General features: G+C 46.2%; 56 protein-coding genes and 3 pseudogenes (1 of these 59 running past the window's edge). 28 read left to right on the top strand and 31 right to left on the bottom strand.

The window, feature by feature from the left end:
* The 5 genes from RIE73_RS23025 to RIE73_RS23005 form a co-directional block, all read right to left on the bottom strand.
* On the bottom strand, window positions 1–157 hold the start of the coding sequence (locus RIE73_RS23025) for a hypothetical protein (RefSeq protein ID WP_446403406.1). 1,496 nt of this gene lie to the left of the window's left edge; 157 of the gene's 1,653 nt are visible here — the first part of the coding sequence; it begins with the start codon at window positions 155–157; its stop codon lies beyond the left edge, outside the window.
* Complete coding sequence (locus RIE73_RS23020) at window positions 138–341, bottom strand: hypothetical protein (RefSeq protein ID WP_446403405.1); 204 nt, start codon at window positions 339–341, stop codon at window positions 138–140. The genes RIE73_RS23025 and RIE73_RS23020 overlap by 20 nt, the downstream gene beginning before the upstream one ends.
* Before the next feature lie 161 nt (window positions 342–502).
* Entirely contained in the window at window positions 503–2,227 is a 1,725-nt protein-coding gene (locus RIE73_RS23015) for a diflavin flavoprotein (protein WP_446403404.1), read from the bottom strand.
* 180 nt (window positions 2,228–2,407) lie between these two features.
* Window positions 2,408–2,785: a GxxExxY protein gene (locus tag RIE73_RS23010; protein WP_446403403.1), complete on the bottom strand. Its 378-nt coding sequence runs from the start codon at window positions 2,783–2,785 to the stop codon at window positions 2,408–2,410.
* A 41-nt stretch (window positions 2,786–2,826) separates the two neighbouring features.
* Complete coding sequence (locus RIE73_RS23005) at window positions 2,827–4,545, bottom strand: diflavin flavoprotein (protein ID WP_446403402.1); 1,719 nt, start codon at window positions 4,543–4,545, stop codon at window positions 2,827–2,829.
* 228 nt (window positions 4,546–4,773) lie between these two features.
* Between RIE73_RS23005 and RIE73_RS23000 the strand changes: the two genes are divergently transcribed.
* Window positions 4,774–4,983 (top strand): hypothetical protein, encoded by a 210-nt coding sequence (locus RIE73_RS23000; protein ID WP_446371421.1) that lies wholly within the window; start codon window positions 4,774–4,776, stop codon window positions 4,981–4,983.
* 10 nt (window positions 4,984–4,993) lie between these two features.
* On the opposite strand, the gene RIE73_RS22995 is transcribed toward RIE73_RS23000, so the two are convergent.
* The 3 genes from RIE73_RS22995 to RIE73_RS22985 are packed head-to-tail and all read right to left on the bottom strand — an operon-like array spanning window position 4,994 to window position 8,265.
* The gene (locus RIE73_RS22995; RefSeq protein WP_446403420.1) at window positions 4,994–5,884 is read right to left on the bottom strand and encodes a hypothetical protein; all 891 of its coding nucleotides are present in this window, start codon (window positions 5,882–5,884) and stop codon (window positions 4,994–4,996) included.
* Window positions 5,830–7,224 (bottom strand): S8 family serine peptidase, encoded by a 1,395-nt coding sequence (locus RIE73_RS22990; RefSeq protein ID WP_446403401.1) that lies wholly within the window; start codon window positions 7,222–7,224, stop codon window positions 5,830–5,832. The genes RIE73_RS22995 and RIE73_RS22990 overlap by 55 nt, the downstream gene beginning before the upstream one ends.
* Window positions 7,225–7,230: 6 nt before the next feature.
* Window positions 7,231–8,265, bottom strand: a complete 1,035-nt coding sequence (locus tag RIE73_RS22985) for an AAA family ATPase (RefSeq protein WP_446403400.1) — start codon at window positions 8,263–8,265, stop codon at window positions 7,231–7,233.
* Window positions 8,266–8,621: 356 nt separating this feature from the next.
* Here RIE73_RS22985 and RIE73_RS22980 point away from each other — a divergent pair, with 356 nt between their 5' ends.
* From RIE73_RS22980 to RIE73_RS22970, 3 genes are all read left to right on the top strand, one after another.
* Window positions 8,622–8,813, top strand: coding sequence for a UPF0175 family protein (locus RIE73_RS22980; RefSeq protein WP_446403399.1), 192 nt, complete (start codon window positions 8,622–8,624; stop codon window positions 8,811–8,813).
* A 60-nt stretch (window positions 8,814–8,873) separates the two neighbouring features.
* Window positions 8,874–9,014: a hypothetical protein gene (locus RIE73_RS22975; protein ID WP_446393992.1), complete on the top strand. Its 141-nt coding sequence runs from the start codon at window positions 8,874–8,876 to the stop codon at window positions 9,012–9,014.
* A gap of 107 nt (window positions 9,015–9,121) precedes the next feature.
* Window positions 9,122–10,294, top strand: coding sequence for an S-layer homology domain-containing protein (locus RIE73_RS22970; protein WP_446403398.1), 1,173 nt, complete (start codon window positions 9,122–9,124; stop codon window positions 10,292–10,294).
* On the opposite strand, the gene RIE73_RS22965 is transcribed toward RIE73_RS22970, so the two are convergent.
* Both RIE73_RS22965 and RIE73_RS22960 read right to left on the bottom strand, forming a co-directional pair.
* Complete coding sequence (locus tag RIE73_RS22965; protein ID WP_446387450.1) at window positions 10,291–10,572, bottom strand: hypothetical protein; 282 nt, start codon at window positions 10,570–10,572, stop codon at window positions 10,291–10,293. The two genes, RIE73_RS22970 and RIE73_RS22965, sit on opposite strands and share 4 nt — an antisense overlap.
* A gap of 248 nt (window positions 10,573–10,820) precedes the next feature.
* A complete protein-coding gene (locus tag RIE73_RS22960) occupies window positions 10,821–11,030 on the bottom strand; it encodes a helix-turn-helix transcriptional regulator (RefSeq protein ID WP_446386805.1) in 210 nt (69 codons plus the stop codon).
* A 158-nt stretch (window positions 11,031–11,188) separates the two neighbouring features.
* Here RIE73_RS22960 and RIE73_RS22955 point away from each other — a divergent pair, with 158 nt between their 5' ends.
* Both RIE73_RS22955 and RIE73_RS22950 read left to right on the top strand, forming a co-directional pair.
* Window positions 11,189–11,389, top strand: coding sequence for a hypothetical protein (locus RIE73_RS22955; protein ID WP_446403397.1), 201 nt, complete (start codon window positions 11,189–11,191; stop codon window positions 11,387–11,389).
* Between the two features lie 166 nt (window positions 11,390–11,555).
* The gene (locus RIE73_RS22950; RefSeq protein ID WP_446403396.1) at window positions 11,556–12,599 is read left to right on the top strand and encodes a glutathione S-transferase family protein; all 1,044 of its coding nucleotides are present in this window, start codon (window positions 11,556–11,558) and stop codon (window positions 12,597–12,599) included.
* Window positions 12,600–12,695: 96 nt separating this feature from the next.
* Here the strand turns inward: RIE73_RS22950 and RIE73_RS22945 are convergent, their stop codons facing one another.
* The 4 genes from RIE73_RS22945 to RIE73_RS22930 form a co-directional block, all read right to left on the bottom strand.
* On the bottom strand, window positions 12,696–13,253 hold the full coding sequence (locus tag RIE73_RS22945; RefSeq protein WP_446403395.1) for a cytochrome C: 558 nt from the start codon (window positions 13,251–13,253) through the stop codon (window positions 12,696–12,698).
* A gap of 463 nt (window positions 13,254–13,716) precedes the next feature.
* On the bottom strand, window positions 13,717–14,625 hold the full coding sequence (locus RIE73_RS22940; protein ID WP_446403394.1) for an AAA family ATPase: 909 nt from the start codon (window positions 14,623–14,625) through the stop codon (window positions 13,717–13,719).
* 19 nt (window positions 14,626–14,644) lie between these two features.
* On the bottom strand, window positions 14,645–15,619 hold the full coding sequence (locus RIE73_RS22935; RefSeq protein ID WP_446403393.1) for a bifunctional riboflavin kinase/FAD synthetase: 975 nt from the start codon (window positions 15,617–15,619) through the stop codon (window positions 14,645–14,647).
* Window positions 15,620–15,718: 99 nt separating this feature from the next.
* Window positions 15,719–16,624 (bottom strand): MBL fold metallo-hydrolase, encoded by a 906-nt coding sequence (locus RIE73_RS22930; protein ID WP_446403392.1) that lies wholly within the window; start codon window positions 16,622–16,624, stop codon window positions 15,719–15,721.
* Window positions 16,625–17,245: 621 nt separating this feature from the next.
* On the opposite strand from RIE73_RS22930, the gene grxC reads away from it, so the two are divergent.
* The 5 genes from grxC (at window position 17,246) to RIE73_RS22905 (ending at window position 20,855) form a co-directional block, all read left to right on the top strand.
* Window positions 17,246–17,524, top strand: coding sequence for a glutaredoxin 3 (gene grxC / locus RIE73_RS22925; RefSeq protein ID WP_446403391.1), 279 nt, complete (start codon window positions 17,246–17,248; stop codon window positions 17,522–17,524).
* 144 nt (window positions 17,525–17,668) lie between these two features.
* Window positions 17,669–18,646, top strand: a complete 978-nt coding sequence (gshB, locus tag RIE73_RS22920) for a glutathione synthase (RefSeq protein WP_446403390.1) — start codon at window positions 17,669–17,671, stop codon at window positions 18,644–18,646.
* Window positions 18,647–18,696: 50 nt separating this feature from the next.
* Window positions 18,697–19,803, top strand: coding sequence for a Gfo/Idh/MocA family protein (locus RIE73_RS22915; protein WP_446403389.1), 1,107 nt, complete (start codon window positions 18,697–18,699; stop codon window positions 19,801–19,803).
* A 628-nt stretch (window positions 19,804–20,431) separates the two neighbouring features.
* The gene (locus RIE73_RS22910; protein ID WP_446403388.1) at window positions 20,432–20,689 is read left to right on the top strand and encodes a hypothetical protein; all 258 of its coding nucleotides are present in this window, start codon (window positions 20,432–20,434) and stop codon (window positions 20,687–20,689) included.
* A 4-nt stretch (window positions 20,690–20,693) separates the two neighbouring features.
* Window positions 20,694–20,855 (top strand): hypothetical protein, encoded by a 162-nt coding sequence (locus RIE73_RS22905; RefSeq protein WP_446403387.1) that lies wholly within the window; start codon window positions 20,694–20,696, stop codon window positions 20,853–20,855.
* Window positions 20,856–20,939: 84 nt separating this feature from the next.
* On the opposite strand, the gene RIE73_RS22900 is transcribed toward RIE73_RS22905, so the two are convergent.
* The 4 genes from RIE73_RS22900 to RIE73_RS22885 all read right to left on the bottom strand — a co-directional run bounded on the left by RIE73_RS22900 (window position 20,940) and on the right by RIE73_RS22885 (window position 24,873).
* On the bottom strand, window positions 20,940–21,239 hold the full coding sequence (locus RIE73_RS22900) for a ferredoxin (RefSeq protein ID WP_446403386.1): 300 nt from the start codon (window positions 21,237–21,239) through the stop codon (window positions 20,940–20,942).
* Between the two features lie 562 nt (window positions 21,240–21,801).
* Window positions 21,802–23,316, bottom strand: a complete 1,515-nt coding sequence (glpK, locus tag RIE73_RS22895) for a glycerol kinase GlpK (protein ID WP_446403385.1) — start codon at window positions 23,314–23,316, stop codon at window positions 21,802–21,804.
* Window positions 23,317–23,460: 144 nt separating this feature from the next.
* The gene (locus RIE73_RS22890; RefSeq protein ID WP_446403384.1) at window positions 23,461–23,697 is read right to left on the bottom strand and encodes a hypothetical protein; all 237 of its coding nucleotides are present in this window, start codon (window positions 23,695–23,697) and stop codon (window positions 23,461–23,463) included.
* Window positions 23,698–23,721: 24 nt separating this feature from the next.
* The gene (locus tag RIE73_RS22885) at window positions 23,722–24,873 is read right to left on the bottom strand and encodes a nucleotide-binding protein (RefSeq protein ID WP_446403383.1); all 1,152 of its coding nucleotides are present in this window, start codon (window positions 24,871–24,873) and stop codon (window positions 23,722–23,724) included.
* Window positions 24,874–25,295: 422 nt separating this feature from the next.
* Here RIE73_RS22885 and RIE73_RS22880 point away from each other — a divergent pair, with 422 nt between their 5' ends.
* Complete coding sequence (locus RIE73_RS22880; protein WP_446403382.1) at window positions 25,296–25,682, top strand: hypothetical protein; 387 nt, start codon at window positions 25,296–25,298, stop codon at window positions 25,680–25,682.
* A gap of 141 nt (window positions 25,683–25,823) precedes the next feature.
* On the opposite strand, the gene RIE73_RS22875 is transcribed toward RIE73_RS22880, so the two are convergent.
* Window positions 25,824–27,149 carry a hypothetical protein gene (locus RIE73_RS22875; protein WP_446403381.1) on the bottom strand — a complete coding sequence of 442 codons (1,326 nt, stop codon included), beginning with the start codon at window positions 27,147–27,149 and terminating at the stop codon, window positions 25,824–25,826.
* Window positions 27,150–27,368: 219 nt separating this feature from the next.
* Window positions 27,369–27,590 (bottom strand): annotated as a pseudogene (locus RIE73_RS22870) (oxidoreductase); the annotation flags it as partial.
* Window positions 27,591–28,028: 438 nt separating this feature from the next.
* On the opposite strand from RIE73_RS22870, the gene RIE73_RS22865 reads away from it, so the two are divergent.
* Complete coding sequence (locus tag RIE73_RS22865; protein WP_446403380.1) at window positions 28,029–28,814, top strand: TVP38/TMEM64 family protein; 786 nt, start codon at window positions 28,029–28,031, stop codon at window positions 28,812–28,814.
* Between the two features lie 228 nt (window positions 28,815–29,042).
* Window positions 29,043–30,587: a mercuric reductase gene (locus RIE73_RS22860; protein WP_446403379.1), complete on the top strand. Its 1,545-nt coding sequence runs from the start codon at window positions 29,043–29,045 to the stop codon at window positions 30,585–30,587.
* A gap of 145 nt (window positions 30,588–30,732) precedes the next feature.
* Here the strand turns inward: RIE73_RS22860 and RIE73_RS22855 are convergent, their stop codons facing one another.
* Together RIE73_RS22855 and RIE73_RS22850 are read right to left on the bottom strand one after the other, a co-directional pair.
* Window positions 30,733–31,164 carry a hypothetical protein gene (locus RIE73_RS22855; protein WP_446403378.1) on the bottom strand — a complete coding sequence of 144 codons (432 nt, stop codon included), beginning with the start codon at window positions 31,162–31,164 and terminating at the stop codon, window positions 30,733–30,735.
* 304 nt (window positions 31,165–31,468) lie between these two features.
* The gene (locus RIE73_RS22850) at window positions 31,469–32,407 is read right to left on the bottom strand and encodes an NAD(P)-dependent alcohol dehydrogenase (protein ID WP_446403377.1); all 939 of its coding nucleotides are present in this window, start codon (window positions 32,405–32,407) and stop codon (window positions 31,469–31,471) included.
* Window positions 32,408–32,562: 155 nt separating this feature from the next.
* Here RIE73_RS22850 and RIE73_RS22845 point away from each other — a divergent pair, with 155 nt between their 5' ends.
* Window positions 32,563–33,582 carry an isochorismatase gene (locus RIE73_RS22845; RefSeq protein ID WP_446403376.1) on the top strand — a complete coding sequence of 340 codons (1,020 nt, stop codon included), beginning with the start codon at window positions 32,563–32,565 and terminating at the stop codon, window positions 33,580–33,582.
* 942 nt (window positions 33,583–34,524) lie between these two features.
* Here the strand turns inward: RIE73_RS22845 and RIE73_RS22840 are convergent.
* From RIE73_RS22840 to RIE73_RS22820, 5 genes are all read right to left on the bottom strand, one after another.
* Entirely contained in the window at window positions 34,525–35,505 is a 981-nt protein-coding gene (locus tag RIE73_RS22840) for an endonuclease/exonuclease/phosphatase family protein (RefSeq protein WP_446403375.1), read from the bottom strand.
* A 79-nt stretch (window positions 35,506–35,584) separates the two neighbouring features.
* Entirely contained in the window at window positions 35,585–37,405 is a 1,821-nt protein-coding gene (locus tag RIE73_RS22835) for a glycosyltransferase family 39 protein (protein ID WP_446403374.1), read from the bottom strand.
* Between the two features lie 258 nt (window positions 37,406–37,663).
* The gene (locus RIE73_RS22830; RefSeq protein WP_446403373.1) at window positions 37,664–37,855 is read right to left on the bottom strand and encodes a hypothetical protein; all 192 of its coding nucleotides are present in this window, start codon (window positions 37,853–37,855) and stop codon (window positions 37,664–37,666) included.
* A gap of 210 nt (window positions 37,856–38,065) precedes the next feature.
* Window positions 38,066–38,548, bottom strand: a complete 483-nt coding sequence (locus RIE73_RS22825; protein WP_446403372.1) for a thiol-disulfide oxidoreductase DCC family protein — start codon at window positions 38,546–38,548, stop codon at window positions 38,066–38,068.
* Window positions 38,549–38,646: 98 nt separating this feature from the next.
* Complete coding sequence (locus tag RIE73_RS22820; protein ID WP_446403371.1) at window positions 38,647–38,868, bottom strand: hypothetical protein; 222 nt, start codon at window positions 38,866–38,868, stop codon at window positions 38,647–38,649.
* A 92-nt stretch (window positions 38,869–38,960) separates the two neighbouring features.
* Between RIE73_RS22820 and recQ the strand changes: the two genes are divergently transcribed.
* A complete protein-coding gene (recQ, locus tag RIE73_RS22815; protein ID WP_446403419.1) occupies window positions 38,961–41,090 on the top strand; it encodes a DNA helicase RecQ in 2,130 nt (709 codons plus the stop codon).
* Window positions 41,077–41,232 (top strand): annotated as a pseudogene (locus tag RIE73_RS22810) (Uma2 family endonuclease); the annotation flags it as partial. The gene recQ and the pseudogene RIE73_RS22810, both read left to right, overlap by 14 nt.
* A 149-nt stretch (window positions 41,233–41,381) precedes the next feature.
* On the opposite strand, the gene RIE73_RS22805 reads toward RIE73_RS22810, so the two are convergent.
* Complete coding sequence (locus tag RIE73_RS22805; protein ID WP_446403370.1) at window positions 41,382–41,666, bottom strand: DUF427 domain-containing protein; 285 nt, start codon at window positions 41,664–41,666, stop codon at window positions 41,382–41,384.
* Between the two features lie 352 nt (window positions 41,667–42,018).
* Here RIE73_RS22805 and RIE73_RS22800 point away from each other — a divergent pair, with 352 nt between their 5' ends.
* The 6 genes from RIE73_RS22800 (at window position 42,019) to RIE73_RS22775 (ending at window position 46,527) form a co-directional block, all read left to right on the top strand.
* The gene (locus tag RIE73_RS22800; RefSeq protein ID WP_446403369.1) at window positions 42,019–42,912 is read left to right on the top strand and encodes an SPFH domain-containing protein; all 894 of its coding nucleotides are present in this window, start codon (window positions 42,019–42,021) and stop codon (window positions 42,910–42,912) included.
* 44 nt (window positions 42,913–42,956) lie between these two features.
* The gene (locus tag RIE73_RS22795) at window positions 42,957–43,136 is read left to right on the top strand and encodes a hypothetical protein (RefSeq protein WP_446403368.1); all 180 of its coding nucleotides are present in this window, start codon (window positions 42,957–42,959) and stop codon (window positions 43,134–43,136) included.
* Between the two features lie 89 nt (window positions 43,137–43,225).
* Window positions 43,226–44,110 (top strand): Uma2 family endonuclease, encoded by an 885-nt coding sequence (locus tag RIE73_RS22790; protein ID WP_446403367.1) that lies wholly within the window; start codon window positions 43,226–43,228, stop codon window positions 44,108–44,110.
* A gap of 214 nt (window positions 44,111–44,324) precedes the next feature.
* The gene (locus RIE73_RS22785; protein WP_446403366.1) at window positions 44,325–45,272 is read left to right on the top strand and encodes a Uma2 family endonuclease; all 948 of its coding nucleotides are present in this window, start codon (window positions 44,325–44,327) and stop codon (window positions 45,270–45,272) included.
* A gap of 212 nt (window positions 45,273–45,484) precedes the next feature.
* A complete protein-coding gene (locus RIE73_RS22780; protein WP_446360756.1) occupies window positions 45,485–45,988 on the top strand; it encodes a DUF4365 domain-containing protein in 504 nt (167 codons plus the stop codon).
* The gene (locus tag RIE73_RS22775; protein ID WP_446403365.1) at window positions 45,985–46,527 is read left to right on the top strand and encodes a hypothetical protein; all 543 of its coding nucleotides are present in this window, start codon (window positions 45,985–45,987) and stop codon (window positions 46,525–46,527) included. The genes RIE73_RS22780 and RIE73_RS22775 overlap by 4 nt, the downstream gene beginning before the upstream one ends.
* A 10-nt stretch (window positions 46,528–46,537) precedes the next feature.
* Here RIE73_RS22775 and RIE73_RS22770 read toward each other — a convergent pair whose 3' ends face one another.
* Window positions 46,538–46,921, bottom strand: coding sequence for a Uma2 family endonuclease (locus RIE73_RS22770; RefSeq protein WP_446403364.1), 384 nt, complete (start codon window positions 46,919–46,921; stop codon window positions 46,538–46,540).
* On the opposite strand from RIE73_RS22770, the gene RIE73_RS22765 reads away from it, so the two are divergent.
* Window positions 46,881–48,392, top strand: coding sequence for a PIN domain-containing protein (locus RIE73_RS22765; RefSeq protein ID WP_446403363.1), 1,512 nt, complete (start codon window positions 46,881–46,883; stop codon window positions 48,390–48,392). The genes RIE73_RS22770 and RIE73_RS22765 overlap by 41 nt on opposite strands.
* A gap of 189 nt (window positions 48,393–48,581) precedes the next feature.
* Here the strand turns inward: RIE73_RS22765 and RIE73_RS22760 are convergent, their stop codons facing one another.
* Both RIE73_RS22760 and RIE73_RS22755 read right to left on the bottom strand, forming a co-directional pair.
* Window positions 48,582–49,769 carry a SpoIID/LytB domain-containing protein gene (locus RIE73_RS22760; protein ID WP_446403362.1) on the bottom strand — a complete coding sequence of 396 codons (1,188 nt, stop codon included), beginning with the start codon at window positions 49,767–49,769 and terminating at the stop codon, window positions 48,582–48,584.
* Between the two features lie 190 nt (window positions 49,770–49,959).
* Window positions 49,960–50,085: pseudogene (locus RIE73_RS22755) on the bottom strand (DUF4058 family protein); the annotation flags it as partial.
* A gap of 106 nt (window positions 50,086–50,191) precedes the next feature.
* On the opposite strand from RIE73_RS22755, the gene RIE73_RS22750 reads away from it, so the two are divergent.
* From RIE73_RS22750 to RIE73_RS22735, 4 genes are all read left to right on the top strand, one after another.
* The gene (locus RIE73_RS22750) at window positions 50,192–50,683 is read left to right on the top strand and encodes an acyl-CoA thioesterase (protein WP_446403361.1); all 492 of its coding nucleotides are present in this window, start codon (window positions 50,192–50,194) and stop codon (window positions 50,681–50,683) included.
* 25 nt (window positions 50,684–50,708) lie between these two features.
* Window positions 50,709–50,990, top strand: coding sequence for an HNH endonuclease (locus RIE73_RS22745; protein WP_446403360.1), 282 nt, complete (start codon window positions 50,709–50,711; stop codon window positions 50,988–50,990).
* An 81-nt stretch (window positions 50,991–51,071) separates the two neighbouring features.
* Complete coding sequence (gene dndE, locus RIE73_RS22740) at window positions 51,072–51,458, top strand: DNA sulfur modification protein DndE (protein ID WP_446403359.1); 387 nt, start codon at window positions 51,072–51,074, stop codon at window positions 51,456–51,458.
* Window positions 51,459–52,450: 992 nt separating this feature from the next.
* Complete coding sequence (locus RIE73_RS22735) at window positions 52,451–57,190, top strand: hypothetical protein (RefSeq protein WP_446403358.1); 4,740 nt, start codon at window positions 52,451–52,453, stop codon at window positions 57,188–57,190.
* Window positions 57,191–57,671: the final 481 nt, after the last annotated feature.

Genomic DNA, 57,671 nt, shown 5'->3' with positions numbered 1-57,671 from the left:
CCGCTAATTCGCTAAATTCCCCTTTTTCCAGCTTCTGCAAATCCGCCTTTAGCTGTTTTAACTTTTGGTTTAGCCAACTTACCTCATTTTTGTACTGAGGTGGACAATCCCAGATACTTTTATTCTCACCAGTCAATTCACTCAGACAGTTTTCCACCAAACTTTGCTGCGCCAACAAAAACGCCCGCCCCACCGCCGTTTATATCGTCGGCGTCTCCCCAGGTTTCAGGCGATTCATCATCCTGATTAAAGTATCCAACCTTAACCTCTATCTTGACATTGACCCAACCGCCATCCTGTAGGATATGTCCAGTAATAGCCATTCGTGGCAAGTAAAACATAGAGGCATTCCTCCTGAACGCCTCTCAATTATCAACCCAACTTTATCTTCTCCATACCGATAAAACTTGCATCCCAACCGCTAACCCCTCTGCGTTCCTCTGCGCTTTCCCTCTGCGTTCCTCTGCGTTAAAAAAATACCCTATCCCCCCATCCCCCTGCACTAATAATGCGTCCCCGACTTGCGATGATGCACCGCCGTTACCCCATCCGATAACACCTTGCCATTCGTCACCACCCCATAAATCAACCAATGATCCCCACATTCCATCCGATTATCCACCGTACATTCCACATACGCCAACGCATCGCTAAGAATCGGACAACCATTGTCAGCCTCCTCCGTCGCCACCCCCGCAAATCGGTCTTCCCCTGGGGCAAAAGGTTTGAGGAAATGCTTCATTAACCCTAAATGCTTCCCTTCCTCTAAAATATTCACCACAAATTGATCACCCTGGTACATTAATGACTCAATTGCCCGGTCTTTCGCTACCGCAATAGTTAAACCTGGTGGGTTAAACGTGGCTTGGGAAATCCAATCTGCCAACATCGCCCCCGTCAGTTCTCCCTGCTTGGCGGTAATAATACAAAGTGACCCAATTAACCGCCCCACAGCCTGTTCCGTCCGGGCAACTTGGGCATCACTGACGGGTTGGCGGGATGTGCGGGATTTCTTGGCTTTCTTCAAGGCTTGGGCAAAATCCGTTCCCGCTTCTTCGGCGTATTTCAGTGTGGTTTCAGTAGGCTTAAACTTAACCCGAATCGTCTCAAAGCCAAACTTATATCCCGCATCCTTAAATTTATTTTCAATCAAGTCAATCGCTTCACCACTCCAGCCAAAGGACCCAAACACCCCAGCCAGTTTAGTTTTCGTCGCTGTGGATAAAACAATCCCCAAAGCGGTTTGAATCTGGGTGGGTGCATGACCCCCTAAGGTAGGAGAACCCATGACAAACCCCTCCGCCTTTTCCACGGCGGCGCGAATTTCTTCCGGGTCAGCGATTTCGCAGTTAATCGATTCTACACCAACTCCAGCCTTAGTAATCCCCCGTGCGATCGCCTGGGCAACCGTGCCAGTATTCCCATACGCTGAAGCATACAACAGAGCAACGCTTATGTCTTGGGTTTTTTGACGTTCACACCATTGGCGATAGGATTGGGTCAGGGGAATTAAGCTATAGCGTACCAATTGCCCATGACCTGTGGCGTAAAGCCTTGCTTGCACCTCCTCTATCTTATCCAGTGCCTTTTCTACCTGTCGCGCATGGGGTGCCATGACGCAATCGAAATAATAGCGGCGGTGTTCGCTAATTGTTGTCCAGCCTTCATCCATTACTTGGTCACCACACAGATGGGCACCAAATAACTTATCGGTAAATAGAACTTCGGTGTGCGGGTCGTAGGTACAAAGGGCGTCGGGCCAACGGGGGTTAGGCGTGGGGATAAATTGCAGGTGATGACCCTTGCCTAAATCTAGGCTTTCATCGCCTCGCGCCACGGTTACTTTTAAATCCGGTGCATCTAAGATACCACGCAGCGCGATCGCACCGGGATTGGAACAGACGAATTGAATTTGAGGGGCGAGTTTGAGTAAGGCTTTTAGGGTAACGCCTCGGTTGGGATTGACGTGACCGAGGATGACATAATCGATTTGTTTGGGGTCAATCCGGCGTTGGAGTTCGGTTAAAAAGATTTCGGTGAAGGATTCGCCCGGAGGGTCAATCAGGGCGATTTTATCCGCTTGAATCAGATAGGAATTGGCGGTGGTGCCGCGTTGCAGGGCATATTCGATTTCAAATTTGAGTCTATCCCACGTCCGGGAACGGAGAACAGTGGTGTTGGAGGCGATGGGAAGGACTTGAACGTCGCGAGGGGTAGGAGAATTCATGGTTGAGTTAGGGGTGAATGGTTTTTTTAACGCAGAGGGGCGCAGAGGGAAGCGCAGAGGTTCGCAGAGGGCGTTAGAGGTGATTGACGACTCGTTTGAGGTTCATGGTTTGGGGTGGTTGGTGAATGTTTTTTTTAACGCAGAGGGGCGCAGAGGGAAGCGCAGAGGTTCGCAGAGGGGTTAGAGGTGATTGACGACTCGTTTGATGCCGTCTTTGAGATGGATGACGTTGAAGTTGATTAGGAGTCCAAGTTTATGGTGGGAGAGTTTGAGGTAGGTTAGGAGTTGGGCGGTATGGATGGGATGCAGGGCGTCAACGGCTTTGAGTTCAACCATGACTTTGTTTTCGACGAGTAAATCGACTCGATATCCACATTCGAGACGAATCTCTTCATAAACTAACGGTAATGGTTTCTGGGGTTCAAAGTTTAAGCCAGCCTGGTTAAGTTCATACCTCAAACAGGCTTCGTAGGCTGACTCCAATAAACCCGGTCCTAACGCCGTGTGTACCTTCATCGCCAACCCAATAACTTTTCCCGACACCTCATTCTCGGTCATCCTCTGCGTACCTCTGCGTTGACCTCTGCGTTCCTCTGCGTTTAATAATAATTCCCCACTTTGCGATGGTGAACCGCTGTTAATGAATCCGCTTTAGACACTCGTCCAGCGTCAACAGAGGCGTAGACAATCCAATGGTCACTCAACTCCATCCGACTTTCTACTTTACATTCCACATAAGCCAGCGCATCGGTGAGAATCGGTGATCCATTGGTTGCGGTTTGCGTTTTCACCCCTTCAAACCGATCGGCACCTGGGGGAAACCGCTTGAGGAAATGCTTCATTAATGCCTGATAATTCCCCTCTTCTAGAATATTTAGCACAAAGCGATCGCCGACTTGCATCAAAGACTCAATCGCCCGATCTTTCGCCACTGCAATGGTTAAGCCCAGGGGTTTGAAGCTGGCTTGGGATACCCAGGAGGCTAACATGGCACTTTTAATGTCACCTTTTTGGGCAGTAATAATATAAAGTCCGCCACTGATCCGTCCTAGGGCTTTGTCGAGATCACTATCCAGGGATTTCCGTTGCTTAATTTCGCGATCGCGAGTCAGCAGTTGCCCCATATCGGTTCCGGCTTCTTCGCAGAGTTGATAGGTGGCTTCGGTTGGCGTTTCTTTGACCCGAATCTCGGCAAATCCTTGTTTGAGTCCCAGGTTGCGGAATTGACTCAATAGGGGGTCAATGGGTTCGTCATCTCCCCCATACGATTCAAATAAACCCACCGTTTGCTTGGATTTTACCGCAGCGAGGACGGTACTCACGGCAGCGGTGGCGACTTTATTGGCGGCGGGAGGCATGGCGATGGCAATTCCCCCAGCGCGACTGACGGTTTCCTGAATTTCTTGGGGATCAGCCGATTTTAAGTCCATCATTTCTACACCTACCCCAGTTTTGGTGATGCCTCGGGCAATGGCTTGGGACAGGCGATCGCTATAGCCGTAATCGGACACGTAAAAGACGACGACAGAGGTTTCGGCTTTTGCCTGGGCTTTACTCCAGCGCCGATACCGATCCACCCATTCGCCAACATGATGCAATAATAGAGGACCATGACCCGTGGCGACGGTGGTGATGTCTCCTAGTTTATCCATCCGTTTCAGGGCGGAGAGAACGGAACGGGCATTGGGTGCCATTAAGCAGTCGTAGTAGAAACGGAAGTCGGCTTCTATGGCATTAATGTCTTCGTCGTAGGTGCTGTCGGAACAGTAATGCATCCCGAAGGCATCACAAGTAAACATGACTTGGGTTCCAGCATCGTAGCTGAAGATGGTGTCGGGCCAATGCAGGTTGGGGGCATTGACAAATTGCAAGATATGCCCTTTGCCTAAGTCCAGTTGGTCACCGTTTTTGACAATTTGCCGTTTGAAGGGGTGATGCACCAAGTCTTCTAGGAATTGAATCGCCACTTTTGACCCGACAACGGTAATCTCTGGTGCGAGTTGGACAATATCCTTCACCAAGCCACTGTGATCGGGTTCCGTGTGGCTAATAATCAGATAATCAATCTGGCTGGGGTCAATCAACCCCTTGAGGGTATCTAAGTAAAGTTCACGAAACTTTTCATGGGAGGTATCCACCAGGGCAATTTTCTCACCCCGAATCAGGAACGAGTTATAGGTGGTGCCGTTTTGCAGCCCAAACTCAATATCGAAGCGATCGCGATCCCAGTCTAGGGAACGGATCGCCGTTGTATCTGGCGCGATTTCCCCCGTCTGCATCGTTAAGCGCTTCTGGGTGCGATCGGTGAGTACGACCATGGATGTTGACTCCTGTATCAGCAACGTTTATTAAAACGATTTATATTTTCTTCATTTTTACACGATCAACCCCAGGGGCTTTATTAGAAATCCTTATAGGTTCTGAGTATAAATACCCAAGACTACTTTTGAGTGAGTGGGACTAACCGCACCGAATCGTCATCATAGAGGATAGGTAAAGTGGAGACAATTCTGCTTGTATTGATACTCGTACTGACCGAAAATTCTATGAACCAGCCTGAAGAAACCTTTGAATTGCGTTTGCATCCACGGGCGACTGAGACAATATCACTCAAGATTCCTACAGACACAGTGGAGTCACTTAAAAAAGTAGCGGCTAGTCGAGATATGTCATTGGATGCTCTATTAAAGTTTTATATGGGTCAAGGATTACGATATGATTTAGCTAAAATTTTTGACTCAAAACTATCACATTAAATCATTTATATCAAGCCCCCACTCGTACACGAGCCGCTTTGAGAGTTACTCGATTTCGTAACGCTTGGTATAACTCTATCTCCTCGGATTCATGCCAAAATAGAACAACTAAACCATATCGCTGTTTATAGTCAAATCCTGTCGGGAATCTTTGCTGACAACCGACAACAAAATGAATAACTGGTTCGGTTTCACCATCAGGTATTTTTAGTTTCGGTTTTCTTGACCACTTTATCCTTCTAACTTGCAGTGTTGACCACTGAACGTCAGTTTTGGGAGGTCGTAGTTTTATTTCCTTGCCAGGAGGAAGAACATCAACATCTTGTGCGGCATTTTTAGCTCGATATATTTCCACCTCTTCAGTCGTTAGTCCATGCAATGCCTCTATCCACATTGTATTGGCAAGATACTCTTTTCGACTGGATTGAACTGGAGGGTCATAAGCAAGTGCAACCGTGATACCTCTCTTTCCTTTGGTGGAAAGAAACACTTGAGGAACAGCTACACGATAGATGTGAAGTTTATCTAACTCAACTTCATCCATCGCAATTAAACGAACTTGATTTTTTTTCGACCAAGTTAAGTCGTCTACTGAACATATACCGTAACCCACTAAACGAAGTGTTTCTTTCTCATCCTCTAACCAATCTGGAGGACATGGAGGGGCTATAGTTGCGCTACCCACCAACGCACGAATTAAATTCGCAGATGGTCTTTGCTCAAGAGTTGCCTTTAAGCTAACAGCAGCAATGGCAGCAGCATGAGCAACATGGGGACAGGCAAAAGAAGTGCCATTTCTTGCGGTAATAAATCGTCCATTGCTTTCTCTTTGAAGGGTTGGCTCTCCTAAAAAGATGAAAGACCGACTCCAACGGGGACTACCTCCAGCCGTTGTCTGAATTGCCCAATTACCTCCATAGGCAACAACTTCAGGTTTAACTGCAAAGTTGGTGACTCCATAAACAAGCCCCGAACCAGTTCTCTCGCTAATTCATCGAGTTTCTCTGCCCACTGAAACTGCCTTTCTAGACGGTAGATTTCATCTCTTGAGGCAATTGAAAGGTTAAATATTGAACACTGCCTTTCATGAACAAAGTATCGAATAGCCTCTTCGATAATCAACTCTGCACGGCGGTTGGCTGGGATATCAACTTCTTCTGAAATACGATTATGGCATAGCACTTTCGCACTACAAATCCTAACTCTAGGTTGCCATTGGTGACTTTCGATACACTTGGCAATATCACCGTAGACAACTAAACCTGCAACCGAGGTTCCATGACCATTCAAGTCAGTTGTCGTGTTTTCTCCAGTATCAAAATCTCGCTCTTCAATCACCCAATTTACCAGCAATGGATGTCCTGATATCACACCACTATCTACTATACAGACAAGAGGGTCGTCATCCAAAGGAATTGGGACAGGATCAGGAAGTGTAATCTCATCAAAGATTTGCGAGTAAGCTTGTGACAATTTAGGAGGAAGATCAACACGAGCAACCCAATCCAACTCGAGCAGAGCTTCAGCTAATTGTCTGGAACCATAAACTTTAATTAGGAGTAAACTGGATGTGCGTACTTCCTCTGTTAATGCACCGCCATACTTAGCACACATTGAGCGTATATCCTTTAGCACTTGGCGAGCAGCTGAGGAATCTCCAGGATGCCAAAGATCAACATCTACATAGAATGACTCAACATCAGGAAATCCCTCTTCACGAAGACGCACTCCAATTCTTTCATCTCGCGATACAGAACGCACGGCTTGTAGAGCGTCACAAAAATTCTGCCTCATACTTAAAGGCAAAACTTCAATATTATTAGCTTCTGTTCTATAGAGTCGAATTTCTTCTTGTAAATGCTGACGAGACGTTTCAGTAGGAAATTGAACAAGAAACCGATATCGATCTTGGTTTCCCACCTTATCTTTATATTCGCTAACAACCCAAGCTCTAAAACGCTGCTCAAAAATATCTCGCAGATCAAGATTGACACTACTGAACTCTAAAACCAAAAGTGTGGAAGGCTCTATTCCACAACCTTGACGAACTTGAGATATTTGTTGAACTGCCTCAGTTATATCTTGAGAAACGTCTTGAGCATGTTGATGAAAGTCTTCTGGTATGGGAGGTTTTGGTCTGGGAAACTTAGGGTTTGGTCGCCGCCTCTCGGGTTGACGTTTTACATCCCGAACAAACTCAATGTGCAAATACTGACCCGAACCCGGTTGAAGTGTTGGCATAATTTCTTAATCTTTATCAATTGTTGCCATAGGACTGTTATATGCTTTTTCTAGGATAGTCTTACGATAAGAATATCGAGAGACAGCTTCTGCCACATCTTCCTGGGTGATTTGCCGAGTACCCTGAATAGCACATGACTTACGGATATCGAGACAAACTCGCTCGGCGTCTGCATAAGTTGAGTTGGAGAGATGACTCACAATTTCATTGACTTGTGACGCTTTAAATTTGAGAGGGGCTAGTCTTTTTTTGACCAACTGCTTAAGCTGCTCATTCGTCGGTTTCTCGAAACGAATTATATCATCAAACCTTCTCCAAACGGCTGGATCTAAAGCCTGCTCAAAGTTTGTTGCCGCAATAACCAGTGATCTGCCACTGAAGTTATCCACAATTTGCAGATATGAATTAACAACTCGCTTAATCTCACTATGCTCTGTCGGATCGTCCCGCGAACGACCTATAGCGTCAAACTCATCAAAAAACATCACCCACTGTCCTCTTTGAGCATAGTCAAAGACTCTGCGGAGATTAGCAGCCGTTTCACCTAGCAGTGATGAAACAACCGCATCAAAGCGAACATACAACAGAGGCAGTCCTAATTCTGCGGCAATGGCTTCGGCTGCTGCTGTTTTACCACATCCAGATGGACCACAAAACAAAACCCGTCGCACTGGGAGCAAGCCATTCGCCTCTAGCACTTCCCATTCCCGAAATTCACGCATAAGCCTCTCAATAGAATGCCGGATCTCTTGGCTCAAAATCAGATCATCCAGATAACGGCTCGTCCACTTTGGCTCCAGTAACCCGACTCCCTTGTCAGCATCTCGCGGAATAGGTTCAAACGGTGTCAGATTAGACGGTTGTCCTTGTTCTATATACCCGTTCCCATTCTTCAGTATTCGTTCTAGCTCGTTTGCCAAAACAATATGATGCTTCTTTCTCTCCTGTTCAATAATTTCTGCCGCCGCCTCACGGAAAGCTCGGTCATCACGCTTTTGGTAGCTCTGTAGGAGTTTTTTTAACAGATCTGCTCTTGCCATTGTTCTCTTTATACGCTACCTAAGCGTCGTTAACCTAATAGGAAAAACATAGTTTGCACTATCCTCAACTGTATTTAGGATTTAACTGGAGTTGAGATAGGCTATGGCTTTACTGAATTAGTTCAATTGTACTATACTAAGACTACCAAAACTATTAAGATTTGATGATCAACAGGACGATTATATCCTTTGGCTCAACTGTAGATAGGCTATCATCTTTACGTGCGATCGCCTGATGGACTATTATCACATTTTTACAACGCCTGTATTGCACCCAAGCAGAACATTAATACTATACTTCAAGTCAATTCGTCGCAGATAGAATCAAAGCAAAATTTCCTATCTGAGTAAATAACATGACCAAACTAACTCTAGAAATTCCCGATAACATTGCCGAAGCGTTGCGAGTACCACCAACCAAACGCCTTCCCCGTCTGCGTCAGGAACTTGCTATCCGCTTATACCAAAAGGGAATACTATCCTTCGCTAAAGCCCGAGAACTTGCAGAAATGACTAAATGGCAATTTCACGAGTTGTTTATGATCTAAAAGAATTAGAAGCAGACCTGGAAACACTGGAGTATTTGGGTTGAAGCCCATTAAGCTGATGTGGATTTAAATTGGGTATTCCCTATTCCCTGTTACACACCGAGCGAAGCCGAGGTGTTCCCTGTTCCCTTTGTAGAATTTAATGATGCCAACCTCAATACTGAACAGCTTACTGAAAAGAGCGATCGCGCCTCTACCTAAAGTTATAAACACACCCAATCCAATCATCCTCTTAAGTTAGAGGCATATAGGATTGTATTTTTGCTAAAAGATACCCAATACATCAAAATCTTAGAGGATTGGGTTCTATGAAAAACACTATACTTTATTCTGTCCAACACCTTAAACCAATATTTTCCTGGCTATCTGTGGGACTCTTTGCCAGTGCTGTTGGTGGAAGTATTGCCCCACCTGCAAAGGCACAGAACTACTCAGATATCCAAGGTCATTGGGCGCAACAGTGTATTCAAGGACTGACTCAACAAGGAGTAGTCAGTGGTTATCCGGATCAAACCTTTCGACCCGATAATGTGATTACTCGCGCTGAATATGCGGCGATGATCGACCAGGCATTTCCGAATACCTCCTTAGAACGAAATGCGATTAATTTTAAAGATGTCTCAGCCTCCTATTGGGGTCAAGATGCGATTCAAAATACCTATCGCAAAGGATTTCTCTCTGGATATCCGGGTCAAGTCTTTAAACCCAATGATTTGATTCAACGGGTAGAAGCCTTTGTCGCCCTCGCCAGTGGGTTAGATTATGAGAGTCCGGCTTCCCCGGAATCCTTGCTTAACGCCACATATACGGATGCCCAAGAGATTCCTGAATACGCCGAAGGGAAAATTGCCGCCGCCACTAAAAAAGAGATTCTTATCAGTCCTCCCAAGCCAAATGTGCGACTGATGGGACCTACTGATCCGGCGACACGGGCGCAAGTTGCTGCCGCATTATGTCAAGTTAAAAATGTGTCCGGTGTCCCCAATCGTTACGTCGTGAATGCCCAGCAACCCGAAGACAATTCTCCTATCGCCCTCAGCCAAACCTGCACCAATGAGGCGGTGGGTTATACAGTCAATTATCCCCAAGGTTGGGTGACAAATTCGGGATCGGTGGTGGAACAGTGTAAGGTTTTTGATCCAGAATCAATTTCATTACCTGAACAATCTGAAAGTTTCGATGAAGCTGTGCATATCCGAGTTGATCGGGTTCCCTTTGAACGGGTAGCGAGTACGGATAACCAGTCGAGTCAAGAACTTTCTCGCCGTCAGACGACTATTGATGGGTATCAAGCGGTAGTTGTTGAAAATAAAGCTACAGGGATAGGATTAATCCCTGAGGGAGTTCGGTCTTATTTATACTTCGTCGATCTCGATGGGCAAACTCTGATTGGAACAACCTATGATATGCAAGGTCAACGCTATCAACGCAATAAACAAGTATTAGACCAGATGATGAATAGCCTGAGTTTTAACCGTTAAAGTTTCTTCGGTAACTCGCTATCCACTTCAGGAAAATAGCGGCGGATTACGGAACAATCAAATTTTGACAGGATAGACGAGGCGGGTTCACGTTCCAGTAGGAATTCAAACGCCGCCTCGACTAATTGTTCAGGTGAAACTTTACCTTGTGACCATTGGTTATAGTCGGATTGACTGAGGGTGACATCGTAGTTATACTCGCGATCATTTTCTAGTTTCACTTGATAAGACCAGCCGTTGTCACGTTCAGTTGCGGATTGGATGGTGATGTTAGCCATATCTACCGTTTGTCTGGTGTGCTTTGGTGTTGGATGATCAGCAGGACAACCCAACAGTAGCTAGACTATCATCCCTGGATGCGATCTATCTGTAGTGGACTGACACAGCTAAAATCGTGGAATAGATTTGACGTTTAAACCGGGCGCAAGCCTTGCGCCCCTACAATTCTAATCCACCAAATAAGGTGTATCACGCCGCCATCGTGTGTTAGCGGAGCGTAACGCACCGCATAATAAGTTAGTCCCAACTAAATATGCCACTCGGCTAACTCTTCCAAGGTGAGGTTTAGTAAATCACACAATATTTTCATTTGTGCAGGATATAGCTTGGGAATATGCCTGCCAGCTTCCCAGTTTTGCACCGTTGTTATCGTTACATCTAATTCATGAGCCAGTTGCCGTTGCGTCAAATTTAACGATTCTCGTCGTTGTTTCAGCTTTTCTCCCAAATTAGCCATTGCTACCTGATACATAAACCACTTAACTCAGTTGACTTGGTTAAGTTTTCCATTTAAGATGAAGGCATAGTTTCAAACAGTCAGAAAGCCAGTGCATCCCGGCTACCAACCTCTTAGCACTGGCTCTGACTCCAATTTCAGATGGAGACAAGTCAATTATGCCTTATAAAGAACGCCTTTATCCTTGGGTGCTGGTTCGCCTGCTACCCAAAATGCAAGGAGTCACTGTAGCACAGTATCGTAGCCGTTCCGATGCTGACGGTCATTTGTGCATACTCCGTCGTCTGATGCCGAATGCCCAATTTGTGGTGATGTTTAATCCTGGCTTACCACCAGAGTATCAGCCGAACTCGCGCTAGTGGTGTGACACAGCTTAAATCGTGGAATAGATTTTACGGTTAAATCGGGCGCACGTCGGTACGTAAAAGGGCGCACGGAGGGTGCGCCCCTACAATTTCTGAATGTAAGCGTCATCTATTAAATTAGATGTGTCACGCCAGTAGGATACAATTCAATTCTTCACTCATGGCAACATCTTCTTGGAAACCTAAAGGTACATCTCTCCCCTCAACCATAATTATCCGGTTGGGCAAGTTTGTCTGGACGACAATGTGGCAGATTATGATGTCCAAACTAGCACCGCCCAGCAAAAAGGGAGAATACATTCGCCCAGAGAGTCAGTTTAGACAGGCGATTGGTACAGACGCCGGAAATCCCTATCCACCCGCCCCAGGGCGCTATACTCTGTTTGTCGGACTCGGATGTCCTTGGGCGCATCGGACGCTGGTTGTTAGGGCGCTGAAGGGATTGGATGAGGTGATTGGAGTATCGATTGTATCGCCGTCTTCAGATCAGGGAATCTGGGTGTTTGAGAAACCCGAAGAGGGCTGTCACACGTTGCCGGAATTATACCAGTTAGCCCAATCCGGTTACAGTGGGCGTTCCACGGTTCCCGTATTGTGGGATAACCAGACGAAGACAATTGTTAATAATGAGAGTGCCGAGATTATCGTCATGCTCAACTCTCAGTTTAATCAGTTCGCGAAGAATGCTGCACTGGACTTGTATCCAGAGGATCTGAAGTCCGCGATCGCTGAGTGGAATGATAAAATTTACCATACGGTGAATAATGGGGTATATCGCTGCGGTTTTGCCCAATCTCAAGAGGCTTATGATCAAGCCTGTGATGAATTGTTTACGACACTCAATGAAATTGATGCGGTGTTAGAGACGAATCGCTATTTATGTGGGGATAGAGTGACGTTGGCAGATGTGCGTCTATTTACAACCCTATTCCGCTTTGATATTGTGTATTACGGACTCTTTAAGTGCAATCGTCGCCGGATTAAAGACTATCAAAACCTAGGCGCTTACCTGCGCGATTTGTATCAGCTTCCGGGCGTTGCCGATACCTGTGATTTGGAGAGTGTTAAGCGAGATTATTACGGCAATCTGTTTCCGCTGAATCCTGGCGGAATTATCCCCAGTGGTCCCGATGTATCCAACCTAATGGAATCCCATAATCGAGAAACGGTGGGTAAAGTCTCAGCGAGCAGCTCAATCAACTAATTTAGGGGCTGCTGTAGGGAGTTTTATGGTAAGGGGAGGAAATAGGGAACAGTCAACAGGCAACAGTTTCAACCCACTGTTGGGGGAATCTCATCCCTACGGTGAATCTTCCCACTCTGGTGTTAAACGCCGATAGTTATAATCACTTGCCCCTGGATGACAACTGATGCACCCAGCCGCTGTCAATGTCGGAGGTAGATCAACACGCGGATGAAGTGCTTTAAAATACCGTGATTCAGTCACGCGAAAGGGTGTTTGCTCATCTTCGGCTAAAGGACGAGAAAAGGTGCGTAAATAATTCCAGACAATAAAGATAAACGGGCGCGGAATCTGCTCTAACCGTTGTCCATAATGCTGTTCGGGTTCTAATAGCAGAGTTTCCCAGGTTTGAGTTGGCATGACTTCGGGGGGTAAAGCAACATGACAACTGCCACAGTTTTCCAGGTACAGTTTTAATCCAGTTTGATAGCGCTCTGGAATGGGGTCAATGGTGCCAATCGCCACCAGTGTTGCTGAATTCGGGGGTTTGGGTGTTTCTGCGGCTCTTAAAACCCCTGCCATACCGCCGCCGAGGAGGATACTCCACACCAGTACAAGTACAAATAAAACAGCTTGCGATCGCAGATTTTTATGTTGCCGAATTTTTAACCCCACAGGCTTTACCCTAACTCGAACACCGGACGTTTTTATTGAACATTGGGAGATCCCCCCAAACCCCCCTTCAAAAGGGGGGCTTAAGCCTCAGCTTTGACCCTCCAAAAATGTATCAGGGTCAATTCCCGATTCCCGCAGTCGCTGAAGTAATGATTCTAACCTAGTTTCTGCTTCCTCAGCCCTAGATTCAGCCTCCTCAGCTCGCTGTCGCTCTTGTTCCGCCTCAGTCAGAATCCAGTTGCCCTCTGCATCATGCCAACGTAAGGAATCCGTAAAATCTGTTCATATTCCCTTGAGGGAAAAATCGTAGGGGCGGGTTTAGGGACTTAATTCAGATATCCATCAATAAATGTTCAACAAAACCCGCCCTCCCTCACCGATAAATGAGCAACACAACCCGCCCTTCGTCGTAACCGAGATAATTTTGTAGCAAGCTTTTATGACAATTTGCCACGAGTTCCTCTTACGGAATTGCCACAGAACGCAATAACTGTTCAACAATCGGCTTCGCCTGTCGTCCCCCTGCTGCCATGAGACGATGAGACAGAACATGAGGTGCCAGCATTTTCACATCATCGGGAATTGCGTAATTTCGCCCGTCCAAAAATGCGAATGCTTGCGCCGCCCGTTGTAATGCCACAGTCCCTCGGGGACTGACTCCCAATACCACATCTTCCGCCTCACGAGATGCCCGTACTAAGTCGAGAATATATTGCTGTAACTCCCGTTCAACTTGCACCTGTTGACAAAGACGCTGTAACTCCAAAACATCCTCAGTTGAAATACAGGGTTTAAGTTCCGAAAGCACCATCCCCCCCTGATGCAGTTGCAGCATTTGCAGTTCTTCCTCAGGCGTCGGATAGCCTAGGGATAAGGATAGGGTGAACCGGTCCATTTGCGCCTCTGGTAAGGGAAACGTCCCATGATACTCAATCGGATTTTGAGTAGCAATCACAAAAAAGGGTTGGGGAACGTTACGAGATTTCCCATCTACAGTCACTTGCCGTTCTTCCATCACTTCCAGTAAAGCCGACTGCGTGCGTGGGGTTGCCCGGTTAATTTCATCCGTCAGTAGAATATTGGCAAAGACTGGACCGGCGAGAAATTCAAATTCACGGCTACTGGGATTCCAGATATTCGTCCCGGTGATGTCCGCCGGTAAAAGGTCAGGTGTACATTGAATTCGCTGGAATTGTCCATTAATGGAACGTGCCAAGGATTTTGCCAGCAGGGTTTTACCGACTCCAGGCACATCCTCTAACAAAGCATGACCGCCTGAGAGCAAAGCAACCAGGACTAAACGAATGGCATCAGCTTTACCCACAATCGTCTGAGCCAGATTTTCTTTGAGTTGCTCAATCCGTTCTCTCATTACCCTTCCCCATTCCTTATTACTGGGTCTCAAAAAAAGTTCTCGCTGCCGCACAGTCAGCCTGGATTTGCCTCCTCAGGTCATCTAGGGACGCAAACTTTTGTTCGGGTCGCAAAAACTGCTCTAGGCTCACCGTTATGGTCTGTCCGTATAAATCACCAGACCAATTTAGCAGGTGAATCTCAACTGTCAAGCAGGTTCCCTTGACGGTAGGACGTTCTCCAATATTCATTACACCCCATTGCTCCGACAATGAGGGACTATTGACGCGCACACAGTAAACCCCGTTGCGGGGTAAAAACTTGTCGGGAAACCATTCCAGATTGGCAGTGGGAAATCCGATAGTTCTGCCTAATTGCTGCCCTTTGACAACTTGACCCATAATGCTGTAAGGACGACCCAATAAGCGATTAGCTTTGAGGATATCTCCTTGCTCTAAGGATTGGCGAATTTGGGAACTACTGATCCGTTCCCCTTGACAGGTTTGGATGGTCACAATACTAACTTGAACCTGGTATGTAGCTGCGATCGCCTGCAAGTCCTTCGCGGTTCCCGTCCGGCGATATCCGAAGCGAAAATCCTCTCCGATACTGACATGAGTGACTCGCAATTGCTCAATTAATATCTTGTCCACGAATTGTTCTGGACTTAATGCCGCCAGTTCTCGATCAAAGGGCAGCAGTACCAGTTGTTCAATGCCTAAGCGCTTTAACTGGTCTACTTTTTCCGGCTTGGGTGTCAATAGCTTCCAGGGTTGACCGGAAAAAAATTCACGGGGATGGGGATAAAAGGTTGCCAACGTCGGGTAAATATGCTTACCTTCCCGATTAACCCTCTCTTGAGGATTTATCGGCTCAGACGGATTGGGTAAAAGGGTAGAGTGCTGCAAAATAGGCTGAATTACCTGTTGATGCCCTCGGTGAATGCCGTCAAAGTTTCCTAGGGCAACAGCAGTTGGTGTTAAAGCAGTGGCAAGAGAAGAAGTAACCCACACGCTTTACATTTTTACACATTCTCGCAGTCGTGGCTAGATCTTGACCGACTCTTTGGCGGCGAGTTAGCTCCCCGACGGCTTAAACACATTGAGGATCGGCTAGCCAACAGACGCTTTTGCCTCTTGTTGCAGGGAGACTGGCTCGGAGACAGCCGACTCCACCAAAGAAATGGACAAACCCTCACGAGCCATAACGGTATTGCGAAAGTGTTGAATGGCTTCTTCGCCAATTCGATCCAAGAAATCATCGTTGTGTAAGGGGTCGTGGTGAAAAATAACCAATGTTTTCACGTTAGCGGCTTTGGCTAACTTAATGCCTTCTTGCCAAGTCGAATGCCCCCACCCCACTTTGCTCGTTGCCGGAGAATAGTATTCGGTATCTGTGTAAGTGGCGTCGTAAATCAGCACATCCACATCCTGAATCAGTTTTAAGATATTTTGATCTAAACCACTCTCTCGATGTTCAGTATCGGTGATGTAGGCGGCTGAATGTCCCCGCCAATTCACTCTATATCCCACTGCTTCACCAGGATGGTTGAGCAAGGTATTTGCGACGGTAATCTCGCCAATCTCAACGCTTTCGCCAATCTCTAGGTCATAGAACTGCAAATCAGCTTGCATGACTTGTAACGGGACAGGAAAATTGGGGTGGAGCATCTGGTCAGTGAGGCGTTGCTTAATCGTAGTACCATTCGGCGCGATCGCTCCATAGATACGGAAACGATTACTTTTGATAAACGCCGGCACAAAGAAGGGAAACCCTTGAATATGATCCCAGTGGGAGTGGGTAAAAAACAGATGAGCCTCCACTGGCATTTGTGACAACATGGACTGTCCCAACACCCGCAAACCCGTACCCCCATCAAAAATTAATCGTTCTTTACCCACGCGCATTTCCACACAAGGGGTATTCCCGCCATAGCGAACCGTTTCCGGACCTGGACAGGCAATACTTCCTCTAACGCCCCAAAAGTGAATTGTGAATCCGTTGTGCTGACTAGACATAATTTTTCCTTGCAGGCTTTTTCAGGCAGTCCATTGGTAATATTTAATCAGGTTGATGAGGAGTCTTTTGCATCCAATTCCCACCGTCTTAACATCTCCACCGACCTGGAGTAATCATCAACACATCCTTGCTAACGGTAGGCAACCCCACAAAACTCCCGGCGGGATTTAAATAGAATAGTCATCTGGCAGAAGGCTATAAGGAACATAATGTAGCTGCTTTTAAGGAGCTTGTTAACTGGTTAGTATTTGAAGCCGCGCTGCACTAGCTACTATATCTGATGCTAGTTCCTTACGGATTAGCATCACAGTTGGAGACGCTCTACCTCATGTTATACCTACTGTTTTCCACAGCCTAACAAGTTTGGTTAAACTCTGTCTGGCATTTGCGGCAACACCAATATGTGATTTTGATCACTTTTTAGCTCACATTGAGCGTTGAATAAATTGTTTGAGATCAATTGAGATGGGTTGGTCATGGAACAATCCTATAGGGGCGAGCTAAAATTAGCTTACCTTATCAATCAATTTTAACGGCTGAATAGGTGGGGCGGGTGAGCGTGGGGTTTCCGGCGAAGAAAGCTAAAATTTAAGAAATGTTGCTGACGTTGAGAAAAGATAATGGAACCCAAGGTCGAAATTTATACTTGGAGCCGCTGCCCCTACTGTATGCGAGCAAAAGGGCTGCTCAATGAAAAGGGCATTGAGTTTACCGAATATTGTATCGATGGCGATGAACAGGCACGAGAGCAAATGACACAACGAGCCAATGGACGCCGTTCTCTGCCACAAATTTTTATCAATGACCACCATATTGGGGGTTGCGACGACCTGTATGGGTTAGAACTACAAGGTGAACTAGATACCTTACTGCAAGACGGAGCAGGGGCGAGTCATTGATCATTGGTGTCAACTTGCCAAAAGCAGGGGGAGCATGTAGAGACGCGCCATGGCGCGTCTGGGAGATGAGGAAAGGATTCCCCAATCCCCAAAATGGTACTATTAGCCGCAACCTGTTATTAATCACCGAGGTAGGATTCCAGCGTGAAATTTGCGTTTATCATTGACCCGCTCTCAAAGCTCAATCCCAGTCATGATACGAGCGTGGCACTCATGGAAGCCGCCCAAGCCTTGGGTCATGACGTTTGGGTTACTCAGGCTCAAAAGCTAACGGTTGTCAATAATCAAGCATGGGCAAATCTAGAGAAGGTGCAGCTAATCCCAGCCGAACTGGTTGAGGGACGTTGGGTTGTTAGCGAACGCTGGTACGCGATCTCGGATACGGCGTCCTTTCCTTTAGAGGATATGGATGTCGTTTTTATGCGAACTGACCCCCCCGTGACTATTCCCTACCTCTATGCAACCTATATTCTTGACTACATTAACCCGAAAAAGACTCAGGTCATCAATACGCCGACGGGGTTGCGACGGGCAAATGAGAAAATGTACGCCCTTCAGTTTCAGGAGGTGATTCCGGAAACTATTGTTAGCCAGGATAAGTTGACCATCCAGAAATTCGTCGAAAAACAAGGATCAGCCGTGCTTAAACCCTTAGGAGGTAAAGCTGGGGAAGGGATTCTGTTTTTAGAAGCAGGCGATCGCAACTTTAATTCCCTGGTAGAAGTTAGCACTAAATGGGGATATGAACCCGTCATGGTGCAAACCTATCTTCCGGCTGCCAAAGCGGGAGATAAGCGAATCATCCTTCTCAATGGTGACCCGATGGGGGCAGTTAATCGCATTCCCACGGGCAGCGAATTTCGCGGCAATATGGCGGTTGGGGGTCGAGTGGCGGCGACAGAAATTACAGCGCAAGAGCAAAAAATTTGTGCGTTGCTCAAGCCCCAGTTGCAACAAGATGGCTTGTATTTTGTGGGAATTGATGTGATTGGTGGCTATCTCACCGAGGTGAATGTTACCAGTCCCACAGGTATCCGCGAGATTGACCAACTTAATGGTACGTGCTTAGGCAAAGACGTGATTGCCTGGGTTGAACAAACAAAACTAGCTGATGAGTTATGAATTAAAATTTTTTCTCGCCTGTTCCCTGTTCCCTGTTCCCTAAAAGACAAATGACAAATCACATTGGAGTTGCTGTAATCGGTACCGGATTTGGACAGAAAATTCATATCCCAGGTTTTCAGATTCACCCCCGCACAAAGGTGGTAGCGGTTTATAATCCTCACCTGGATAAAGCCAAGTCGGTAGCTGAATCTCATAATATTCCCCAAGCGAGCGATCGCCTAGAAGATATCCTGGCAATGCCCGATGTGCAAGCGGTGAGTATTTCTACCCCACCCTTTCTCCACTACGACATGGCGCAGCAGGTGTTGCAAGCCGGAAAACATCTGTTATTGGAAAAACCAATGACCCTCTGTGCCACCGAAACGCGAGATCTCTATCACCTCGCCCATAAGCAAGGGGTAGTGGCGATGCCAGATTTTGAATTTCGCTTTGTTCCCCCATGGCAACTCTTGGCAGAACAGTTAAAATCTGGCTTTGTTGGTCAAAAGCGTTTAATTAAAATTGACTGGTTAGTCTCCAGTCGTGCCAACCCACAACGGGCTTGGAACTGGTACGCCCAGAAAGAGAAGGGCGGCGGTGCATTAGGCGCTGTGGCGTCTCATTCGTTTGATTACATTAATTGGCTGTTTGGTTCGGTACGTCGGTTGTGCGCCCAACTGAATACAGCCATTCCTGAACGCCCTGATCCGAGTGAAGGGGGGAAACTAAAACCTGTGGACGCCGATGATACGGGGTTGTTGATGCTGGAATTAGCCGATGGTACACCTTGCCAACTTTGCATCAGTTCCGTTACTTATAATGGGCGGGGGCATTTTGTCGAAGTTTATGGCGATCGCGGCACCTTAGTTTTGGGCAGTTCCAACCAAAACGATTATGTCCATGGATTTCAGCTTTGGGCTGCCCCGGCTGGGGAATCGTTGGCAGAGGTGGACATTCCCAAACGACTGGCATTTCCCCAAGTTTACCCGGATGGGCGTTTAGCCCCCTTCATTCGGGTTGTGGATCAGTGGGTTCAAAGCATTGATGCGGGTAAAGCGATGATTCCTTCACTGGCAGAAGGAGTCTATTCCCAATTATTAATGGATTTAACTCATCAATCGCATCAACAGAACAGTTGGGTAGATGTGCCTAGTTTATCCAGTTTTTTAGCTTAGTGCCGTGGCACAGCTAATTTGATGGATTAGCCTCATACCCAGCAACTTTAGGGGCGCAAAGCCTTGCGCCCGATTGTTATAGCAGAAGGTAAAAGTAATGGTTATAATAGGGTGATATTCCGTAGCATTCGTTACATTTTCCCGGTTTTATCGTCACAAACAGAAATGAGTAATCATTTTACTTCGGAATCAAATTTCCCCAAGTAATTTGATAGCTTGAGAGAATAATTGAGGTGTTTTAATTTAATTGATGAGAAGAATAATTAGGTGTAAACATTCATTTAAAGTATGAGTAAAGATAACCCAAAAACTCTGTGAATCTTCCATGAAGACAAAAAATTACAAGCCCTTAAAAACCCATCCCCACTAGGGGTATATTCATGAAATCTTTATAGAGCAAGGAATTGAGGGTTATGCCCCATAGGGAAGGTCGATGGCAGCAAACTGAAGAACTTAGGAACTCGAGCCGCACTTCATGAGTCGAGTAATGTTAAGGTAAGAATGAAATGTCTTGATTTCCGTGCCTGTTGAGGTTGAAAAAAATTCACCCATGTCACAGCCTACTATGAATACGTGTTCCCAAATTCAATGCCCTTTTTGCGATGCCAATTCTGCTGAGGGCGGATGTATGCGATATAGCCATCCTACTCAATGTCATTTAACCTCGATGTTTGAGTTTGACTCGGATGGTAAGTGGTTATTTGCTACCGCCGAAAGTGAACTCCAAGAGATTCAAACTCTCAATAATCGCTTTATCAATAAAGACAAAGCAAGTCGAAAACAACTCCAGCAATTCAAGAAAAAGTCTTCTAGAAGCCTAGAGTTACCCATTCCACAGGCAATACCTCATCCCAGAACCGAAACACAGCTACAACTGGGAGGCTAAGTCATTGTTCATTGTTGATTGTTCATTGTTGATTGTTCGTTGGTGGCTGTTTGGAGATAGTTTAGTCTCTCAACAGCTTGACTCGAGTCTTGCTTTGGGCGAAGAAATGAGTTTGTATGCTCATGCCAGCGATGAGAAAGCGGCGTATTCATTCGATGTACTGTAAGCAGGAACACCGTTTTTTTGTGTTCCTGCTTTCCTAATTGATGGATTAGGCGACTGAGTTAACGCCTGAGCAATATTGACAGAATTAGTACAGTTCTTCTTCTTGGTGAGTGATGATGGTGCAGTCAGATTTAGGATAAGCTACACAGGTCAAAATATATCCAGCTTCAATCTGATCATCATCTAAGAAAGACTGGTCAGACTGATCGATTTCACCACTGACGAGTTTACCAGCACAGGTAGAACAGGCGCCAGCACGACAAGAATAGGGTAAATCCAGACCCTGCTCTTCCGCCACATCGAGAATGTACTCGTCATCAGGTACTTCAATAGTTGTATCCAAGCCTTCAGCTTCGTTCTTTAAGGTGACTTTGTAACTTGCCATTTGTGTTCCTCTCTATTACTCTGAAGCAGCAGAATCAATTGTGCCTTAGTATACTGACCAAGCTAGCATCAGCTAATTGGCAAACATTTTCTGCCTCACTTCTGATACTACGAAAAAAAGTTAAAAAGTTTAAACAGGATTAGGAATGAAAGTGTTAATTGAATATTAAATTAGTTATTCTTATAGGTACACCAACCCATTCGTATCCAGATAGGCGGGGTATTATTATCCCAGTCAATGACCGTCTTGACAAGGGTTTGCCTGGTTTTCTATTTACGCTATTGACGGATTCCAGCCTCGATTAATCAGTATTAGTTATATTTATAATTAAGTTCGATGATTTGTACTTACATACAAATGAACTCCCCCGCCTGCGGCGAGAACGGGGAAGTCTAGTACAAGAAGGCAGAAGTCCGAAGGCTCCAGGGCAGAAGGCTATGAGGCTTATGGTAAGAGCTTCCCAGACGTAGCATGCTACGTCTGGGAAGCTGGGGGAGATATTAAGCTGTTGGCGTTATTTCTGCCTTCTTGCACTAGAGTGGATCAATTTTTGCTGAGGATGTCACTCTACCCAATGCTTGGCACGTTCCACGGCTTTCTGCCAATCGATAAAATTATCCTGGGCAGGTTTTGCACCCTCTCCCGGTTCAAATGTCCGTTCGATGGCGGTTTGGTCAACGAGCTTATGGTAATCATCCCAGAAGCCAACGGCTAACCCTGCACCAAATGCCGCACCTTGCGCTGTCGCATCAAGAACGGCGGGGCGTTCCACGGGAATGTTGAGGACATCGGCTTGAAACTGCATTAAGAAGTTATTCTGAGACGCACCACCGTCTACTTTCAGGAGTTCGATGGGGGTGTCGCCATCTTTGTTCATGGCATCAACGACTTCTCGGACTTGATAGGCGATCGCTTCCAATACCGCCCTTACCATATGTTCCCGCTTGACACCACCTGTAATACCCAGAAATGCACCTCTGGCACTCATATCCCAGTGAGGGGCACCCAAACCACTGAGGGCGGGCACAAAATAGATGCCATTGGTATCTTCGACTTGACGGGCTAGGGGTTCAGTTTCGGCAGCCGACTCAATCAGTTGTAAACCATCTCGCAGCCACTGAATACAAGCCCCGGTGGTGAACATCGCCCCTTCTAGGGCAAAAGCCACATCCGTACCACTGCCATTTGCGGCATTTGTCCAGGCGACGGTGGAAAGGAGTCGATTGCCCGATCGCGTTACTTCTTTGCCCGTATAGGAAATGAGGAAGCAGCCTGTACCGTAAGTACATTTGAGCATACCCGGGCGATCGCAACCGTGGGCAAACAGTGCCGCTTGTTGGTCGCCGAAAATCGCCATAATCGGAATTTCTTCCCCTAACAAACTGGGTTCCGTTTTGCCAAACAGTCCCATACTGGGTTGAATTTGGGGCAAAATCTGAGCCGGAATGCCAAATAAATCCAGCAGACTGTGATCCCAATCCTGATTGGCGAGATTCATCAGCATGGTGCGGCTGGCATTACTGTGATCAGTAACGTGGACTTTACCTCCGGTGAGATTCCAGAGAATCCAGGTATCAATGGTGCCAGCTAAGACATTATCGAAATTCGTATCCGGTTTTTCCTGGCGCACCCAATTCAGCAGCCATTCTAATTTCGTGGCTGAGAAATAAGCATCCAGGACTAATCCTGTACGTTGTTGAATATCCGCATCACGCCCCTGTTGGCTTAACTCCCGACATCGCGCCGCCGTGCGTCGATCTTGCCAAACGATCGCATTATGCAACGGTTCCCCTGTGGTTTTATCCCAGAGTAAACAGGTTTCGCGCTGTACGGTTAAACCAATCGCCGCAATCTCTGAAGCTGACACCCCCTGATCCTGTAAGACTTGCTGCATACAGTCACGAGTATCCCGCCAAATTTCCTGGGGATCATGTTCCAACCAACCGGGTTGGGGGTAGTGTTGGGTGAATTCCTGATAAACTTGTCCCGCGATCGCACCTTGTTTGTCAAATAGAATCGCTCGGTTCCCTGTCGTACCGAGGTCAAGGGCGAGAACGTATTTAGCGTTAGTCGTCATCACACATTTATAAAGTTACAACTAAACCCTAAGTAGGGTTAAGTACAGATTTACCAGTTTATGCGGACACTCGGCTACTCTCTGTAGTCTTTCTTTGCGTTGTTATTTGTCATTTGTCATTTGTCATTTGTCATTCGTCATTTGTTAGGGAATAGGGAACAGGGAACAGGGAATAGGGAATAGGGAATAAGGTAATGGGCTATATAAATTTTGTCTCCCATCTCCCTCATCTCCCCTATCTCCCTCATCTCCCCTATCTCCCCCATCTCCCTCATCTCCCTCATCTCCCCCATCTCCCCCATCTCCCTCATCTCCCTCATCTCCCCCATCTCCCCCATCTTCCCCTACACCCCTACATAAGAAATGGGGTTTGGAGACCAAACCCCTACAACTCCTCTATCTTTCTTAATTCCGGAGAATCCCTAACCCCGCTTCGCGTTCAATATAATCGGCGAGGTTAATAAAATCATCGCGGGGGTAACAAATTCCGCCCACCAGTTTAAACGCTAACTCACTCCGGGCTTCTTCTGGATTTTCCAGTAAATGAATTCCCCAATAATACAGTTGATCGCTAGAACGAATACAAGCATATTTCGGATCAATACAGTGAAACTTTTTATCAATAGCTTTCACTTCATTATACGTATCTAAAAACGTATCTCTGAGCAACCGCAATCGCCGTTTAGAACCGGGATATTTAAAATTATTGACCAGCACAAATAAGTGAGCGTTTTGATTGAGTTCTCGGATTTCTTTTACCGTATCCTTAATCACTTGACCATGTTTGTTCAGTCCCAAGGGATTTAAGGTGGTGGGAATAATGCAATAGTCAAATTGACTCACCAACTCTTTCGGGTTCCGTTCTAAGGCAGGGGAGCAATCACAAACAACGACTTTACAATCCCGTGCTGCATCTTCATGCCATTCGCGCCAGTCATAGACCGCAATATAGGTACTCGCCCCCACTCCTCTCGGTCGGGGAACATCCACCCCATCGCCTAATAGCTTTTGCAAATTTTGTTCCGGATCTAAATCGACGAGTGCCACATTAAATCCTTCTAAAGCAAATGCACCGGCTAAATGCGCCGAAACTGTGGTTTTGCCAACGCCACCTTTGCAGGTAAAAACACCGACATAAATTTTACCCGGTTTCGGCGGTTCTGGCGGCGGTAATTCATCTTCATTGACCCAAAGAATTTTGGTATCTGCGGCAATTCCACATTGGATTTTAGCCTCTGACCCCCAGGAGCGGATTAAAGCATTGGCAGGCGCACCATAGCCTTTTGTGGTGATGAAAAAACCACAGTTAAAGTCTTGACCTGCTTTCGACTCTAAAAAGCCTAAAAATCGGAGAACTTGCGGTTTTTGAACATTGCTAATCAACCATTTCAGATGAACCGCACCAACTTGACCCTCTTTGCTAACCACTAAATCATACTCTGGTGGCTTCGGGTCGGGAGTGGTAACAGTCCACCCCTCGTTCTGAAAAATCGTTGCCACATGTTGCTCAAACTGAGCAAAGTCTCTCATATAAGGCGGCTTTCGAGATGATGACATAACTACAAGCAAGTAATAAGTAATAAGTAATAAGTCAAAAGGGGGATGTCAGAGCGAATAAAGTATTGTTTTTACTTACACACATCTTGTCCAATACGTCAACCCTTATTTTTGACCGACTCTCTGGACTATTGTAACTTTTATCACCAATTGCCCCACGTTGCGGGTGATTGGTCATTGAGCCTGATGTTACCCCACTCCCATCTCCCAGATGTACATGGCACGTCTCTACAACCCCATCTCCCCCATCTCTAGCCAAGAAGCGATACCGTTTAAAATTTAAGCCCATAGAGGGATGCATTTGTGCTAAACACCTCTAAAGTGGACTCAATTTAACTCGCCAGAGGGATGTACGTCAATTAATTTTTCTGTAAGTTGGAAAATGAAATACATACATATTGATGCTTTTCGAGGACTTATATATGAATCCGACAAATCCTTCTGACCGCCAAGCCAAGACAAAAGAGCAAATTAAATCCGAAACCTACGACAGAAACCTGGTTCCGGCGGAAACAGCCGCTCGTCATGAACGGGAAGGGGATAACTATAAGACAAAGATCACGGAACAGAACCAAACCAATCCTGATAGTATCAACACCACTGAGGGATATACCGTAGACAACGAAGGCTTGGTGAATAACTTTGCCGTTGAGCCGGAAATGTATGTCAACGAACCGGGTGACTTGCGCCAGAAAGAAGAACAAGAGACGGCTGAACGCCGCCAAGAACTGCAACAACTCGATGAAGAACGCCAAGGCGAGTTGACGATGGAAAAAGATGAGCGTGGTAGAGGTCCCGGTGCTGTCTAAGCTAGATTGGCGCAACTAATTACAATTAGAGTATATTAACCTAGATCCCCGACTTCTTGGAGAAGTCGGGGATCTCTGTAGGAAGATTTCTGATGATTAGTGGTTAAAACACTTAATCTACTTACAACCTGATCTAGCTACCTAAGAACCAGACTCTAAACGACGTTGCCACTCAGCATCAATTTGGTCTTTTCGTTGCAAATCTTGATCCAGTAAATCCTGTTCACTGGTATACACCAAATCCTCTTGCCCAATTACATTTTGCGCCGCAAACTGTTGGGCATACGCCAGCTTTTTCTGTAAATTGGCATCAGCTTGAGCCAGTGCTAATGCTTCCTGCTGTCGTTGCTGATTTCGGGCTGCGATTTCACTATTTTTCCGTTGAATCCAGAAATAACGAATCAAAGGAATCGCTAAAAAGCCAATCCCGTACCCCAGTAAAAACCAGTAAATTGAGGCGACAAACGCCACCAATCCCCCTATCTGGGCAGCAATTTCTCCGCTTTTTAATAGAGAACCCAGCATCAAAGCACCGACAATATTCACTCCGCCTAACCCAATTGCCAGTATCTTTTGTCCACTGGTAGCCGCACTAAAGCGCCAAGGCTGTTCTTGCAGATAAGAGGGAACAGGCTGACGCTGCTGCTGTTGTGCAGTTGTCTGTAAATCGGGGAAGTGATAGATAATTTCTCCATCGGGACTGACTTCCGGACGCCCCTGGAAACGGCTGAGAACGGGTAACATATAGTCCTCATACTCTCGTTGATAGCCTGTACCAATATCATCCAGATACGGAGCAATCTGTTCGGCTGTAACTGCACCGCCGGAATTGCGAATCACTGTACCGATTTCTTGCCAACGACGTTCTTCTAAATTCGCATTGGGATTGCCATCACCGAACAGGAATGAGAAAATTGCCTCCAGAAAATTCATCTGCTTACTCTCAGCAGAATCCCAGGAGGTGCGCCGTTGTCGATGGCGTTCGTAACTGGGGTCAAAAAACCAAAAGATGTCAGGTCCAATCCAGAAGTGGGGCATAAAAAACATGCCGCCGCCGCGATTAGAACCCCCGTTACCGCCGCCACCCGAATCACTATCGCTGCTGGAACTGATACTGATGACGATAATCGAAATGGCGAGAAAAATTAGGACAATTGAAAGTAAGAGGAGAAGCCCAAAGGAAATCCGAATCAGGTAGAATAAGACACGCCAAATTTTTGACCACCATTCCTGCAATCGTAATCGGAGGAATTTGTTTCGCAGGTTTGTCCGAAAGTTTTTGGGGAACAGGTAGGCAATTTCACCTGACTCGGCGACTTGTAAATGTCCACCTGCATTACTAGCTAGCGCCAGTAATCCGCGTTCGGCTAGATTGATATTCAATCCCGCCTGAGCCGCTACATCACCCACAGTGACGCGATAGCCAAGCTGCTCGACGCTATTCATTATTTTGGGATCGGGAGCCATAGCTGTTATTTGTAAAGATTTTTGTAGTCTCTATTCCAAGTATAGAAGTCTGGCTCAGGCTTGATAGGTACAGAAAGCCGAACTCGGATGCAAAAGGGTTTGAGGAATAGTAACTAGGGGCTGCTGAATAAGTGATGGGGTGTAGGGGTGTAGGGGTGTAGGGGTTTGGTATAAATGAATCAGGCGATCGCACCCCCCGTTACCCAAATGCGATCGCGCCTCCGTGCGTTTATTCGACCCATCATGCAGGAATTGGTCGAGCAAATAACCGTTAGCACTGTGAATTTCCACCCCATCAAATCCAGCCGCTAACGCATTTTTTGCCCCGTGGCGATATTGTTCCACAATTCCGGGAATTTCCTCAGTTTCCAACGCACGAGGGGTGACAAAGGGTTGCTCACCCGTGTGAGTGGACGCCATCCCTTCAGCCGCGATCGCACTTGAACGGGTGTGAATAAGTTAATATAGGCATTTGTCATTTGTCTTATGTCCTTTGTTATTGGCTGATATCTTGCACCTTTGTCAGTAAGCGCCGACATCTGAATGATGAGCTGAGGTAGGGCGGGTTTTGTACAACATTTATCGGTTAGTTCCACAGGTTAATCCCTAAACCCACGCTGGGGTAGGGCGGGTTTTGTACAACATTTATCGGTTAGTTCCACAGGTTAATCCCTAAACCCGCCCCTACTTGATCGTTTCTGGAACGAGTAGTCAAGTATTTTTTTAGGGAACAGGGAATAGGGAATTTAAAGTCCTAATTCATCAGACATTTCGTCTATTTTCAGGGAATTCTCAGAGTATCCGTTTAGGATAATCATAACGATGCACCTGGGATGGCGCATGATTGATCAGATAGGTCAACAGAGGAGAGACAACTGAATGAAACGCCAATTCCGTCCCCAAAATCTGAGAAAGCTATACAAGCTAACCCTATTCACACTGCTAGCGGTTGGTACAACATTACTCATTGCCGCCAATCCCGCCTTGGCGCAGGAATCAGCCACGGGTTCAGGATTCAATCCCCAAGCCTGGTTACGCAACGCCTTGCAGTGGATTCAAGATCTCGGTCCCGTTGGTGCGATCGCGTTTATCGTACTTTATATTATTGCCACCGTAGCATTCCTGCCCGGTTCCATCCTCACCCTAGGCGCTGGGGTTGTCTTTGGCGTCGTTTTGGGTTCTATCTATGTTTTCATTGGCGCCACCTTGGGAGCAACCGCCGCCTTCCTGGTAGGGCGGTATTTGGCGAGGGGTTGGGTGGCAAATAAAATTGCTGGGAACAAAAAATTTAAAGCGATTGACGATGCAGTGGGTGGGGAAGGATTTAAAATCGTTTTATTAACCCGACTGTCGCCTGTATTTCCTTTTAATTTATTAAACTACGCTTATGGATTAACCGGGGTTTCGTTGAAAGACTACTTTTTGGGTTCTGTGGGTATGATTCCCGGAACAATTATGTACGTTTATATTGGTTCTTTAGCGGGTAGTTTGGCGATGGTAGGGACGGAAGCGCAACCGACTAATCCGACAGTGCAATGGACAATTCGGATTATTGGATTTATCGCCACCGTCGCTGTCACCGTATATGTTACCAAAGTTGCTAAAAAAGCCTTAGATGAAAAAGTCTCGGATGATGTGGTTCTCGATGAAAGCGTTTCTGATTAGTTTTGAATGTTCCCGACGTGTCAGGGGGAGACCAGCGGATGCTTCGCTTTTTGTTCCACGGGGGGAGCAATAGGGGAATCAAAACTCAGTCAGGGCGGGTTTTGAACAAACCTTATCCTCAATAGCGAAACGAAAATCCATAAACCCGCCCCTACAAACCAGGTTCCCTCGAATGAAATGAAGGGTCAACACTCAACACTCAAAACTTACCAAATTAAGGAGTAACAAATGACATCAACATCTGAGAGAGTAATTGTCCCGCCAATGGATGAGTATAACCAGCAATTGGTTTCCCATGTTCATCCACCGGATTGGGTTAATCCCAAACCTGCCGATTGTTATGATCTGGTGGTCATTGGTGCAGGAACAGCGGGATTAGTTACCGCCGCTGGTGCCGCTGGGATGGATATTGGCTTAAAAGTTGCCTTAGTCGAACGCCATCTTATGGGTGGGGATTGTTTAAATGTGGGATGTGTGCCGTCTAAATGTATTATTCGCTCATCCCGTGTTGTTGCCCAAATGAAAGAAGCGGGAGATTTTGGAATTCGTCCTCCTGAACAGATTGATATTGATTTTCCCGCCGTCATGGAACGGATGCGGAAACTCCGCGCTGGAATTAGTCATCATGATTCAGCCCAACGCTTTAAACAAACCTATAATATTGATGTTTTCTTAGGAGAAGGGTCGTTTCAAGATTCTAATACAATTGCTGTTGGTGATAAAATTTTGCGGTTTAAAAAAGCAGTAATTACAACAGGGGCTAGGGCTGTACGCCCATCCATTGATGGCATAGAAGAGGCAGGATTTCTAACCAATGAAACCGTCTTTTCCTTAACCGAACGCCCCAAACGGCTGGCAGTCATTGGCGGGGGACCGATTGGCTGTGAATTGGCGCAGGCATTCCGTCGTTTAGGCTGTGAGGTGATTCTTTTCCATCGCCATTCTCATATTTTAAATAAAGAAGACGCGGATGCCGCCGAAATTGTGCAGCATAAGTTTGAAAAAGAAGGCATTCGCTTAGTCTTGGATTGCCAAATGAAACGGGCGGCGAAGATGGATGAAGGTAAGTTACTGCACTATACCTGTAATGGTCAGGATGAGTCGGTTATTGTTGATGAAATTTTAGTCGGTGCAGGGCGGGCGCCAAATATAGAAGGGTTGAATTTAGACGCTGTTGGCGTAGAGTATCACCGCAAAGGGATAAAAGTTAATGATTATCTACAAACAACGAATCCGAATATTTATGCGGCGGGTGATATTTGTATGAAATGGAAATTCACCCATGCAGCGGATGCAGCGGCGCGAATTGTGATTAAAAATACGTTGTTTTCTCCCTTTGGTTTAGGGCGGTCTAAACTCAGTGATTTAGTCATGCCTTGGGTAACCTATACTGACCCAGAAATTGCCCATGTCGGCATGTATGAAGATGAAGCTCAGGAAAAGGGAATGAAGGTGAGTACAATTAAGATACCATTTAATACGGTGGATCGTGCGATCGCGGATGGGGAAGAGGAGGGATTTGTGAAAATCCATCATCAGAAAGGCTCAGATAAAATTTTGGGGGCGACAATCGTGGCGCGTCATGCGGGGGAGATGATTAGTGAAGTGACAACGGCGATTGTGGGAAACGTGGGGTTGAGTAAGCTGAGTGGTGCGATTCATCCTTATCCGACGCAAGCCGAAGGGATTAAGAAAGCGGCTGATGCGTATCGGCGCACACTGTTGACACCCACTACAAAGCGCTTTTTAGGGTTACTCACTAAGTTTTCTTAAGAAAATTTGTAGTAAGCGCTTTAGCGCTGATGGCACTAAAGTGCCGACTACGAACGGAGATGAGGTTGTCTTTCGCTGTTTGTAGTAAGCGCTTTAGCGCTGATGGCACTAAAGTGCCGACTACGAACGAACGAGCAATCTGGATTCAACTGGATAGGATATGAAGATGTCTGTCACAATAACGGCGATCGCAATACATTGCCCAGGCTATACCCACTATACCCGTAAGCGAACCGGTGATTGCCGCACAAGCGCCCCAACCTGCCGGTCCTACCCAGTCAGACACTTCTTTGAGCAAGGCGGTACTCCCTCTAGCTACCCCATAAGCCGTTCCCGCCCCGACAAGAGTGACTAAACCCAATTCGGTTAGCATTCCCAAAAGGTCTTTGTGGGATAAATCCTCCTCAAAATAGATCTTCCAAATCGTGGTATACATCAAAATATCAGAAGCCGCCACGATGACTTGTTTCGGTATCTCCGCACAGGGAGTTGGTGCTGCACAAGCTGTTCCACCACCCGCTGCATATCCTGCGATCGCCCATAAGGTTTCTAATCGCTTCTTGCCTAGACTACTCAAAGACTATCTCCTGCAATGCTACTAGAGTCGAGGATTTTTTCTGTTATAGCCCAGAAAAGTTAAGCAAAGATTAACATTTTCTAAAGAATTACACAGATGGGCGTGTAGGGGCGGGTTTTACCGATAACATTTTGGCACAAACCCATAACTTGACTAAACCCGCCCTTTTCATGCGGAGGTGTAGGGGTTAAGTCAGGGCGGGTTTTGCATAAACGTTATCATCAATAGCGAAAAGAAAGTCCCTAAACCCGCCCCTACAAACCAGGTTTCCTCAAACGCAGCGAAGAGTCAAAACCTTCAATTTTCAAATAATCACCAACTTACCCACCACATGACCTTGTTCACTCTCCTGATGCGCCTTAGCCACAGCAGAAAGAGGATAGGTTTGGGCAATAATTGGGCGAATTTTCTGATCGTCAATCAGTTCTTTCAGAGACTTTAAATCCAATCCATTGGATTTAAGAACCACCACTTTCGCTTTTTTCCCCGGAATAAACGTCGTGACAAAACTCTCCAGGAAATTACCCGGATAGGGTTGAGTCGTAATATAGACACCATTGGATTGCAAACAGTCTTGACAATTCCAGAACGATTGATTGCCGACCACATCGAAAATAATATCGTACTTGGCGGTATCCTGAGTAAAATCCTGCTGAGTATAATCAATCACTCGATCAGCACCCAACTTTTCCACAAACTCCTTATTTTTACCACTACAAACCCCTGTTACCTGAGTTGCAAACGCCTTGGCAATTTGTACCGCCAAGCTACCCACACCACCCGACGCACCGTTAATCAGCACATTGTACCCCGTTTTAAGGTTTCCCTCATCTCGCAAGGCTTGCAGCGCCGTGAGTCCCGCTAAGGGAACAGCCGCCGCTTCTTTATGGGAGAGTTTTTCCGGTTTTGGACAAGCCGCTTTTTCCGACACAACCGCATATTCGGCATAAGCACCACCTGTGAGATTATCAAGACAGGCATAGATTTGGTCACCGGGTTGAAACCGAGTCACAGCCGTTCCCACGTCTACAACTTCCCCAGAAATATCAAATCCCAAAATCATGGGAAAGTTATAGCCCGTTAAGAGTTGCAACATTCCCTGTCTGATTTTCCAGTCAATGGGATTAACGCTGGTAGCATGGACTTTGACCAATATCTCATGAGTTTTGACGGGTGGAGTTGGCAAGTCCATAACCTGTAAGACATCCGTTCCACCATACTGATTAATTGCCGCTGATTTCATCAACTATTCTTTCTCCACAGAGAGTTATCACATAAGCTTCTAAAATTTAACAATACTCTCTAGAACAATATCTCAGTCTTGAGGCAGACTCTGAATGTGAGTTAATAACCAATAGTATAGTTGTCAGATGCTTTCGTGAACAGGATTGATTAGTGATGAGTACTAATGCCCAACTCCCCATCCCCTCCCATTTCGACTCCAATCAGGTTGGAGACGTCTGGCGTGTTCCCTATCAAGAGCGCGTCAACCAAGCCGAAGCTTGGGCAAAACAGCATCATCTCCAGCCAGCCAATCAAGATGAGATGCGGATTGGTTTATTGTTAATCGATGTGCAGAATACCTTTTGTATTCCCGATTTTGAATTATTTGTCGGCGGTCAATCGGGTACGGGAGCAGTTGATGACAATGTGCGACTGTGTGAATTTATCTACCGCAATCTCGGAGTCATCACCGAAATTGCGGCGACGATGGATACCCATACCGCGATGCAAATTTTTCATCCTATATTTTGGATTAATGATGCTGGAGAACATCCACCTGCGATGACGAATATCTCCATGGAGGATGTAGAAAAAGGTGTGTGGAAAATCAATCCAGCCGTCGCGCCTCGGATTCGCCAGGGTGATGAGAAATGGTTACAAGATTATGCGCTGCATTATGCCAAGACACTCAATTGTGATAGTAAGTATCCGTTAATTATCTGGCCCTACCATGGCATGCTGGGAGGGATTAGTCACGCCTTGGTTTCTGCGGTGGAAGAGGCCTGTTTATTCCATAATGTTGCTCGCCAAAGTCAGACCCATTTTGAAATGAAAGGCAGTAATCCGCTGACTGAAAATTACTCGGTTCTCCAACCGGAAGTTCTTTTCGACCAGAACAACCAACCTATTGCCCAAAAGAACACGCCGTTCCTGGAAAAATTGTTGGACTTTGACCGATTAATTATTGCTGGTCAAGCAAAGAGCCATTGTGTGGCTTGGACAGTGGATAACTTGCTGGGTGAAATTCAAGCCAGAGATGCTAAGTTAGCCGAGAAGGTTTATTTATTGGACGATTGTACGTCTCCGGTTGTGGTTCCTGGCGGTGCGGATTTTACGGAACAAGCTGATGCGGCGTTTCAACGGTTTGCTGATGCGGGAATGCATTGTGTACAATCGACTGAACTTATTGATTGAACGTTGGGCAAAAAACACCAAAAAATTTGCAATAAATTAGGGTCGGGATCAGGGCGGGTTTTGTTTTTGTTTTTGAGCTGGGGAGGGCGGGTTTTGTTTTTGTTTTTGAGGTGGGGAGGGCGGGTTTTGTTTTTGATTTTGAGGTGGGGAGGGCGGGTTTTGTTTTTGATTTTGAGGTGAGGAGGGCGGGTTTTGTTTTTGATTTTGAGGTGACTATCTAATTGAGTCCCTAAACCCGCCCCTACAAATTGTCCCTAAACCCGCCCCTACAAATTGTCCCTAAACCCGCCCCTACAAATTGTCCCTAAACCCGCCCCTACAAATTGTCCCTAAACCCGCCCCTACAAATTGTCCCTAAACCCGCCCCTGCATCTTTGGCGTGATCGCGCTAAAAATCGGGTAGTTTTTTCTATCGGGTTTAAGGTTAATATAAAACGCTGATATCGGGGCATAAATCCAGTGTAGGGGTGGGTTTAGGAACAAAATTAACCAACAAACCAATAACTGCTATTCAAAACCCACCCTGCCCCACTATTTAACCCAAACCTTTACCTAAATTCTCAATTCATTCCACATCTATGGCGTGCGATCGCGCTAAAAATTAGGTAGGTTTTTATATCTGATTTAAGGTTAATATAAAACGCTGATATCGGCGCATAACATCCAGCGTAGGGGTGGGTTTAGGAACAAAATTAACCAACAAACCAATAACTGTTATTCAAAACCCACCCTGCCCCACCATTCAACCCAACCGTTCCCCTAAATTCCCAATTTATTCCACATCTTTGGCGTGCGATCGCCCTAAAAATCGGGTAATTTTTTCTATCGGTTTTAAGGTTAATATAAAACGCCAATATCGGGGTATAAAATTTCGTGTATGGGTAGATTTAACAACAAATTTAACCAACAAAACAAGAACGGTTAAACAAAACCATTCCTGCCCTACCTTACCGAGATTTCCGATAACTGAAATTGGATAAATAACGGTCTATGATCACCCCCTAAAAAAGAACCGATATATCGATCTACAATAGTAATACCCTGACTATAAAGGCAAAGATCAATAGGAATACCTAGTACAGGTGGCAAGGAAGCGGGCCACGTTGATTGGACACCATAGCCTGACTCAGAACTCAGCAGTACACCCTCTTTTTTCAACTGATGAAAACGAGCCGACCAAGGTGTAGTATTGAAATCACCGATAATTAGAACTGTTCGCCCTGAATAGGTTTGCTGGGCGCGACTCCATGCAGCAACAGCCGCTAATTCTGTTTGTTGAAATGCCGATGTGCCAGCATTACGGGAACGGGTAACATGTAAACTCAGCAGCGCCACCTCTTGTCCATCAATGTCTAAGAGGGCTTCAATCATGGGACGTGGAGAATAGTGTGGGAGGTTAACCACGTTCGCTGAAATCACCCGAATATCGCTATCGGCGGCGAGTAGAAATGCCGAACCATGGGTATTCTTCATCGGGTGAGAATACACGATTTTATATTGAGGTAAAGCGGTAGTTAGACGGCGTTCTAGTTCTGGGGTTAATTCTTGCAGTAATAGAATATCAACGGGATGCTTGCGTAAGTAGGTAAATGCTACTATGTGATTAGGCAATGTCGCGTCTAAGTTATAGTGTAGTACCGTGTATGAAGGGGTAGGTAGAGGTAATGGTTTACCGAAATAAAGGGGAGAAAACGTTGTCAAATTGAGCAGCAATGGTATCAGAACCAGCCAACCGAATTGATGGAATCGAGCAACGAGTAATGGCAAACAACACACTAAAATAAGTGCATATTGGGGACGGGGATGGCTTAGTAACTCTCCAATCCACCATTGCTGTGCTAATGTTGCGACAAGTGTGGCTGCTGTTATGCAAACGGTGAGAACCAGCGCACTGAAACAGGCAAGATTGTATAGACGCTTCATATTGTGAATTAGAATTTTATATTCCCTGTTCCCTGTTCCCTAATCTCAACCGTTAACTTTAATTGTGTCCACCCACTCATTACGGCAAATCTGACGCCGAGGAACCCTGATAATCATTAGCCAAACAGTGATACAGTTGATAATTATAACCATCTATCCCTACCTTATTCTGAGCAAAATCTTCGGCATAACAGTTGGGAAAATCGGCAACTGTCGCTTGAAAATTGACTAGCCATATATCGAGAGGTCGTGGTAGTTGAGCCAGTGTTTGTTCAAGAGTTATTGAGGCGGGACAGGTTGACGCTTGACAGCGATATTCGTCTTGATGAGCCAGGATAAATTGGGGATTCTTGATAACAGATGAGGTATGATTTCGCAACTCCCACGCAATTCCCATCATTTCCCCCGTTTGAACTAAAGTATTATGAGTAGTGGCAATGAGAACAGGTAAAGGGGATGCTTGCTCAATAATCGGCACGAAAAGGTCGGGACGATAATATTTTTGATAGCCTAAATTATTGACTACTGTAATCCCACTCAAGAGTCCCATGACTCCCACCATCACGACGACAATTTGACCCCGGTTTCGCCACAGGGAAAGGTTGTGTAATTGGTGAGACGTTTTCCCGATTACAGCTAACGCGGCGGCGATTAATAGGATGACAGCCGGAAAATAAACAAAGTGATAGCGTGCGCCTCTGGTCAAGTCTTTGCCTAGAATATAGGTTATAGCAAAAAATAGCGTGCTCGCACTCAAGACCAACCCCGCTAAAACCCTAGTCTCCCAGCGCGTTTGTGCCTGTCGCATCAATATTTTACCCCCCCGATAGACAAAGGGAATAACCCAGACAAAGAACCCAATCATCACCGCCCCAGCCGCCAACACAACCCTTAATGACGAGGATTCCACAGGTAACAGCGACACCATCGTAATCCAAGCCGCCAACGTCTGAAAAATCGGATTAATCCAACTCAACAGACTTTCCCGATTCAGCATCATCCAATCCGCCATCTGGGGTTCATAGCCTCCCTGTAATACAGGTAGCCACACCAAACCACCAACCCCTGTTCCCATCACCGCCGCCAAAATCCGCCACCATGTTAAAGATTTTGGGGCTGAATTCTTTTCTGGGTATGACTCCAGCGGGGTTTCCCTACCGTTGGATACTATTTTTATCCCTCGTTTCCACCCAACACGATAGTGCCACAGCCACAATCCCATCAGGGCGATGGCTTCCGCCAAAAGAGTCAAACTAAAGAAATAGTGGGTGGCGATACCCAAACTATTCACCACAATCCAAGCCAATACCACCCCCATTGGTAAAATTGTCCGGCGTTTCAGATACTGTCCCGCCACGACGAAGCAACCAAGGGACGCAATAACCCAAATAATACCTAACGTATAATGACGGGCTTCCTGTGCCAAATAAATCCCAAACGGAGACAGCGCCATCATTGCAGCAGCGAATTGCGCCACAACCTGGGAACGAAACGCCACCCAGCCGAATCCATACATGGCTGGGATAGAGAGAACCCCAAAAAAAGCGGGGAGCGATCGCGCCGCCCAAAGTGAGATATACTCTCCTGAGGTGGGAAATAACTGCATCCACCCATGCGCCAGCATAAAATAAAGTGGCGGATGGTGATCCTCAGTTAACAGCTTCTGCCAGACTAAACCCACGCCAGCTTCGGGGTTCGGTTGTAGAGGATGCAACAATGTTTCTAGGGAAATAGCTTGGTCAAGGGGTACAGCCTGAAAACTATTGCCCAAGCTAAACACCAGCGTCGCAAACTCATCTGTCCAAGGGGACTTCAGGGTAAGATTGGTGAAGCGCAACGCCGCACCAATAGCAATCCATACCAGTAGCAGGAGTAGATTAAACTTTTTTCGGGGCTGCAAAATATTCAAAGGAAACAGACGAGTAATGTTTGTAGTTGGGCTGTCTTCGCCATCAAAGCTAGCATCACCTACAACAAACCTTTAAGTCAACGCCAAGCTCATTAGAACTGGTTTAATTGTCCAGTTAATGATAACCAGCAAGAGCGATTTTTGTTTTTACTTTATCGGTGAGCTAGGGCGGGTTTTGTTTTGCCGTTATCGGTGAGCTAGCTGACTTTAGTTCCTAAACCCGCCCCTACAGAGTTCCTAAACCTGTCCCTACAGAGTTCCTAGTGATTCAATTTCTATTTGAGTTTGGTGATCAATTTCGCAGGGAGAATGGATGAATAAATTATCCTTTTTGAGGCGTACCACAGTCATCCTCGCATTGAACGTTGTACCAAAATAGCGAACAAAATACTCCTTAATCCAAATTTGATTAGGGATATATTCGCTGAGAGATTGCATCATGTAATGAATGACCCAGGATGACAGAACTTATTCTTTTATTTGCACCAACCATTAAATGGCAAGCAAAATTGTAGGGTGAGGAGAGCGTTCGCGCAGCGTTCCCGAAGGGTAGCAAACGCACCATTAATCAAGTGATCTTTACCCAACGTTATCGGGAAAATCCACCCCTACCCCATAACAGAAGTGCCATGACACATTTCTATATCTAGATTAACGTTCTAGACGACATTTTTGCTCATCCCGACACTCGAAACCCTGTTGACGTTGGGCAACTAAGGTGGCTAGACTGGGACGTCCTGTCAATTTGAGGCGTAAGTTTGCCCAGATAGTATAAATCTGATTGGCTAAACTATTGAGGATGGGTAGGCGAGTTGGGGCATATATCCAACCCATTCCTAAAATCTCATAGACAGTACGAAATACTTCAATATCTTTGATGATTTTACCATCTGGTAATATCGCATGAATGCGTCCCATTGCCGTTTCATAATCAATCCCGCCATGGTCTTCAGGATTATAGGATTCATCGGCAATATCGACAAATTTCACCAATCCTCGACCTGCATCCCGTTCTTGGAGAAAGTTAACTTCTCGGAGACATAAGGGACACTCACCATCATAGAGTAGCTTGATTTGCCAAGATGGGGCTTGTTGAGTAGAGCGGGTTAGGGTTTCGGTGCTAGATGTTGACATTTTTATTCGTTTGTCAATAGTTTTATCCTCATTGTAACAAAACTTCATAAAATAGAGCGATCGCGCCCTCACTCGCCTCAAGAGGTTCGGTAACGATATCAATGTCTAATTGGACTCAACCCGATTTGAGTGAGGTGAATCCCTAGTGCAAGAAGGCAGAAATAACGCCAACAGCTAACATCTCCCCCAGCTCCCTCTGCTCCCCCAGCTCCCTCTGCTCCCCCAGCTCCCTCTGCTCCCTCTGCTCCCTCTGCTCCCCCAGCTCCCTCTGCTCCCCCTGCTTCATCGTATCTACGAAGCTGCTCAAGTATTTTTGCCATGCTGCACTAAGAGGCGAGGATACCCGATGGGTGGTATAAAATACCAAGGAGAGGTCAAAACGATTGAGTCAAAAGCGCCCACAGCATCCATCATGTATCAGTTGCAATCCTTGGGGGACGCCCTAAAACAGTTTTTCGGATATGATACCTTCCGCCTAGGACAGCAGCAAATCGTTGAAGAAGCGCTTCAGAACCGTGACTTGCTGATTATTATGCCCACGGGGGGCGGTAAGTCGCTGTGTTTCCAACTCCCAGCTTTACTCAAACCAGGGTTAACGGTGGTGGTGTCGCCGTTAATTGCGCTGATGCAAGATCAGGTGGATGCCTTAGTGGATAATGGCATTGGGGCAACCTTTCTCAATAGTACCTTGAGTTGGGATGCGGTGCGATCGCGGGAAATGGCAATCCTCAAAGGTAAGATTAAACTGCTTTATGTTGCCCCAGAACGCCTACTGGCAGAGCGATTTGCCCCCTTTTTAGAACAAGTGCGATCGCAGGTGGGAATTTCGGCGTTTGCGGTTGATGAGGCGCACTGTGTCTCGGCGTGGGGACATGATTTTCGCCCGGAATATCGGCAAATTAAACAGTTGCGTCAACGCTATCCAGATATTCCCATGTTGGCGCTTACCGCTACGGCGACCAAGCGGGTGCAGCAGGATATTGTCCAACAACTCACACTCCGCCAACCGAGTATCCATATTGCCAGTTTTAACCGCCCTAACCTCTACTACGAGATTCAACCCAAACAGCGCCAAAGCTATAATCAACTCTTCAAAAAAATCCAATCCTATAAAGGATCGGGGATTATCTATTGTCTTAGTCGCCGCAGTGTGGAAGAAGTGGCGTTTCGACTGCAAAAAGATGGCATTTCTGCCTTACCGTATCATGCGGGGATGAGTGATACGGATCGAGCCATTAATCAAAATCGTTTTATTCGAGATGACGTGCAAGTCATCGTGGCAACCATTGCCTTTGGTATGGGAATTAATAAACCCGATGTCCGCTTTGTGATTCACTACGATTTACCCCGCAATTTAGAAAGTTATTATCAAGAATCGGGACGAGCCGGACGAGATGGAGAACCTGCATATTGTACACTATTTTATAGTCCAGGTGATATCCCCCGACTCGATTATTTCATTGATCAAAAACCTGATCCCAGAGAACAGCGTGTTGCCCGTCAACAGTTACAGCAAATTCGCGACTACGCCGAAGGCACCGATTGTCGCCGCACAATTTTACTCCGATATTTTGGCGAACGGTTTAAGGGAAATTGCGATAACTGCGATAATTGTTGTCATCCTAAACCGATTGAAGATTGGACAATTGAAGCGCAAAAGTTTTTGTCCTGTGTGGCGCGTTGTCGGGAACGATTTGGTATGAATCACATTATTGATGTGCTGCGGGGTTCCCGGAAAAAGAAGGTGGAACAGAATGGACATCACCTCCTCTCAACGTATGGAATTGGCAGGGATAAAAGCGTAGACGCTTGGAAAATGCTGGCGCGATCGCTCCTGCATCAGGGGTTAATGGATGAAACAACCGATGGGTATCGGGTACTGAAGCTGAATAAACAGAGTTGGGAAGTGCTTCGCAAGCAACGTTCGGTGCATATTGCGATTACCCAAACCCCCGTGGCAAAGGCGCTATCCAATGTTAATCCGAGAATGGCGGAAATTGAACTGCTGTTTGAGAGACTGCGAAAGCTACGCAAACAAATCGCGGATACTCAATCGATTCCTCCTTATGTGATTTTCGCGGATTCTAGCCTCAAGTTAATGGCACAAATGAAACCTAAAACCTTGGAGGAGTTTGCCCAAATATCGGGGGTAACGGCTCACAAGTTGAGTCAGTACGGAGAGCGATTTGTGTCAGAAATTCGAGAGTTTTGTCAGGGGCAAACGTTACCTGTTCCTTTGCCGTCCAATAGTCAAATGACAACCTTACAATTGTATCAGCAAGGATTGACTGTAGAGGAAATTGCCCAAAAACGGGGTTATGTTCCCAGTACGATTATTACTCACTTAAGTGAGCTAATTGAAAAGAATCAGCCTGTGGATTTAAATCGATTCGTGCCAGCAGAACGGCAAAAGCCCATCTGGCAAGCGATTCAGAAGATTGGCACTAATTCCCTGAGAAGCCTGCGGGATCACTTGGGTGAGGATTATAGTTATGATGAAATTCGACTGGTGCGATCGTGGTGGATTCGGGAGAAGAGTTGACCCCGATCAGTTAACCTTAACGGTTTATCGTCTCGCGACTCAGCCATTAGTGCTGAGAGATGGAGATATACTTACCGTTCCAGAGTTACTTCCAGATTGGGAGTTGGCTGTGTCGGATTTATGGCCCCCTGAGTTTGAGTAATATCATGTCCGGTTGAATACCCATCATTAGGATGATGGGGAGATGGGGTGAGGGTGAGATGGGGAGAAGTACACAAATAAATAAAGTCCGCCTAGGCGGACTAGATTATCAAGGGTCAACCTGGATTTGGTAGCACCAACCAATCCTAGCTACGCTTCAACTTTTACCCCTCTCCAAAAGGCAACATAGCCCTCAAAATTTTTCGCCTTCTCTTTGGCTTGAGGATAATACCACGCAGCATCTTTATTCTGTTGCCCATCAACTTCGATGGTGTAGTAATTGGCTTGACCTTTCCAAGGGCAGCTTGTATGGGTACTGCTTTCCTTGAAATACTGCTGGTTGATTGAGTCCGGAGGGAAATAATAGTTTCCTTCCACAATTTGACAGTTGTCGCTTTCGGCGAGAACCGTATCATTCCAGATGGCTTTAGGCATTGTTACGTTACTTCATAAATCTCTAACTCTTATTATGGGGTAAAGGTACAAAAGTTACCCGTCCCTCTGCCTTCAAAGAGTCAAATGGCAACCTGACAACGGTATCAGCCAGGATTAAGGGTAGAGGAAATGCCTGAAACACAAGGTTATGTTCCGAGTACGACTATTACTCATTTGAGTGAGAAATGAGGGAGATGGGGGAGATGAGAGCAACTTGTCATTAAGTTTTGTAACAAAAATAGGTCTTCTGCGTAGAATTCAAGCGTGAAGCCAGAGTGATTGGTATAAAGTCGCCAGTGACGGCTGTTCAACAGGCAGGAACTGACGAAACAATCACTCAAACCAAAAGCTTATGTCATTTATTGCTTCACTCTTAACCACCCTTGTGGCAATCCTTGTCTTTTTAACAAGTTCCAAATTTCCAGACAAACGAACCAGCTTAACCGTGCGAGCCGTGGCATTGCTCATTGGCGTTGTTGCTGTTATTGCCTCCGTTTTTAGAACTTTGATTATTATCCCAGCGGGGAATGTTGGTGTGGTTGAATTATTTGGACAAGTCTCTCAACGTCCCCTGAATCCGGGTGTGCATTTAGTTAACCCATTCGCTGAGGTAGAAGATTTTTCCACGCGATTGCGAGATATCAAGGAAACAATCGAAGCGACATCCCAGGAAGGATTAGCGTTTAATATTGATGTCTCTCTTCAGTACAGACTCGAGCCAAATAAAGCCGTTAATGTGTATAAAACGATTGGCACGGAGGAAACGGAGATTATCATTTCCCGATTTCGTTCCCTGGTGCGAGAAACGACCGCTAGCTATCCAGCCGAAGCCATTTACTCGACGAAACGACAAGAGGTTGCCAATCAGCTGCGTCAACGGCTCAATGAACAGTTGGCTCCCCTAGGTTTTGTGGTTGAGCAGGCTCTGTTGCGAGAAGTTCAATTACCGGAAACGCTGCAAGCGGCTGTACAGCAGAAGCTGGCGACAGAGCAGGAGAGCCAGCAAATGAAATTTACCTTAGAAAAAGAGCGTCAAGAGGCAGAACGCAAACGTATTGAAGCGAGAGGGACGGCGAATGCTCAAAAGATTATCTCTCAGGCTCTTAATCCGCAATTTCTCAGGTTAAAGGAAATTGAAGCGATGGAAAAACTGGCGGGTTCCAACAATGCTAAAGTTGTGATTATGGGCGGTGAATCGGGGGGAACACCCGTTATGTTTCAGCTTGATTCGGCTCAAAGTCCGTGATGGTCATTGGTTTTTTAGACCACAGTCTATCGTTCTAAGTCCCTATGTCTGATACACAAAACTGGTATATTGTCAAGCAAAAAAATGGACAATGCGAAATTGTTCCCAGCCCTCAAGTAGAAGGTGAGGAGGAATCAGAACAATGGGGACCTTTTGTATCTCAGCAAGAGGCGATCGCACGTCGAGTGGGACTGATTCGGGCAGGAAAATGTAAACCTGCCTAAAACACTGATTGCACGGATTGATGATCCGATCAACTCACACTCAATAGCGATTGTTAGGATAAAGCCAGTTTTCCTAACAATTCCCATCCATGGTTTCATTCAACTATCCCACTCCTCAAACCGATCCACTGGGTTTACCCAAAGAAACGCTACCGACGATGTATGATCTTCCGAGTGAATATCCGGAGGAACCCGGTTTGCCTGACGAATTCCATGATTGGCAAGCGCATTTATTGAGCTTGACATTTTGCCCTCCCCACTATCCCCTTTCACAGATCTTTTATGCCAGCGACTTGAATATTTACTATGATGTGCATCATCCTCTGTGGCATAAACGTCCGGATTGGTTTGGGGTTGTCGGTGTGCCGCGACTGTATAATGATGTGGATATGCGCCTGTCTTACGTGGTTTGGCAGGAGGGCGTCAATCCATTCGTTGTGGTGGAATTGCTCTCACCTGGAACCGAGAGGGAAGACTTAGGAGAACAGGTAATCCCAGCGTCAGACTCTCAGCCGGAACAAGGTGAAGGAAATGGGCAAGAGAGTCAGCTTCCGGCTGAAGATAAACCGCCGCGAAAATGGCAGGTTTACGAGCAGATTTTACAGATTCCTTACTATGTCGTATTTAGTCGTTACACCAATCAGCTACGAGTGTTTAAACTCAATGAAGCCCATTATCAAGAGTTAGAGTTACAAGATGGGCGAGTATGGATGAGCGAGTTAGGCTTGGGTTTGGGATTATGGCAGGGAGAGTTTCAAGGGATTAATTGCCTCTGGTTACGTTGGTATGATGCTCAAGGAAACTGGATTCTGACTGAAGCGGAACGGGAAAGACAACGAGCTGAACAAGAGAGACAACGAGCCGAACAAGAAAGACAACGAGCCGAAGCCGCACAAGCTCAGTTAGATGCGTTGATGGAGCGACTGCGAGAATCGGGAATTGATCCCGATACCTTTTTCCAGGATCAGGGTTAAAATCAGTCGAGTCATTACAGTTAGCGATCGCAAGACGTAAAACCATGCCCTAAGCGTAGTTGAAGGGTCAATTGTCGGGACGAAAGCCAGCCACTGTAGGGGCGGGTTTAGGAACTAGCGCTAGCTTATTACCAATAACTCAACCACAAAACCCGCCCTTATTCATAAGTAGGGATTGTTAAGATAGAGCCAGTTTTCCTAACAATTTCCGTCCATGGTTTCGTTCAACTATCCCGTTCCTCAAACTGATCCACCTTGTTCACCGAGGGAAACGCTACCGACGATGTATGATCTTCCGAGTGAAGATCCAGAGGAACCCGGTTTGCCTGACGAATTCCATGATTGGCAAGCACAATTGTTGAGCTTGACATTTTGCCCTCCCCACTATCCCCTCTCACAGATCTTTTATGCCAGCGACTTAAACCTTTACTATGATGTGCGTCATCCTCTGTGGTACAAGCGCCCAGATTGGTTTGGGGTTGTCGGTGTACCGCGATTGTATGATGATGTGGATATGCGCCTGTCTTATGTGGTTTGGCAGGAAGGCGTCAATCCATTTGTTGTGGTGGAATTGCTCTCACCTGGAACCGAGAAGGAAGATTTAGGAGAACAGGTAACCCAAGGGCGAGAATCTGCGCCGGAACAAGGTGGAGGAAATGGACAAAACATTCAGCGCTCAACTGAAGATAAACCGCCGCGAAAATGGCAGGTTTACGAGCAGATTTTACATATTCCTTACTATGTCGTATTCAGTCGTTACACCAATCAGCTACGGGCGTTTAAACTGAATGGAGCGCATTATCAAGAGTTAGAGGTACAAGATGGACGAGTATGGATGAGTGAATTAGGTTTAGGTTTAGGATTATGGCAGGGAGAGTGTCAAGGGATTAATCGCCTCTGGTTACGTTGGTATGATGCTCAAGGAAACTGGATTCTGACGGAAGCCGAACAAGAGAGACAACGAGCTGAACAGGAAAGACAACGAGCCGAACAAGAAAGACAACGAGCTGAACAGGAGAGAATCCAAAAAGCCCAAGCTTTACAGCAAGCTCAACAGGACAGACAACGAGCCAAAGCCGCACAAGCTCAGTTAGATGCTTTGATTGAGCGACTACGAGAATCGGGAATTGACCCCGATACCTTTTTCCAGGATCAGGGCTGATGGAAAAGACAATTATACAACTTTTACCGATAAAAATTTAATCATTCTTGACCGCTTGAAGACGTGGTTATAGACGTTCCGCCGGAATTACTCTATGTCTTTTCACTCCAGGCGATCGCATACTAATTATCACAAGTCTAAAACTAGAGTCATATCAGGTATAATTATGATTTTAAACTCGGATATTGTGACCCCATAAAACCTTTAGGGTAGTGGACATCAACCAGCGAAAAGAACAATTCAGCTATGCCTATATCTATGCAGTGGCGTCAACGGCGGGTTACTCCTTTCAGATTGCAGCAAAACCCATGGATTTTGATGGCATTGATATCATCCTTGCGGGTGGCAGTGGGACAGGAATCATTCGGTATCCCCGTCTGGAACTTCAGGTAAAATGTACCTCGGTGAACTTGGTTAGTCATGATATTATTCGATATTCCCTGCCCTTAAAAAACTATAATGATTTAAGGGTAGAAAATGTGCAAACTCCTCGTCTGTTAGTCGTTATCGTCGTCCCCGATAAGTTAGACAACTGGCTAACCCAATCTCCCCAGGAACTTTGCTTAAAATACTGTGGCTATTGGATTTCTCTACGAGGTCAACCCCCAACCTCAAATCAAACAACGATTACAATTTCTATCCCTTGCCAGAATATCTTTAATGTAGAGGCTTTAACAACCCTAATGCAGCGAATCGAGGCAGGCGAAACCTTATGAAAGTCACCGTGCGAGATCCTGAAATTTTGAAGTGCTTGGAACCGGAACGAGTTCGTACTTATCTCCAGCAGCATCACTGGCAAGAAGTGCGCCAGCTTGAAAACACAGCATCTATCTGGACTCGTCAACATGAAATCGGCGAAGAATTGGAGATTCTACTACCCTTAAAACCAGAATTTTTAGACTTCCCCCGTCGCATGGCTGAGGTTTTACAAACCCTGGAAATTTCTGAACAAATATCTCAACTGGATATCCTTAGCGATCTGGTTACTTACGTGCCAAATATTACCCTCCAAGGAATCGTTACCAACGTACAAGAAGGAGCCACCATGGGTACAGTAACGCTTATGGGTATTGTTGTGGGAAAGCTGCGACGAATTCAACTCAACCTCACCGAACCTATCTACGAACTTGCTGTCAAAGCGTATCAAGCTAGGATTCCGGTCATCTGTCAAGGTGAGCTTAAAAAACAAGGTCGCTCTTTTGTCTTGCAACATCCCCATCACTTCACCCTCGACTTAGATGCATGGGTAGGTTAAGTTGGACAAGCTAAGAGTCAATTTCCCCCGCCTGAAAAATCTGTTCGGCTGTCAGCGTCAACTCTGGAAATGTACCGGAAACAATTGGCTCAGTACCTGCAAACTCGGCTCCTTCGTACAGTTCCTCAATCAGGGTAAAAATTGTTACTTTTGATTCCAGTGGGTCAATCACCCAATATTCGGGAATGTTTAAAACGTTGTATTCAACCCGCTTGGCACGATAATCAGTAGTCTTGGTCGATTCGCCAACCACTTCTACCACTAAAATGGGAGGGGGTTCGTGAAGTTCAATCACCGCCTCGCGGTTTCTTAACTCACGCCACTGCTGGGTAGGAATAACGGTTAGATCAGGAATGCGAGACGTATCCCATTTGCCAGCACGAGGCGATCGCACACCAATTGCTACAGCTATAACAATCCAGTCGTGTCCGGTAATCCTTGATGACCGCCCGGATGTTGAACTCGCACGACAAGAGTTGGATAGGAATCAACCACTATACCAGAAATTACTGGATAAAAATCTGGGTGATGAGATTGTTCTGGCAGAAGATGAATTTGGCTTTCTGGGCAAAAACACGGCAACTATAGTTGCGATAAAAGACAAGTATTTTGCGGCGGGAAAGCAAAGTTTAGATTTACTCGATACAGTTTTTAATATTAAAGGATTTAGTTTAGCCCCTGTCCCGATATCAGAGGATTATGGAATTGATCCTAAGTTTTTCCAGAATTTGCAGGAAATGCTCAAACAATATGAAGAGAATTTCAATAGAGCGAAGTCAGATTATCGTGCCGGAAAAATTCCCTTTGGTACTTTGGCTATTGTGATCAACAAAAACCCCGTTGAATCGTGGGAGATGTTAGTTGACGGTTCTGAGCCATACATCCATTGTTGGTCTAATTTTCAAGAAAAATTTGATAATTCCCTTGCTCGACTCAAGAAAGGGGGACTCGTAATAATTGATTTAGTATCCTTGTTAACTTTGTATCGTTTGGGAATAGCAGATAGTGTCGTACAAACGCTAGGCAAGTTTGGCATTGCTCAGTCTACACTCAATCTCCTACGCCAGGAGGTAGAAAAATGTCAAGGCATTAAGTCAGACGGTGAATCAATCCTTTGTACAATTAACGGACAACTTGTAAGGCAGGAATTTACCCTAGAAAATGCGGCTAAAAGGAAAGCTTATTTTGAGCAACTTATCTGCTGGGTACGAAATAACTGTTATATTTTACCCTGTCGGCAAGCCTTAACTATTAGTAGAGATGAACGGGCAAAGCGTAATGAAGTACTAGGCTTTTCTTCTGTCGATACTCTACTGATTGCCAGTGAACCTAATCGTATTTTGTACTCTGATGACCAGTGGCTGCGCTACTTTGCTTATACAGAGTCAGGTGTAGGAGGAGTTTGGACTCAAGTCGTTCTGAACTATTGTCTACAGCAAAAGTCTATTAATGAAGAAAAGTACCGTAATGCAATCTTACAATTAATCGACTGGGGATATAACTATACTATCGTTGATGCAGACATTCTACTGGAAGGGGCTAGGCAGGCAGAATGGAATATTAAAACTCAATACCTAGCCGTGCTGAAGGTTCTTGAGGATCAACGAACTTCAGCAGATTACGTCATTTTTGTCGCCACTGAATTTCTCTATAAGCTTTACAATGAGGATATAATGCCTCTCTACAGAGATTATCTAATTTTTAAATTGCTCACAGCTATTACGGCTAAAAGGTCTAAGAGCAGCATGCTGAATGGGTTGATTGTTCGGTTACAGAATAAATTTAGTTCATTCTATATTATCAATTATCAAGAGGTTGTAAATTTGATAAAAATATGGAAATATACCCAAAACATTGTTACTTAAATTAAACAATTTTTAGAATTAGCGTTGGCTGTAAATAATTTCACCTTTCGAGAGCAACACTTAGGGCTTGTTGAATAAGTGCTGTGGTGAGGGTAGGCAACAGTTTCAACCCCCCGCCCAATGTGTAGAGACTTGCATGAACGTCTCTACAACGGAAATTTATTTCCTGGTTATACAAATCAACGCTCCCTAATTTGTATCCCCTTCATGATCCTCAATCCACGACAACCCCGCACCCGGATAATAATGGTCTAAAATTTGTTTGTAATCATAGCCCTGCATCGCCAACTCGTAGGCTCCCTTTTGGCTCATTCCTTGACCGCCAAACACATTACTGACAATATCATCGGAAGCCGCATACATGGATTCAACGACACCTCCTTTATAACTGAGAAACATGCCCTGGGTTTGCTGAACCGCTTGAGTGGTGGTATTCCACTCCGACTCAATTCCCTTATACACTTGCCAACGCTGAGTATTACCCAAATCGTATAACTGATTAGCGGGTCGAATATAATGGACGATCGCATAGGAACGAGCCGTGATCGCTTGGGCTTTCAGGGCGGCGGGGGGCCAATTGGGATAGATTTCTGCACCCACTACGCTGGCTAGATAGGTCTCAAGCTCAATATAGTTAACGGCAAGGATACTATCCCCTTGGGAGACTAAGAGTAAATCCCCGCGATACCAACGTCCATTGACAAAAACAAATCCGCCACCCGTGGGTTTAAGCCAAACGCCTGCTGGGGTTTTCCATTCACCGATGCGAAGATAAGAACCATGGGGTTGAGCGTTAACGCCTTCGTTCGCCTCAAGTTTTCCTAATGTTTTCCCATTGGCATCCACGACGATTCCGGTGGTAGATGTGCCAACGTCTAGGGAACTCACTCCTGTGGCGATCGCAACTCGCATTTCTAAGCTGGCTGCATTGGCGGGAGGAGTTTCTGATTTGGCTGAGTTTCCGGAAGCAGCGGAAGGTGATTGGGGGGGTGGAGTTTGGGCTTGAGTCTGGGCGTTGGGTTTGGGCGGTAGGGGGGTAGGGGGTTTGGGTACTGAGGGTTGAGTTTGAGCGGTTTTATTCGCTGTTGGTGATTGAGTTGTTGAAGTTTGAGTTTTGGCAGTATCTTGATCAGTAGACCCTTGCGATGGGGTTGCTTTGGCGACAGCAGTTGAGGGATATTGCCAGGAGAGACTTTGTGCCACCAGACGATGACGCCATTCCGTTTCCGCTGGGGACGGCTGTGGTGGCGGTGGGACGTCCGACAGGGGAGACGGTTCCGAAGACGGTTGGGGAGAGGATGGGATGGGTTGAGAACCAGAAGTAAAGGATTGAGCTAACATCCAGGGCAATAGGAGGGATGCTGAAACCACAACCATTGACCATAGTCTGGAACCCTTGAAAATCGGTTGGTTGTTCGGCAGGCGAATCATCAATACTGGCTCCTAAGCGGGTAGGGAGAGGACGATCACAACAAATTGCGAGTCAAGCACCGCCTTTTAGTTTAGTCTGCGATCGCGTCTTTGGATAAGGATGCAAGAAGGATTTGATTGTTGGGGAGATTATTTACCGATATTTAGGAACGATTTGAGGGGTAATCGCATCTGCGATCGCGACAATAAGTCGATTGTGGACTTGATGCCACAGGTCTGGCAACTCCAAGTAGGGGTTCATTCCTGGGAATGGATTGTGCATTATAGCTTACTGTATAAATAATGTCGGTTATTCCCGCTTGCGGTTTACGGTTTGTCCTGTGTTATCTAGGTAGTGACACAGTAACATTCTCAGTTAGCTTAGTATTATGTCTGACAATTCCCAATCTTCAGCGCAACTTCCACCCACCAGCGCCATCCAAAGTCATTCGTTAACCGCTACAACTGAACATTGGTTTGAATATCCGGTGCGGGCACATCCTCACCACAGCGATTATGCTGGTGTGGTTTGGCATGGTAATTATATAATCTGGATGGAAGAAGCACGGGTAGAATGCTTACGCTCTATTGGCATCGAGTATGCTGAATTAGTGGCGATGGGATGTGAATTACCTGTGGTTGAACTTTCTGTGCGTTATCACCGTCAGCTTCGCATGGGTCAAACCGCGATTGTCAAAACCCGGATGACGGATATGGACGGTGTTCGCATCTATTGGGATTACCAGATTCAATCGCCTGATACAAAAGAACTCTATGTAACCGGTCGGGTGACGTTAGTGGCTGTTGACCGGGAGAAAGGCAAGATTCTGCGAAAATTACCGTCAGACGTCCAAGATGCCCTCGTGAAGCTTTCCCGTTAATGTCTGTGATAGTTGGCGACTACTGATGATTTGTCAATTATGTGAACGAGATGTAGAACCTTTAACGGTTCATCACCTAATTCCTCGACAGAAGGCAAAGAAGCAAAAAGTTGAGACAATTCCCACCGCCATGATTTGTTCTGCTTGTCATCGGCAAATCCATTCTCTGTTTGACAACACCCACTTAGCCCAAGAACTCAATTCGTTGGAAAAGCTAAAACATGAACCTCAGATGCAAAAGTTTTTAATCTGGGTGCAGAAGCAAGACCCTGCTAAACGGGTACGAGTGCATCGTCAAAATTTTTAAGTACCTGGACATCAATTCTGTACGCTGTACTAAGAAAGATTAAGAATCCTCAAATCCTTACTGTTCCCTGTTTCCTGACAAATGACAACTGAAATTGAACGCTTTAAACTCTCAAAATCAGCCAAAGACCAACTAACAAAACTCAAACGCTACACCAAAATTGATCAGTGGAATATTCTTTGCCGTTGGGCGTTTTGCCGTTCCCTGGCGGAACCGACTCAACCTTCCCCTGTCCCTATTCCGGCTGACTCGAATGTGGAAATGACGTGGCGGGTGTTTGGTGGTGAATTGGCTGATATTTTATTAATGGCGCTGAAACAACGCTGTCATAATGATGGTTTAGGGTGTGATAAGGATACCCTGACTACTCAATTTCGCCTGCATCTCCATCGGGGGATTGGGTATTTAGCGGGTGATCCAACGATTAAGACGATTGAAGATTTTATTGAAATTGCGAATAAGAAATAAATGTTCTCGGTTATTCACTTCTCTAAACTCTTCCATCATGCATGTCTGGTTATTTCCGATGAGATTATGTGTGATGTGTTCTGTGTTCGTTAACTCTGTAGGGGCGAGTTAGAAGTTACCGTGAATAGGAGTCTATAGGTCGGCACATTTTCCCATGGTGAAATAATACCTAAATTTTGCGATCGCGTCAACCCCTAATCCTTTTTCTTTTAAGGCGATTATCCTTTTGATGGGCAATATTCACCTGAACATCGGTATGATTGAGGATTTCTCCTATTCTTCTATCAAATTACGACTTGTCTTCCTCTGAAATTAACCTTTAATAAAGAATAAATTATTATTAGTTGACGGTTGAGATGAGAGAACAGGGAACAGGGAACAGGGAACAGGGAACAGGAAATAGTAAAGGCTTGAGATTTGTTAACATTTATGAATACAGCAGACATGATTTATGTCCAGGTACTTAAAGTTACCATAAACTTGTAGGCAATCGCTATTGTCGTTGTTTAGAATATCGGTTGACTAGATTATCGGTGAGTAGAGAATTCTCGCTGAGACTAGGGCGAGCGCTCGCTCCGAATTTTAGCGGAGAATGTCATTCATCGTGTCTTGATTCCAGGCTAGCGGTTTAAGTTACGGTGAAATGATTTATTCTTTGAGCCAAGAAATAAGCTAAGTAAGGGAACTGCATCTCCTCAACAGGTGTAAGACAGATCTACCACAAAAATCCGGACAGGTATCACAGGTTTGGGTAAGTAATAGCGTATCACTGTCAATGACACGATCGGTCTATTTCTGTTTCCCGTCTTTTAGTTTAACCTTCAAAAAACCTGTCACAAAAGAATTATTAATTTAGGGAAATCTACGACGGTGTTCACCGCTTACCGTTCAATTTATAGCGCGTTAACTCAGCCTAGCGGTTAGCCGCAAACCGCAATTGGAATGTCCTCTACTTGTTCAGGACATCGCTCACTCCCCCTATAGAGATACCTATGACACAAAAATCATTGCTAGAAATCTTGGAATATATTTCCCTGGCTGGTTCTGCTGTCGGAACTGTCGTAGCGGCGACATCTCAGCAGGTGGCTTACGCCGCAACGCCGTTAACGGTGGCGCTGGCGCTGAACCTGTTGAACCGGCGCCATCAGATACAGCAAACCCAGGAGACTACCAGAAGTGCGATTGGGGAAACCTATCAACTGATTCAATCGCTACATCAGCAAGTCCAAGCTATCCCGACGCTGAATAATCAACTCAATAGCTTAGATCAACAATTTAATGCTCGACCCGAGAAAGCAGCCGTTGAGGACTTAAAAGCCTCCCTGACGGCGCTAACGGAGCAATTTAACCAACTGAGTCAAACCTTTACTACTCGCCCGGAACTGCAAACCATTGAGCAGTTGCAAACCACTGTAGCCCAATTGACCGAACAGTTCCATACCCTCAGCACTCGGTTTGAGCAGCTACCGACTGAGCCAGAGGTAGACTTAAGTAGCATTGAACAAGCTGTTTTTGAACTGACGGAACAATTTAGCCAACTCTATCAACAATTCCATAGTCGTCCCGAACTTGAGGATATTGAGCAAACTCAGACAGATATTTCCCAACTCAATCAACAACTTAGTACAATTACGGTTCGCCTGGATCAGTTACCTGCACCATCAGAGGTAGACTTGAGTATGATCGAAGGCGCGATCGCTGAAATTACTAGCCAAGTTGACACCTTAACCACTCAAGTTAACAGTCAACCTAGCGCCAGCGAAACCGATCTCACGGGGATAGACGCCGCACTCTCAGAACTCACCGAGGAATTTAGCCAACTTCAGCAGCAGTTCCAGACTCGTCCAGAACAGCAAACTATCGCTCAACTTAGAGATCAGGTTGAACGCCTGAGTCATCGCCTAGATGAGTTACCCACAGCACCCATAACCGACTTAATTAGTATTGAAAGCGCGATCGCTGAAATGACCAGCCAAGTTGACACCTTAACCACTCAAGTTAACAACCAACCTAGCACCAGCGATACCGATCTGACCGGACTAGACGCCACCTTGGCTGAACTCACCGAGGAATTTAGTCAACTTCAGCAGCAATTCCAGACTCGTCCGGAATTACAAACGATTGCGAATCTAAGTGAACAACTCGAAACCCTCAGCCAGCGCCTGGATCAACTTCCCCCAGCCTCAGCCGAGAATTTAAATGGTTTTGAACCAATTATCGCCCAGATTACCAGTCAGATCGAAACCTTAACCGCACGAGTCAATACCCTTCCCCTCTCCGGTGAAACCGACTTCACCGAAATTGAAGAAGCGATCGTCCAAATCCATGGTCAAATTAATACGATTCAGCAGCAATTCCAGAATCGACCAGAACTGCAAATTATTCAGCAATCCCAACGGGCGATCGCAGACCTAACCGAACAACTCGAAACCATTAGCCAGCGCCTGGATCAGCTTCCCACTGTACCCGGGGAAGACTCAACCGCGATCGCCGAAATTACCGATCAACTGGACACCTTAACCAATCAGGTGAATCGCCTCTCCCCAGTTTCCGACACCGACTTGCGCGGTGTCGAAGCAGCGATCGCCGATATCCGCGAACAACTAGAAACATTAAGCACCCGCGTTGATACCCTCCCCTTAACCGCCACCCCCGAAGCCACCGACTTCAGTGAAATCGAAGCGGCGATTATTGATCTGAATCAACAACTGAGTCAACTGCATCAACAATTTACCACCAGACCCGAACTGGAAACCATCGCCCGATCGCAAACGGAAATTTCCCAACTGGCGGCAGAATTTGCTACCCTTAATCATCGCCTAGACCAACTCCCCACCCCATCCGCAGACGGCGTAGACCCAATCATTGGCGAGATTAGTGAGCAAATCGAAACCCTCAGTCAACGGGTTGACCAGCTGTCTCAATCTTCAACCGAGGTCAGTCAGTTAGACCAAGCCATTGCTAATATTAGCGAACAAATCGACAACTTAACCCAGCAAGTTAACTCTCTATCCCCGGCTTCAGACCGGGATCTCTTTGACTCAGAAGACACCCTGGCGCAACTCCAAAGTCAGATTAACACCCTGAATCGACAATTCCAGACTCGACCGGAACTTCCCGAACTTGAGCAAACGCAAAGTGCGATCGCGCAACTGACGCAGGAACTGGACAGTCTTCGCACTCGCCTAGATCACTTATCCACAGCACCAGAGGGTGATGGTAATATCACTGAACAAACCATTACCGAGATTACTGAGCAAATTGACACCTTAACCGCACAAGTCAACACCCTATCCACTCCCCCAGAAACCGATATCAGGGGAATCGAAACCGCGCTTTCCCACCTGACCGAGGAATTTAGCCAACTCCAGCAACAGTTCCAGACTCGTCCAGAACTCCAAGACATCGAACAATCTCAACAGGCGATCGCCCAACTGAGTCAGCAACTGGATACACTTACCACTCGTTTGGATCAGTTGTCAACCCCACCAGAGGGTGAGGGTCGTGTCAGCGGACAAACCCTGGTTGAGATTACCGATCAACTTGACAACTTAACCACCCAAGTTAATACCCTATCCACCCCCACTGAAACCGATGTCAGTGGCGTCGAAGCCGCGCTGTCCCACCTGACCGAGGAATTTAGCCAATTCCAGCAACAGTTCCGCAATCGTCCAGAACTCCAAGAAATCGAGCAGTCTCAACGAGCGATCGCGGATTTAACCGAACAACTGGATCATCTGAGTACCCGCCTAACTCAGATACCGACGACGCCAGAGGTAGATCTGAGTGGGATTGAACAAACCATTGCGGAGATTGCGGGTCAAATTGACACCTTAACTCAACGAGTGGATACAATTAGCACTCGCCTGGATCAGTTACCCCCAGTCCCAGAGGTGGATCTCACGGGTGTGGAACAAACCATTGCAGGGATTGCAGGTCAAATTGACAGGTTAACTGAACGGGTGAATACCCTCTCCACTCCCACGGAAACCGATTTGAGTGGGGTAGAAGACTCCCTGTCTCAACTAGCGGAACAATTTAGCCAACTTCAGCACCAATTCCAGGAACGTCCAGAACTAGAGGAAATCGAGCAATCTCAAACCGCGATTGCGGATCTGACGCAACGACTGGAAACCCTGAATATTCGCCTGGATCAATTACCAATTATTCCAGAGATCAATCTGGGGGGAATTGAACAAACCATTGGCGAGATTACGGGTCAAGTTGAAACCCTAACCGAACGGGTGAATACCCTCTCCACCCCCACCGAAACGGATTTGAGTAGCGTCGAAGCGGCGTTGTTTGATTTAACCGAACAAGTCAGTCAACTCCAGCAACAATTCCAGAATCGTCCCGAACTTGAGGACATCCAACAATCTCAACAAGCGATCGCGGATCTGACGGAACAACTGGACAATCTCAGCATTCGCCTGAATCAGGTACCGACGACGCCAGAGGGTGATCAAAGTGCGACGGAACAAACCTTGGCGGAGATTACGGGTCAAGTTGAAACCTTAACCGACCGGGTGAATACCCTCTCCACTCCCACCGAAACCGATCAAACTGGCGTCGAAGCCGCATTGTCAGAACTGGCGGAACAATTGAGCCAACTCCAGCAACAGTTCCAGAATCGTCCGGAACTCCAGGAGATGGAACAGTCGCAAATCATGATTGGTCAACTGGCTGAACAACTGGAAATGCTGAGTACCCAATTTGAGCCAACCTCCGCAACATCGGGAGTCGATTTAATGGAGATTGGATCAGCGATTGTGGATGTTCATAATCGCCTGGATGAACTAACGGCGCGTTTCGAGCAATTTCCAGGGACAGCTGACACCGAACCCGCACCGATTCAACCCACTCTGTCCGATTTAGTGGAAGAAGAGGTTGTCGCACCTCCACCTCCCATCCCGACAATCCCCGCACTGGAACAAATTCAGCAACTTCCCGAAAATGAGGCGATCGCACCGCTTACCGATAAGCTAAAATCCCTGAACGAACAGTTTCATAGTCAGCCAGCGACTCAAGCGGTTGAGGGGGTAAAAATGATGTTGATCCAATTAACGGATCAGGTCAATGTGATCACCTCACGTTTAGGGGGATTACCCACCGCACCGGAAACTGATCTGAGTGGCTTAGAAACCGCGATCACTGAGGTACACAGTCAACTCGACACCCTCAATCAACAGGTTCAGGATCGACCAGAAGTCCAAGCCATTGAGCAGTTGCAAGAGGCGATTAATCAGCTTGGGGAACAGATTTATACCACGTTGGTGCAATTCAACCAGGAATCGGAATCCATGTCCAAGAAGGAAAAAGACGACGCCATCAAGGATATCGATTTCCAGTTAGATGCGATGGAGTTATGTCTAGAGAATTTACCCATGCTGGCTGAGTTAGAGTTCAGTGGGGTGAAAACGGCAGTCATGGCGATCGACAAACAGCTTGATAGCTTAACCCAAAGCATCGCCGACAGTCAAGCCAAGCTATTTGAAGTCGATCTCAGTGGTGGAGAGGAAGCAATGGACGATATTAATCGTCAGATTGAGGAACTGAATCAGAAGCTTAGTTCCCACTTAGATAAAGCTACCATTGACCAATTAGAGAGTGCGATCGTGCATCTAAAAAAACAGCTTGATGCGGTTACGTTTAGTTTAGAAACGCTACCCGTGGCGTCGGATGATATGGACTTTGGCGGGGATGAACCCGATATCGCTGATTTACAGTGGTAATTTGTCCTTTGTCTTATGTCCTTTGTAAGAACCGTATAACTGTAGGGTGCGTTAGGCGCAACAACTCATATTGATGATCCTGTTAATGGGAATATCGCCGTAACGCACCATGATTTGGGTCAAAGCACAGCTAGATCAGGGCACGATATTATCCATTCGTGTCAACTTATAGACTTTGTATAACTAGCGATCAAAGTTTAGATCCCCCTAAATCCCCCTTCAAAAGGGGGACTTTGATTACAGCAGTTTTCAAGTTAGTAGACTACAGACGATGATTGCGCCCAAAAGCAAGCCGATACAATTTTGTATTCCATAAACCTGAAAAGCGCTGTAATTTCTGGTTCCCCCCGTGCAACAAAAAGCGAAGCATCCGCTGGCTTCCCCCTTTTTAAGGGAAGAGGGGGATCTACAAGGCTCATAAGGGTAGGTTTTTTAAGATTGGGGTGGAGGTAAGACAAGGGAGACAGGTAGACCAGTAGAC

Origin of the sequence: Coleofasciculus sp. C1-SOL-03, from assembly GCF_040220555.1 — a bacterium.
In the GTDB taxonomy this organism is placed as follows: Bacteria; Cyanobacteriota; Cyanobacteriia; order Cyanobacteriales; family Coleofasciculaceae; genus Coleofasciculus.
The sequence above is the reverse complement of the archived record's forward strand: the minus strand, read 5'-3'. Positions and strand labels throughout refer to the sequence as shown.

Excerpts from the sequence above, each read along its gene's own strand:
- RIE73_RS22850 (WP_446403377.1), bottom strand. The coding sequence starts at position 32,407 with ATGAAATCAGCGGCAATTAATCAGTATGGTGGAACGGATGTCTTACAG.
- RIE73_RS22830 (WP_446403373.1), bottom strand. The coding sequence starts at position 37,855 with ATGATGCAATCTCTCAGCGAATATATCCCTAATCAAATTTGGATTAAG.
- RIE73_RS22800 (WP_446403369.1), top strand. The coding sequence starts at position 42,019 with ATGTCATTTATTGCTTCACTCTTAACCACCCTTGTGGCAATCCTTGTC.
- RIE73_RS22885 (WP_446403383.1), bottom strand. The coding sequence starts at position 24,873 with ATGTCATCATCTCGAAAGCCGCCTTATATGAGAGACTTTGCTCAGTTT.
- RIE73_RS22940 (WP_446403394.1), bottom strand. The coding sequence starts at position 14,625 with ATGAGAGAACGGATTGAGCAACTCAAAGAAAATCTGGCTCAGACGATT.
- RIE73_RS22980 (WP_446403399.1), top strand. The coding sequence starts at position 8,622 with ATGACCAAACTAACTCTAGAAATTCCCGATAACATTGCCGAAGCGTTG.
- RIE73_RS22760 (WP_446403362.1), bottom strand. The coding sequence starts at position 49,769 with ATGGTTGTGGTTTCAGCATCCCTCCTATTGCCCTGGATGTTAGCTCAA.
- RIE73_RS22840 (WP_446403375.1), bottom strand. The coding sequence starts at position 35,505 with ATGAAGCGTCTATACAATCTTGCCTGTTTCAGTGCGCTGGTTCTCACC.
- RIE73_RS22785 (WP_446403366.1), top strand. The coding sequence starts at position 44,325 with ATGGTTTCGTTCAACTATCCCGTTCCTCAAACTGATCCACCTTGTTCA.
- RIE73_RS22880 (WP_446403382.1), top strand. The coding sequence starts at position 25,296 with ATGAATCCGACAAATCCTTCTGACCGCCAAGCCAAGACAAAAGAGCAA.
- RIE73_RS22900 (WP_446403386.1), bottom strand. The coding sequence starts at position 21,239 with ATGGCAAGTTACAAAGTCACCTTAAAGAACGAAGCTGAAGGCTTGGAT.
- RIE73_RS22990 (WP_446403401.1), bottom strand. The coding sequence starts at position 7,224 with ATGCCAACACTTCAACCGGGTTCGGGTCAGTATTTGCACATTGAGTTT.
- RIE73_RS23015 (WP_446403404.1), bottom strand. The coding sequence starts at position 2,227 with ATGAATTCTCCTACCCCTCGCGACGTTCAAGTCCTTCCCATCGCCTCC.
- RIE73_RS22765 (WP_446403363.1), top strand. The coding sequence starts at position 46,881 with ATGCGAGACGTATCCCATTTGCCAGCACGAGGCGATCGCACACCAATT.
- RIE73_RS22915 (WP_446403389.1), top strand. The coding sequence starts at position 18,697 with ATGACAAATCACATTGGAGTTGCTGTAATCGGTACCGGATTTGGACAG.
- RIE73_RS22950 (WP_446403396.1), top strand. The coding sequence starts at position 11,556 with ATGGCAACATCTTCTTGGAAACCTAAAGGTACATCTCTCCCCTCAACC.
- RIE73_RS23020 (WP_446403405.1), bottom strand. The coding sequence starts at position 341 with ATGTTTTACTTGCCACGAATGGCTATTACTGGACATATCCTACAGGAT.
- RIE73_RS22910 (WP_446403388.1), top strand. The coding sequence starts at position 20,432 with ATGCGATATAGCCATCCTACTCAATGTCATTTAACCTCGATGTTTGAG.
- RIE73_RS22825 (WP_446403372.1), bottom strand. The coding sequence starts at position 38,548 with ATGTCAACATCTAGCACCGAAACCCTAACCCGCTCTACTCAACAAGCC.
- RIE73_RS22775 (WP_446403365.1), top strand. The coding sequence starts at position 45,985 with ATGAAAGTCACCGTGCGAGATCCTGAAATTTTGAAGTGCTTGGAACCG.
- RIE73_RS23000 (WP_446371421.1), top strand. The coding sequence starts at position 4,774 with ATGAACCAGCCTGAAGAAACCTTTGAATTGCGTTTGCATCCACGGGCG.
- dndE (WP_446403359.1), top strand. The coding sequence starts at position 51,072 with ATGACAACTGAAATTGAACGCTTTAAACTCTCAAAATCAGCCAAAGAC.
- RIE73_RS23010 (WP_446403403.1), bottom strand. The coding sequence starts at position 2,785 with ATGACCGAGAATGAGGTGTCGGGAAAAGTTATTGGGTTGGCGATGAAG.
- RIE73_RS23005 (WP_446403402.1), bottom strand. The coding sequence starts at position 4,545 with ATGGTCGTACTCACCGATCGCACCCAGAAGCGCTTAACGATGCAGACG.
- RIE73_RS22845 (WP_446403376.1), top strand. The coding sequence starts at position 32,563 with ATGAGTACTAATGCCCAACTCCCCATCCCCTCCCATTTCGACTCCAAT.
- RIE73_RS22970 (WP_446403398.1), top strand. The coding sequence starts at position 9,122 with ATGAAAAACACTATACTTTATTCTGTCCAACACCTTAAACCAATATTT.
- RIE73_RS22750 (WP_446403361.1), top strand. The coding sequence starts at position 50,192 with ATGTCTGACAATTCCCAATCTTCAGCGCAACTTCCACCCACCAGCGCC.
- RIE73_RS22735 (WP_446403358.1), top strand. The coding sequence starts at position 52,451 with ATGACACAAAAATCATTGCTAGAAATCTTGGAATATATTTCCCTGGCT.
- RIE73_RS22985 (WP_446403400.1), bottom strand. The coding sequence starts at position 8,265 with ATGGCAAGAGCAGATCTGTTAAAAAAACTCCTACAGAGCTACCAAAAG.
- recQ (WP_446403419.1), top strand. The coding sequence starts at position 38,961 with ATGTATCAGTTGCAATCCTTGGGGGACGCCCTAAAACAGTTTTTCGGA.
- RIE73_RS22795 (WP_446403368.1), top strand. The coding sequence starts at position 42,957 with ATGTCTGATACACAAAACTGGTATATTGTCAAGCAAAAAAATGGACAA.
- RIE73_RS22865 (WP_446403380.1), top strand. The coding sequence starts at position 28,029 with ATGAAACGCCAATTCCGTCCCCAAAATCTGAGAAAGCTATACAAGCTA.
- RIE73_RS22960 (WP_446386805.1), bottom strand. The coding sequence starts at position 11,030 with ATGGCTAATTTGGGAGAAAAGCTGAAACAACGACGAGAATCGTTAAAT.
- RIE73_RS22965 (WP_446387450.1), bottom strand. The coding sequence starts at position 10,572 with ATGGCTAACATCACCATCCAATCCGCAACTGAACGTGACAACGGCTGG.
- RIE73_RS22930 (WP_446403392.1), bottom strand. The coding sequence starts at position 16,624 with ATGTCTAGTCAGCACAACGGATTCACAATTCACTTTTGGGGCGTTAGA.
- RIE73_RS22745 (WP_446403360.1), top strand. The coding sequence starts at position 50,709 with ATGATTTGTCAATTATGTGAACGAGATGTAGAACCTTTAACGGTTCAT.
- RIE73_RS22805 (WP_446403370.1), bottom strand. The coding sequence starts at position 41,666 with ATGCCTAAAGCCATCTGGAATGATACGGTTCTCGCCGAAAGCGACAAC.
- RIE73_RS22860 (WP_446403379.1), top strand. The coding sequence starts at position 29,043 with ATGACATCAACATCTGAGAGAGTAATTGTCCCGCCAATGGATGAGTAT.
- grxC (WP_446403391.1), top strand. The coding sequence starts at position 17,246 with ATGGAACCCAAGGTCGAAATTTATACTTGGAGCCGCTGCCCCTACTGT.
- RIE73_RS22790 (WP_446403367.1), top strand. The coding sequence starts at position 43,226 with ATGGTTTCATTCAACTATCCCACTCCTCAAACCGATCCACTGGGTTTA.
- RIE73_RS22955 (WP_446403397.1), top strand. The coding sequence starts at position 11,189 with ATGCCTTATAAAGAACGCCTTTATCCTTGGGTGCTGGTTCGCCTGCTA.
- RIE73_RS22875 (WP_446403381.1), bottom strand. The coding sequence starts at position 27,149 with ATGGCTCCCGATCCCAAAATAATGAATAGCGTCGAGCAGCTTGGCTAT.
- RIE73_RS22820 (WP_446403371.1), bottom strand. The coding sequence starts at position 38,868 with ATGGCAAAAATACTTGAGCAGCTTCGTAGATACGATGAAGCAGGGGGA.
- glpK (WP_446403385.1), bottom strand. The coding sequence starts at position 23,316 with ATGACGACTAACGCTAAATACGTTCTCGCCCTTGACCTCGGTACGACA.